A 52,051-nucleotide genomic window follows, 5' to 3' on the forward strand; every position below is an offset into this window, starting at 1 on the left:
AATGAAAAATTGCGCTTTTCTTTTAATATTTAGCATCCGACTTTACCGCCCTTGTAGATTGATTCTTTTTTAGAGTCTGGTGATTTGATTTGTAGCATGGCCTCACCAATAGCCATGATGAGCGCTACTGCACCATCTATTTTATTAATATCTTTTTGTTTTACTGGCTTAACCACATCATCATTACCTTGGTAATGCTTACCTATAACATTTGATATATGCCAAGTTAGAATTGGGTTGCCGTCATGGTGAAAACGACCTGAGTTAATCGCCGCTTCCAATTCTTTCATTGGGTCTGAAAGGTTTGTGAAATTCTGCATGATAGTCACAACTTCTAAACCTTCATCTGCAAGATGGTGGCTTAAGTTAGTTGCACCATGCGGATCAAGTGGTACTGATATACACGGGGTTTCTAAATGACTTGCAATCACATCATCTTTAATTTGCCGATAATCTATTTCGGCGCCATCTGTTACGCTTAAGTAACCTTGATTTAGAAAGCGCTGGAACAATTCTTCGAGTTGTTTATTTTCGTTGTTAAACACCTGCTCATATGGCACCCAAAATTGCGGGGCAATACAATACCAATGAGTTTTACCGTTAATTTCTTTCCAAAATAGACGAACCTTCGAGTTCATATCTATTTTGCGAGCCAAGTCGAGCGCTTGAACACAATCAACCCCACGGAAAAAATCAATACTAAGGTCTTTGTCTTCGCACTCCTTCCACCTTTCCATGTTGAAATAGGCCGATTTAGCACTGGCCCACATGTTTAAATGCTTCGTTTTAAAGGTGTTAGTAAAGTTAGGACTGTTTATTGCTTTTTGTTGCTGGGCCAATAAGAAATCGGCCTTAACGCTAATGCCGTAATTAGGGTTAGCTTTTTTTAAAATTGCTGGATCAGTCCAATCATCGCCCTCGTCGATTCCATACAGCAAACCAAACAAGTGATCGTCTTGCGTACCGTTTAGCATTGCTTTAACTCGCAACTCTAAATCGAAACACGGACTCATTAAATTAGTACCGGCTGTGGTGATAACCAATGTCATTGGCTGTTCACGCGAACCCATACCAGTATCGAATGTATCGTACTGCTCGCTTGTGTTGTGTTCGTGGTATTCATCCACGATTGCAATGTGCGGTGAACTACCATCGCCAGGTTGACCGATCACAGGCTCGAATACTGAACCATCACTGCGGGTTAATTTCTTTGCATGAAGTTGCAAACCAAATCGCTTTCGCAGTTTCGGTAACTTTATGGCCATTAGCCTTGCTGGCTTAAAAACCTCCCAAGCTTGCTTTTCATTTGTAGCACCGCAATAAACTTCACTGCCGTATTCTTCATCGGCACAAATACCATATATACCGACACCTGCGGCAATAATCGACTTGCCATTTTTACGAGGTACCTTAAGCATCACCTCGCGAAAACGGCGCTTACCCGTTTTCTTTACCACCCAACCAAATGACACAGCAAAGAAAAACAACTGCCATGGCTCAAGTGATATTTTTAGTTTTTTTCTCGCCCATTCACCTTTAGTGTGAGGCATTTTCTGAATGAATGAGCAAATGCGTTCTGCCTTTGCTTTGTCAAACCGAAATTTAAAATTAGGGTCTTTTTCTTTTGCGAGTTCGTCTAGATGACGCTGGCATGCAAGTATTACTTCACGGCAATTTGGTATTTTTCCCGCCACAACGTCACGGGCGTATTTGTTTGCCGCATTAACGTTAGGGAAAGTGGCCATATTTTAATACTCTTTGAAATCATCCTCGTCATCTTCTTCGCCTTTGTCTTTGCCACCGCTCAGCATTCGGGCGCGGGCCATTGGTGTTAATCCCAATTGGCTGGCCAATTTTAAAGATTGGTTAGTGAAAATATTATGCGCTGTTACGTAAGGATGAAGTTTTAAGCTTCCCGCACTCGTCACATCAGTTAAGTTCTTTAAGTCTGCGAACTGTGCTTCCAGCTTAATAATTTTACTGATCGCATTGCAGTAATTTATTAGATGCGGGATATCCTCTGAAGCAAATGATTTTCTTTCAAACATAATCCCGAGGTTTGAATGCCAGGCGTCAATCGCATGATTATCTAAAAGCAGTTCTTTAGGGCAGTTGGGTTTTCGGGTAATCGAAGTGTCACCAACAGACAAACCGCCTTTAATATTTCCACCGCCTGGCGCTCTACTTCCTGCCATTTTTCACCTGCAACAAAAGTAAATTAAATGATCGAGATATGATCACAGGTTGATCAAATTCCAATTCTTATTATTTGCGTATAAAAATTTGACTGGATGGCGGTACTTAGAATAGGGGGTTTGCTGAACAATTTTGACCCCCCTACCCATCTAAGAATTCAGATTTATTGCGGTATGCCCGTATTTTTCGAGTATCGCTTTAACTGTTTTGTTCTTTTCCCATCCAGTTTTGAAATTTGCACACGATTCACAGAACCAAGAAAGGTTTGATAGCTCTTCGGTACCACCTTTTGCAACCGGTACAATGTGCTCACAGACAGAACCAGATTTAACAATTGGTTTTGGCTGAGTAAGACAGTTCATGCACAAACATCTAGCTTTTGTTTTAACTATCTCGCGTGTGTGCTTGTATTCCTTTGTTTGATATACACGCTTGCCTTGGCGCTGCTGCTGCTTCTGATACTTACCCCAGCTTGCTAGGTGTGCATGTTCCTCACAGTAACCGTGGCGCTGTGTTGTTTTGTTACCGCAACCTTGTTCGCGACAACGCTTTGGTATAGCTGCTGGCATCTTAACCACCTTAAATATTTGATGAATACTTTTTAAATACTCATTAAGTATTTAATTGGTCACTCCCTTGGTACTTTGTTAGTCAGTGGCTTTAAAGCCTATCGCTCGCACGACGGCGGGCAGTAAGTTACTAAGTTGGTTCACCAAGGGAGTGTTAATTACTTCTTGTCTTGCTCTAATGCACTAAGTCGCTGCTTGATTAATGCTAAGTCAGTTTCCATACGAGATTGCCAAATAGTAGAGTCATTAAACTTCTTCTGTAGGTCTTCAAGTATTACTGACTGATTAGCTAAACGTTCCTCAATGCGGGCGTACTGCAGTTGGTTTTGGTTCACTGTCAAAGCAACCCAACAAAGAACACTAACAATCACAGAACCAAGCACAAAGAGCGCAATCTTTTCAAAGTTAGAGTCATTATTATTGTTTGCTGTGCTCATGCTTGGCTCGCCATTGTCTTAGTGCAGCTTTGTCTAGGTTACAAAGCACGTTGGTGTTGTGGGCTTTAACTGCGAAAGTTAGCAGTTCGCGGTTGGTATTAACTGGTGATTGACTTGCAGTGCAGTCATTAAGGAGGTGCAACGGTGGCAGCACCGGCACTTGTTTCGTTATCGTGATCACCTGTGGTTCGGGTGGCGTCATCGAACACGCGCTTAATGTTAAGAGGTAACTTAGTGTTACCCCAATCTTGATTAGCTGGCTCATTAATAAAGACCTCTTTTAGCTTAGTTTGCACAACGGTTTGTTGTTCTTTCACATCACTAAAATCAGCAAGATAATCATTAAACATTTGCTCTTGCTGCTTAAGATCAGAGCGCAAGGCACGTTTATCTTGCTCGCTTTGATACAACTCAGCTTCGTAAACACTTACTTGTTTTTGCAAGCGTTCGTTGGCGCCTGTTAGATTTTCGATTGTATCAACTGCAGTGTCGTACTTATTGACCAGAACAACTGCGCCAGCTGTTGCGGCCAGCGCTACTGCAATCATGAGTGATGATTTATTTAGAAACATGCGAACCTCGCTTTTATTTGTAACTGGTACCGTCTTATGTGCTGCACGTACTCAATCGTTTCGCGCGAGTGATGGCCAGTGACTTGTGGTAAATACTGAATGATGTGAGGGTAAAGAGTTTCACCACCACTAAGCTTTTGCGCCTTTAAACAGTTACCTGCGCCAGCGTTATAATTACAAAGCGCTAGGTTTTCTCTGTCATATTCTGGCCTTGGGGATGACCAGAAAGAATACTGTTGCTGCATATAACGTGCTGCAACTAATATCGACAACTCAGCATTAAACGGCGAACCGGCTATTCCTAATTTAGCGGTTTGCTCTTGCCAAGTAGCGGGCATAAATTGGGCCACTCCCTGTGCGCCCACGGGGCTTACTGCATCTACACGGAAACGAGACTCTTGCCACAACTGGGCTTTTAAAAGGTCAGGATCACGACCAGGGCTAAAACGTTTAACAGCGCTTTCTATCTCTTTATCAAATCGACAATCAAGAGATAACTGAGCCGAATAAGAGTGCAGCGGCAATAGCGTACATACCAAACAGCACAGATAAAGCCATATAGTTTTTATCATTGCGGCAATCCTGAATTAACTTATCAAGCGTGTAACCGTTGCGGTTATTGATAAACCTAACTGCAACATGGAATAAAACAAAAGCAATTAAAGCTAATAAAAGGTTGTAACCTGCGCCGCTTATAAACGTTGTTGCAAAACTCATTAGTATTCACCTGTTAAAATTTGTTTAGCTAATTCTTCTGCTCTAAATTCAGGTTTGAATGTCAGAACAATTGACGCTGCTGCTTCAAAATTGTTTTGTTTGAACGCGGTAATTAAGTTTTCTTCACGACAAAAGCGCGGGAACGTAAGCCAATAAGCAATGCTTAAAATTGTTTGCTGGCGCACATAATTAAATTGATTGAGGTCTAAACACTGATATACCAGATCGCGTAAATTCATTAAGTCTGATGCAAGCAGCTGTTCGGCTTCATCTTCGGTGATTGGGTTATTGTCAAAATCGCGGTGCAAATAGTCAGGTAATGGCTCTGCATTTAAGTCGTGGCCGTAACCAATCAAACACTTTGAGTTTGAATGCCACACGCACTCATAAAAACCCGCGTGGCGTTTTAATTGTTCAATTAAATTCATCATGGCGGGCCTACGTTCAGGCACAAAAAAAGCCCAACCGGTTAGGGTTGGGCTTAGCAAGTAACGTGCATAAGTATCGGGTATCTTTCAGTTATTATCTAGGAGGCTTTGTATACAGCTTTACCACCTTGGCAAGAACAATACATTTTTATGCCAAAGCTGTAAACCACATTTTGTGAATTTTTATCATAAAACCACACTTTTGCGTTATCACTGACAAGCCAAATGGCTTTTATCTTACGCTTAACACAACTCCATTTAACCGCATTAACCAATAGCATTAAATTAGTTGATAGTCTTTCCTATCAGTCATCGGTTTAATATCCTCACGGAATATTCGCCCTCATTAGAGGTCATACCTACGATGGTATCTTTGGCGCACCCAACCCGAAACGCTCGCCTTAAGCCAACTATAAAAACTAGCTTACAGCGAATTTTTCTCTGCGAATTTAACTAAGTGCTGCTCTTTAACGTCTCGCACTAAAATACCTAGATCTATACCTAAGTCAACTAAATGTGCGGCGCGATTGTAACCTATCCTTAAGCTACGCTGCACCCGTGAAATACCAAACAACCCAGTAAGCCCTGCGCTGCCTTTAAGGCCCTTTAATGCTTCTAAGTCTTGCTCTTTATATTGGTTAAGTGTTCTACCAGCCATATCTATAACACCTATAAGTTAGTGGATAATTCAACACCTGCAGAAAAGCCAATCCACAATGTATTTATGGTTTCGTCAGCATAGCCCTCTTTAATATCAAATAGAGCTATCCTAGATTTGATACCCTCACCAAATTGGCAAATAAGCCATTGTTCGAAAAGGTCTTTATTTTCCATTAATTTGTATTCCAATACCCTGTTACGTGTTCAAAACAACGCGATGCATTGCTTTACCTGTATCATTAGTGCAATCTTCATCATTGACTACAGTAACGCTATTTACATTTTCTGAATCGCCAGTATCGTAGTCATGCAAAGCGAAGCCAACTTGTGCGCTCTGAGGCATCTTCTTTAACTCTTTAATCAGATCTTTTACTGTCAGTGACATAATTTGTATTTACCCCTTATCTAGAATTTCAGTTTTATGCTTAGTCATTTCCGACTCGTATATGGCTACTAGGTCGTAATAGTCACCAACACTTATCGGTGGTTGCGCAATCAAGGCATCTAGTGTCTGGTTGTAGAGTTCATTCCTTCCGACTATTGACAAACGTTCCTTTTGGATGTGGATAACATCAATCATTGTTGTAGTCGCATCTAAACTTCTAAACCCAATTATTGCTGCACTAATAGATGCAGCCAACACCCCAATAATAAGCACATCTTTCAGTTTCATGCCCGAATTCCAATTAACCATACTGTTCCTCGGCCCATATTTTCCAATCAAAACCACACTCACAGTTGCCATTTTCGTCTTGCAGTTCCGCGTCAGTCTCGCATGTAGGGCAAAGAGGGGTTTCAATTTTTATCTTTGTACCTACAGGCCAACGAGAAGAACAAATGTGTACTTCTTTTTCAGCCGTTGATTCCATATCACCTTGACAGCTCATTTCTATAAACTTCTCGTGCTGATCGTCAGCGTAGATGTCAGCTTTAACTTCACCCCAAGCTGTTACGTCATAATTAATATTAGCCATAGCATTTATTCCCAATAATTAATTTGCTTCACGTTGCAACTTATCAATTTCAGCGGCAATTAAAGCGCCAGCTTTTGTTAGCTCTCTGATGCGAGAACTGTGATCATCATCACTGCCCAACTTTAAATAAGACATTTCCCAAGGCCAGTGTCTCAATGGTTTATTTACTTCTACGCAAGTTCTAAACTGATTTCTTAAAAAAGGTGAACTTGTTGCTGCAGTTGCATAAGTAATTGCAGCCATTACTAAGGTACCTTTTTTGTAATTATCATCATGTTCCGATGTATAACCTTCAACTTCCAATTGGCGGGTACGTTCGTCAAAAATTAATTGCGCGCCTGATTTAGCCGCTATCAATTTGGTTTGGATTGGTACAGCAAAAAGCGCAATTGGCCCATCGTCAGTATCATGGATTGATAGCAAGAAAGAATCTGGTGCGTCACATGACGGTAGCCAATCAGAACAATCACAAATCCCCCCGTCAAACCATTTGTCGTTTAGTTCATCTGAAGCACTGTGTTCAAAACTATCAATGAAATGCGTAATACCGTTTGATTTAAACCATGCGGCAATCTCTGCCTCGGCAACACCTTCCCCCCACTCGGGCAAGTCAGGGTGAACCCACCAACCATTTTCATCGCGATTAACTTCTGTAGCTTTAATAGCCATAACATACCCCTTCAATTTAATTTAGTGTGACCTGTCACAGTCTCAGCGGATTACCTAGTATTGATACTGCGCAATCTGGCGAACCTTTATAAACACCACCGCATGATTGCGTGAGTGGTAAATTACATTTACTGCAAGGGCGCTTTAACTGCTCGGTTAAGCGCTCGTTATCTCGACGTATTAATGTCGAAATGTATTCATCGCGCGTGTAAGGATCATTACCTTTACCCGCACGTACCTGGCAAAGGTTGTCGAGTACTTCACGCTCCGATTCAGATAGCTTTACCGAAACCTCTTTAACCCCTAAGTTCTGAGCCTTAGCGCGTTGCTTGCGTTTTCTATCTCGCGCTGCTGCTCGCTTGGCTTCTGGTGAACTGTTCATGACCGCTCAAGCTCTAGTAAATCAATAAGCCAACTAAGGCCGTAGGCAGAACCAACCACAACAAGGGCGCATAAAACCAACACACCTAGACCTAATGCAATATCAGTCGGCTTTAAAATAGTGTCGTCGTTATTCATGGCCAGCACCCGCACGCGGTTTACCCGTTGGCCCTTGGTCTGGGCCAAGCTCCGAAAATAGCGCTACATTCAACAACTGCTTAACATGCACATCGTGGAACAAATCGATTATTTCTTTATTGTTCTTGCTCGCTATCATGACTTGCGGGCGTTTATCGGCTTGAATTCTCATATCTTTTTCAACCATTTCACTGGCCAACTGCAGTGCAATGTCTTCTAACTTCCACCCGTTCGGATTAGTCGCACTCATTAAAATTGGTGTATTACGCGGCTGGGCTTGGGTTTCTAGCTGTTCAATAAGCTTAAGCGCATTACCCCACAGTTCAGCAAGGCCAGTTGAACCACACCTTTGCATTCTGTCTTGCTCTACGGTGATGTGTTTTTTTAGTAATTTAATTTCATCTGTGTTCATAGAAACCTCGTTAGTTTTATTCATTGCAAACCAGTTATGTTTACGGCGTTTTGGGGAACTGCTCATTACTCACCCCAAGGGTCGCGTAATTCTTTTCTTAACCTCTGAGCATCTAACTTGAGTTCAAGTTCTTCTCTGAGTGTTAAACCTCTTTGTATGTTTTTGGCCGTGGCCACCACTTCTTTTTGAGGCTTTGGTAACTTTTCTGGCTTCTCTTTTGGTTTTATAGATAGCGGTTTCCGCACCTGCTTTTTGGCGTACTTGCCGCTCGGTACATACGCTTTACGATCACAGCCACAGCCTTTTACATTGCCTAAGTTGCACTTGCGAACTAATCGCTTGGTACCGCAAACACACTCGCAATAAAATTGCTGACCGCCTTGTTTATCTTTTTCGCCCTGTTTAACCACAGTCCAGTTATTGAACTTATCGCCAGGTGATACTAATCCTGTTGCCATGTTATACCTCTGCTCTCTTAAACTTTTCTTGGTGGGGCCATCATTGGCGGCGGGGTTGTTGCTCTTGGCTGATAACCAACAAACTGTAAGTTTGGCTGTATAACGCGGCGCTTAACTTCAAGGTCAATATTTACTGAGTCACGGCCAAGTGAGAACGCGATCACAACTGCTGCAAGGCAAATAAGCGCTAAAACAGAAATAGCGGCCATTAGCTCTATTGGGGTAAATGAGATCATGATGCGTTTCTCCGTTTTTTAATTTCACCCTCTAAAACTGAGTAATCAAGAGAAGTGGGTAACTGAGTCTCAGCTGAAATAAGCTCCATTAATCCGTTCGCAATTTCAAAAAGTTTAAGCGAGGCCAAAAGCTCATCTTTTTGTCCAAGCGGGTGGTTCAAAATAATTGCCGCTGAAAGGAACTTTTCCATGCTCATTACATAAAAAGGAGGAGTGCGTTTTATTAAATTTGATTTTTTTAATTTGGTGTACTTGATTAATGATATTGAACTGACTAAATCAAGTTCTGCTCTAATAATTTTATATCCATCATAAAGATTTACATGCTTAGCTAAATCGGCATTATTGGCTTTTGATGCCGTCAAAAAGTTAAAAGCTCTTTTAAATAAATTAATCATGCGCTGCATTCTCCCAACCACTTAAGCGGTACCCCAAACGACATAAAGGTGATCATTCGACGCCTTTCCTCTAAATCGGCTAAGGTGTGTGCTGTTCTACCAAACTTCCTAGCCGACTTAACGACCTGCATTTCAAAGTCCAATTGTTGATGAAAATAAATAGACTTTTCTTCCTCAAACAAAGGTCGTTTAAGCACCTGTTTAATGGCTACCGTTAGCTTGCTTAATTTCATATAACGTCTTCCTTCCTGTAAATTGCCCCAAATGCGCCCTAACCCACACCACACAACGGATTAATTAAGCGCGTTAAAATCGTATGATCTTGTCTCTGTCTTGGTTTCACATTCCGTTTTCACTGCATGTAAATGGTCAGCCCAGCGCGCCAAAGCTTCTCTTTTTATAGGTGTTGGATCTTCTTGCAAGTACGTTTGCTGCAGGTCTGTTAATTTGTGATTTAATAGCAGTTCAGCCACCACTGAATCGATACCAATAATCAACCAGCGACCACGGCAAAACTTTCTCAAATCGTGGGCGCTCCACTTCTTATTGCTCACTTGGTTTACTAGCTTGCTTGCATCACTTTCAGAGATTGGCCCGCGCTTTTTGGCTGGAAAAATGTATTTACTACGGTTGGTTTTTAGGCTTCTCTTATGCCAATCGATTAACGTTTTAAGCGCGTGATCAGTGAGTGGTATGACATGCTCAGTCGTTTTGGTTATTTCTTCTGGTAAAGTGATCAAGTTATGGGTCGTATCTATGAACTCCCACTTTAACTGGCGGGTTTCACCTATGCGGGTACCATGCAACAACATAAACCAGCACATCATTTCGGCCATGGTATTAGGCTTTAATAATGACAACGCAAGTTCTGGCTCGTTACCAATCGACAAGCGGGCTTTTTTTGGCTTGATTGCTGTTTGAATGAATGATTTAAACGTTGTGTCTTTTAATGGGTTGCGCTCTATTAACTCGGTTTTTTCTGCTTGATCAAAGGCGCGTTTTAGTAGTTGAAAATGATGGCGAATAGAGCTCAATGCATAATCATCATTTTGCATTGGCCAAATCAAGTGGTTTTCACATTCAACATTAGAGAACGTGGCTAATTCGCACTGACCTAACTTTGGTATTAAGTGGGTTTCTATCGTCGACTTTATATTAATACGGCGTTTTTCAGATATTGTTTTATCTGCTTCTTGACGACTCGAAAACCATGCTAATAATTCGCTAACTGTTTCAAATTGATTGGTAATAACGGGTAAATCTAATTGATGCTTCGTCATTAAATCTGGCACTAGCTCAAGCATTTTTTTACAGTTGAATAAAGGCCATACTCCAACTTTATGCCAATTGCCTGATTTAAAGTCGACTAAAAACCATGAGCCTGTTTTACGTGATGCATGCATTCTTAGCACAAGCGGATAGCGCGGATCACGAAACCGATTAAACCCAGCGCTAACTTGCTGTTTTATTAGGTTGTCTGTGAGGTTAGCGCGGTAATGGCTCATTATTTAATCACACCTTATTAAGAAAATTTGTGGATAACTAAAACGTGTATTGCTGTTCGATTTCTTTTAAAGCTTTCATATCTTCATGAACGCGGCGGCGGCGAACCTTCGCAGGATCAGCTTTTGTTAGGATTTGTCGCGAAGGGCGTTTCCAACCTGAATACGGTGTATAGTTTTTGTGTAAAGGCTCTAAAAATTGTTCTTTCATTTCATATCTCCACTGGCAATTAAACACCCCGTTAACCACTCACGGGCCTCAGCTAAGCGTCGGTTATAAGTTCTTAAACTCATACCAAGCCTTAGCGCTCTATCAACTCGTTTCGCATCTACTGGTAAGTTCTTTATGAGCAATGCGCCGTATTCATAGCGACACACAAGCACAGCGTTCTTGTTTTTTTCTTTTAACCGCGAAAGCGCTGACTCAATTGTTAGCTCAACGCAGTCGGTCACTAATGCCCTGCTGCCTGAACAGCCACGGGCAAAACTGCCCTGCTCCATAATAATTTGCATAATTGATGTGCTACGACGAACGGCGCCCGAATGCACCCAACGGGCCCACAACTCTAAATAAGCATCAAGCTCTCGTTCTTGTGTCTTACTGCGCACCGAACCAACCATAATCACTTACTCTTTTTCGCACTTACGCGATTATTTCGGTGCTTTATTCGGCACTCGCTAAGTAATTCATCAGGCGTTAGAACGTGGCCAGGTAAACACTTATTAACGACCTTATCTGTAAAATAAAAATCCCCCCGGGCACAGCTAACATCGTTATAAATTGGGCGCGATAAATTGCTCCCATACTGATGGCAAATAATCGCTTTACGTGCTCTAAGCAGCTTTAATTCTTCTGCATTTTGTGGGTTGAAAACGAGCGTTACGCGGTGTTCGGTAAACATGCAGCCTGTATTAGCCGCATGATTAAGGCGTACTTTTTCGCTATCAGTCGTGCCCAAATTCACATAATCAAGCAGCCCTTTGTGCTGAGCACTTACGTGCCCGTACACAGCTCTTAGCGCTTCTGGAGTACCTGCAAACAAAACAATAATCATGAGCTCACCTTTTTGTTTTTCTTATTCGAAAACGCTTGTTGCCACTTTTCCAAATCAATCTTGTTTTCACTCTTTAACAAGATAATTTGGCACTGTGTTGGGCGTGGGAATCGCTCAAGGGCGTAATAGCTATAAACGGTTCGGTGCAGCAAACCTAAATGTGCAGCCGCATCCTTTGATGAACCGCCAAACTTTGTATTTACCCACTCTGCAAATGTCATAAAAACACCTTATGTGATTTTTATTAGACAATAACACGTATCGTGGTATTTAAAAATACTTATAGCATGCTTTTTGTGGGTTTGCAGCTAGCAATTAACACATTTTGTGTTACCATCTTAAAAATACACGGTTAACATGAGCAGCCTATGAAGACTCTTACAGTGAATGAACAAGGCCCAGCAACAATTACTGAGCGACTTAAAGAGCTAAGAACCAGTAAAAAACTGTTACAGCGCGAAGCTGCAAAGAAAGTTGGGTTAAGCCCGACTGCTTGGTCTAATTATGAAACGGGACTACGTACGCCCAGTGGCGAGCTACTAAAAGAAATTGCCAGAGCGTTTGATGTATCACTTGAATACGTGCTTGGCCTGAACGCAAACATCGATGGCAGTTCGCCTCACTATGCAGTGAACGATACAAGTGAAGTGGCAATTAATCGTAAAACGTTAAAGTCTCTTAATATTTCAGAACATAATTTGCGTGAAGTAACAGTGACAGATGACGCCATGACAGATGCCTTTAACAAAGGCGAAACCGTGTTCATTGATACAGGTGTTACGCGTGTATCAAAACAACCTGGCATCTATGCGATTCAAGATGATTCAGGGGTTGTATTGCGAGGTATTCGCGGCGAGATAGGCGGCGGTTTCACCCTATTTACTCACAACAAAAAAGATTACAGCGACCAACCAATGACAGAAAGCCAATTACAAAACCTCGACATTATCGGGAAGTACATTGGTCACTGGCAATGGGCTGATAAAAAGCTGTAATGGCTTTTTTTCGCCAACAAAAACCACAAAACGTGATCAAACCGAAAATATACACACAACGAAGGACTACCAAATGACTACACTCGCGCAAGCACAAAGAAACACTTTAAAGTCACTGAATCGCGAAGGTGGGCGCCTTCTTTCAATGAAGAACAACGCAGAGGCGATCATTCGCTTAAGTGAAGGGAGTGTTACACCCGAAATCGTTGAGCAAATTATTATGCATGCACTTGCTATACAGCACGATGCAGAAGATACACAGCTTGCGTTACAAAACACCGCCATTGCGATTGGTGATTTAAACGTAGTAGCAATAACACAACAAGGATAGCCGCCATGTTAAACGAGCATGAAAAAACGATATTAAACCAACTGGCCGAGGGCAAAACCAATTATGAAATTGGTAGTTCCCTTGGTTATAACCAAACCGAGTTAGGTGTGCAGCTGCGGTTCATGCAAGCAAAGGTTGGGGCTAAAACCCTTGCTCATTTAATGCACCGTGCTTGGCAGTTAGGGTTATTGGGCACTCGCACATTATGCCTTTGCTTGGCTGTGTTAGGAGCAAGCCACATTAGCGACACAAAAGCCATGCGCCCCGTTCGTTTAGTTCGTACTCATGTTCGTGTAGCTCGACGCGTAGAGGTAGCATAATGGCGTCAATCAACAACCATGCTAGCAAAAGCACCAAACGGCATCGCGATACAACCCGCACACCTTTGTGGCTCTTTGCTGCATTTAACAGCCAATACAACTATGTACTTGATGCTGCAGCAACAAAGCAATCGGCTTTATGTGATCACTTTTACACAAAGCAGCGCAATGCATTAAAGATAGATTGGTCTGCAGACATTATCCCATTTGAAGAAACGCCCGCTGTTTGGATAAACCCACCCTATAGCAACATTCTGCCATGGGTAGACAAAAGCGTAGAGCAGCAAAATAAAGGTGTATTAAGCACCTTACTCGTGCCGCGCGACAATCGTACCGAATGGTGGCCGCACGACAGAGCTAGCAAAATTATAGACATTGTTGGCTACTACGAAGAACAGGGCGTGTATAAAAGCGGGCCTAATAAAGGCAAGCCAAAATTAAAATGGCGCAGTGGTGGTATTCGCTTTATCAATTCACGAACTGGTAAAGAAGAACCGGCAGAACTCAACAAACCAATGTGCCTCATTGAGTTTAACCCACACCTAATTGGTCAGCCTTGCCAATTTGGCACAATTCAAAAAAACGTACTTATGGCCATGGGCCACAACGCATTAAACGAGAAATAACATGACAAACGAGCAACCAAGTCACGACCAGATCACAGACATACTAACTCAAGTGCATTCATCTGATTTATTAACTGCATTTATCCATGCTTACAACCAAGAGCAAGCAGAAAGTGAAGAACAACAAACAATCCATGAGCTTTATAAACAAAACACAGCTGATGAAATCCAGATACTAAAATCTCAACTTGAAGCAGAAAAGCGACTTGTTGCCTCTCAGCAAGAAAGCCTAGCGCAGCAAACAGAAGATTTAAAAAAAGCTGCTAAAGCGATTGAAGATGCACAAACACTCGCAAAGGCGACAACAGCGCAACTTAATCAAATAACAACGCTAAAGCAGCAATTAGAAGCTACTCAGCAAGCCGTTCGTGAACTAAAGCAACTCAACCCAGAAAAGCTAAAAGAACAAATAAAGCGCACTAAAGAGGCTAACGTAAAAGCCCAATCGCGTAATAAAAAATTAATGCTTGAAGCTAAAGAATACCGCAAAACGATTGCCCACCATGAGCAGCGTTATAACGAATGCATTAACAAAATACGCCAGCAAAAAGCAGAGCTAGAACATAACACAGGCGCGGGCCTATACCACAAAGGCAAAGATCACTTAATAATTTGGCCGCAAAAAACAAAAATGGAACGACCAGACGGCAGCATATTTGAAAGCAGATCATTGTTATACCTACACCAAAGTGGGCGTGGTGGCTTAGTTACATTTGACCCAGAAACAGGCGCACAACTTTGCGCAGCCCCCAAAGGCGGGTTAAGAATGGCCGATGAAACCATAGAATATGCAAAAGATTGGTTATTTACCGTTAACGAACTGCAAGATGGGGTGGTACACGATAAAGACATGATCCCCGTTAATCACAACCTTTAAGTTAAAAGATGGGTATCGTTATGGGACAAAAAACAAAACATGGTGATTACATATCGCTGTACTGGGAAGATAAAACCCATGAGTACTTACGTGGGCACGTAACCACCGAAGAAGCGCAAAAAGTGCTCGATTTTGAATGTGGTGATATTAAAATCACCGGCATTCGGCATACTTATGCTTTTTGGGGGGTTGGAATTGATGAAGTTGGCGAACCTTGTTCTTTGTTCTACCCAAGAGAAACACCTGGTAGAGGCCGTTTTAAAGTAACAGAAATATCATTCGAGAAGACCACTGATGAAAGTTAGCGTTGACGGCATGCGCCGAAATATGACCGATGATTTAACTAGATTGCGTGAAGCAATTTTGTCGATCACTGACAATCTTTACCAAGATGATAAACAAGAAATAATCGATAGCTTTGACCAAGTCGCGTGTAATCAAAACAGTTTTAACTGTATGTACGACGATGAAAACCCATCATTTAATGACTTGCGTGATTCATGTGAAGTAGAGCTAATTGGTGATTATGATTAACCCCTCACTATACTAGCCCGCCATGCGGGCCCCCCTCCCACTTTGCCAATTAACTAATAATAACCATATACCTCTACCTACCAAAACCACACAAAAAAGTATTTAATAAATATTTATTGAGTATTTATTAAATACTACTTGCATATTTAAAAAGTATGTTTTACTTTAATTAGGCCAACAAGAGGAAACGAGCATGATTATAGTACTAGCACACCAAAAAGGCGGGGTTGGCAAAACCACCACTGCTTTAAATTTAGTCGAAATAATGAAACCGGACATCATAATTGACCAAGATGCACACGATGGTATTTCGTTCTTAAATGAATATAGAGAGCCAGGTAATAAACTAAATGTTATTCACGGCCTTGATAAAGCACGCATGATCAAGACACTAAGGCAAAGCGAACAAGGTAAAATGATTGTAGTTGACTGCGGCGGCTTCGATTCAGATGTAAACCGTGTAGCCATCGCCTTGGCCGATGTTGTTTTGGTACCAAGCAACGACGACATAAAAGAGGTTAAAGGGTTAAATCGCTTTAACGATATGCTCGTAGAAATAAGTAATGATTTAGGCGAACAACAAGTTGGCCATGTGTTCTTAACGCGAACGCACCCTAGCCGTAAACACTTTGAAGACTTCGAAGGCTTTGTGAATGAAATGTCTCATTTAAAAATGCTTTCTACGCGCATACCAACAAGCAAATTTCATAACATCGCCCATTTTGAAGGTGTGGGCGTAACCGCGCACCGAAAAACCAAATACAGCGATGCTGCAAGAGATATCAAAGCATTAGCAAAAGAAGTAACGCTTTTATTAGAGAGTAAGAAAAATGAGCAATAAATTTAGTAGAGTCACTGAATCAAACGTTGGTAAAGGTGCAGCGCTGAGTGAGAACAAACAGCCTAGTGAAAAAACCACCAAATCAAAAGTATTGAACAAATTACCAGTAAGCTTAGAAGAACGCTTTAATAAGCTAAAAGACGCTGGCAAATATCACGGTAACTTTAGCGCTTTTATTTATGACTCGATAGCTGAAAAGTTAGAGAAAGAAGAGTAAAGGCAAGATAAAGCCGGTGAACTTCGACCCCCACCGGCTTAACACGCAACACCCAAAGAGGAACTTTAAATGTCACATGAAACACAATATACAGCAATTGAAAAAATGCGTCTAATTGATTTACATACACTGTCACCAGATTTACTGGCTAATTGGCTTGCAACTAAGCCGCTTTGGTTTCGAGAATCGATTGGCCGTTATTTAATTGAGTAACGCTGTCACCTAGCAATATGGCGATCCGCTGTGCTACACAAAGCAAATGCGGATCGTCCTCTGTTGCTCTAGCCAGAACCACCGCCAATGAGTGCGCTTCATTTATATTTTCGATTGTTTTTGCGCTTGAATTGTCCATAACTTATCCCTGAATAACGACTTAATCACCGCTGAAAAAGTACCATAAATTTCAGCGAATGCAATAAAAACTTACAAAATGTAAGTTTTGTGATTTTAAGGGAATGAAATTACAAAAAAAGTCGGTTACTATATCGGCAATAATAACAAGGTACCCGCATGTTTAAAAAGCAAGATAAACAACTAACTGCACAACAACAGCACGTTAAAGACGTGTTTCGCCGTGTTTGTTTAGCTTACCAATTAAATAACAATGCTGAATTAGAAAGGCACTTAGGTTTGAGTACTTCTTTTTGCACAGCAAGAATAAATCGGGCGTCGTTACCTTATGAAGTTATTGACCAAACATGCCGTGAAACAGGCATAAGCTTTGATCAACTTTTATATGGTACCCCAGTGAAGCAAATAGACGGAAACGATCTGCTCGTAATTAAAAACGGCCTAATTAAAAGCTTACTTGAATTGAAAGGTGGCGGTTTTATTAATAAGGCCGACACACCTGATGACATAGAGAACCTAGCAAAGATTCAAGCGGCCAGCATAGAACATGAATTAAATTTACACTGGACTAAAAACAAAAAAGACAGCGCTTAGCTGTCTTTTTTGTCTTGGTTAAACTTAGCGTAAATAACGCGGCTACCATTCTTTTCTTCAATTTGCCGCATTAGCTCACCTAAGCTCAATTCAGGTTCAGGCTCTTTTGAGCTTAAATCTATATCAGCTAACTCAAAATCATAACGACGCATCGTTGTTGTTTTGCCAATCATTAATTCAAGATCAGTTTTAATTTTTTCAGCTTTGGCATGTAACTCAAAAGCGCGGGTTGGGTTAGTTTCATTTTTGAAATCAATAGACAAACGAGCATACTGCTCAGATAAGTTACGTACTTGCTTATCAAAGTAACGGTTTTTCATTGTAAAAACCGTGCTAAGAATAAGCAGGAACGCTGCAGCTGCAATAGCAATGATAAAAATTGTTGTCATTCTCGCCCCCTTGGCAAACTCAAGCCAATTATACACCCGAATCGTGTACGAAGAACATTAGGAAAAAGCATGGCTATTGCCAACAATGAACTTGCGCATAACACAATGAAACTATAGATATAATGCAAAAATATATATGTTTCTTGCACATCAAGTACAACCACCTTAAACCACAGTAAAAAATGCGCGGTGGCCACCAATCCCGTTAATTTGATGACAGCAAAAAACAACGGGCCAAACTTAAAACTTAACTGTTTATGCAACCAGTAAACGACATACATGCTGAGTATATTAACGGCAAATAATGCAAGGTAAACATTTTGCGCCGAATGCCAATTACCTGTCTCGGCAATATACACTAATACACGTTCCATCAATAACGATGTAAGCAAGTACTTTACACACACTACCGCTATCGATAGAAAGTCGGTAAATAACTCTCTATTGAAGTGGGCTCTATATATAGAGAACACTAGCGCAATAAAGTACGCCAGAGCGATCAAGCTTTGCCAAGAAAACACTTCATGTGTAGACCTAACAACAAGAAATTCATTATATAATTCAGCGAGGTAATCAAACATGCTCACTCCTTTGATAGAGTGGCTAGAATATCTCTTTGGGCACAAAAAAACCAGCTATAAAGCTGGCTTTCACTGACGAATCAATTTTAGTTTTCTTTTTTCTTTGGGGGCATGATCACAATGCCGCCAGAACCTTGTAAGGTTTCTTTTTTAGGTGGCATAATCACGATACCGCCAGAACCTTGAAGTTTGCGCGTATCAATATTTGCCACTGGTAATGCGCCAGTTGAAAGAGTGCTTAGTAAAAGTGCTGATAATGTCATGTATATATTTCCTTAATAGTAGTTAACCCCCTTCTTTAGCAATTTACTTGCCATCTTTAATTTGACACTGAATACACTTTAGGGTTTACCCTAGAGTTTATTAAATTCGCTTTGATATCAGCCCACTATGTAAACTCTAGCGATACTAAAACAACCCTAAAGTTGAAAGGCACGGATTGGCAAAGAATTACGCATACATACGCATTAGCGATGGCCATAAACAGGACTCGAAAGGCCAGCGCGATAAAATCACCCGTTACGCTGAGCAACACGGGCTATTTATATACAAATGGTATGAATACACACTGAGCGGTTCACAAACCGACAAAGCCCAGCGCGGCCTTGTTGATTTAATCGAGCGTCTTGCGCCAGGTGATCGCGTATTAGTTAATGACATTGAACGACTAGGCCGAGATTCAATCAGCGATATAATGGAAGTGACCACCCGGATTATAAATGCCGGGGCAGAGCTGCATTTTTGCTTAACTGGTGACACCCTCACACCCAGCCATAAAAACGACATTGGCCAATTCTTTATACAAATAGGGCAAGCTTTTGCCGCTCAAGACTTCAGCAAACAACGCAGCCGAAAAGCAAAAGCAGCAGCTAAGCGCCGCCAAGAACAGGGCTTACCTGCAGGACGGGCTAAAGGCGCGATTATTAAAAGCAAACTTGATACAAACGAAAACCAAATACTTTTTTGGTTAAGCCAAGATGTATTTAAAAGTGAAATTGCGAGGCGCTTAGGTGTAAGCAGCACCGCATTAATAAAATGGCTCGATCGCCGTGATGAACTAATATGCCAAGCCCGCGAACGGGGATTGTACGAAAACGGATTAAGTATTAGTGAAATAAAAGAGAGATTAAAAGCCAAATATAGTGACTAGCTTTTAATCTCAGATAAATCTAAATATGGCATAAGCTTTAAATCAGCAAGTTGCTTAGCTTCACCATGTTTAATTTTCTTACAGCAAGTCCATATATATACATTATCTTTTTTAAGCCTTTTACCATATGCCGTAACAACCAGTTTGGCCCCTCTGGTTAATCGTGGGGTGCGAGCTGCTACAGCGAGCAGGATCGATTCATCACTCGTATCAGACGGCAATTTACATAGGTACCGCTCATGCCATTCATGGTCTGGATATTCACCAATGACTACTACACCAAATTGCACGCCGCGCCTAATGTTTGATGCATCTACTAATGGCCCTTCTGTACTCATAATATATTCAAGACCATTTCAAGCAGCTGCTTTTGTTTGCTGTCTTTTGTATGTTGGATGGCATGAAACTATTGAATAAATATATTCAGCTGTTGCACTTACCGTTTTAGAATTTTTAACTAATTTACCATCAAAAACACAAACGCCTTGCCAACAATCCGCCGCACGGGAATAGTCCAGTTTTTGATTGAATACTTTAAAAATTGAATCGAAACTCACATTGTCGGATTTAATTTTCTTTAATGATTGGGCATAGCCAGCTATAAACACAGCATGAGGCGCAATTGTTTGCTCTCTTAAATTTTGCGCGGTTTTAATATAAAAATCCTGCCATACACTAAGGCTTGTAAACACTTTCCACATTTCATCAAGATTTGAAATATCATCTTCACTAATATCATCATCGATTTTGCAATTAAGCATATCAAGTGATGCATCTACTAAATGTTTATATGCAAAACGTTTTGGGTTTTTGCCAGAACAACTCGACTTATCAAACTCTAAATCACTTAATTTAAAATACCTCCTAATGGTTGAATTGATAACAGCGCCGGTTCTTTCTTTCTTTCTATATAGTGAATTCAAATTTGCATTAGGCTTAACCATATTGCTATTGATTATACTGAACTGGTGCTGCCTATCTTCCAAGCCGCTATCAAGGCGAACCATAATAGCTACAGTGTCATATTGAAACATATCATCAATAACCATCCCCATGGCACCAAGAGCACTTTTTAGCCCTTGTATTCCTGTTGCACGGTGCTGGCCATCTATAAACCACCACCGCGATGTTTCAGGAACAGACAGAAAAACAGCATCACCGAAACTGTTTTCTAAATCCTCATTCTTTATGTGGCTAGTAGTGAAATCTGCATCGTCATAGATCACCGAACCAACAATATCTTTGCTTGGGGTGAAGTCCTCAATAGTTGCAGTCAAAGAGGGGATCACATAATTAGTGCTGTTGTTTAAAATATAACTTGTAACCCCTTTTGCTCTTTTTCCGTTAACAGGTCGCTGGCTTCGAGTAAATGCAGAGCCAATATCAGCTTCAAACAGTTCAGCCAAAACAGCAAGAGGCATCATGATTGTATAAACACTGTGCTTGCCTTGCTTTCCATGGACTGCAGCAAACGCCCTCTTTTTAGGAAGCTCTAAGCTAAACTTGGCAATTTCATTTACTCGTTCTTGATATGAATTTTTACTCATTTTAACACCCGCTATTCTTCATCTATAAAACTGTTTGTTTTTTGAGTTACTACTAATTTAATTTGCGTGTTAGTGCCATTTAAATTTAAAGTGCCTAACCACGCTTGGTTTGTCGGATACTCTGGATCGGTATCATTAACCAAGCCTTTTAATATTTCTGAAAATAACGGCGATTCATTAGCAATCATTTGCATAACTTGATCACCATCATATTCAGGATTGTCAAAACGATTCATATAAACTCCAAAGGTCTTATTGGCACAGCTCCACGCTGTGCCCTTTTATTAAGCTGCGTTAATCTCTAGGTAATAAAGATAGTCATCCCACACTTCATAAAAACAGTCTTCAACATAACCATATAAATCACCTAGTTCACTTCTACATTGCTTAGGTGCATCCTTACCAAGCTCACCATTAATAAGCATTAGCTCTATTTTTTTATGAACCTTTGCTTGTTTACTTACTAAAGAGTCATGCTTTTTCTGCAAGGTTTTGGTTGGCTTTTCTAAAGCTTCAGCTGTTTCAATTTTTTTATACGCATCATTAATCTGATCACAGATATCACGTTCAGCAGCCCAAAGTTTTGCGAATTTGATTTTTGTAGAAGTTTTCATGTTAATCCTTGTTGTTTAATCATCTTTGACTTAAGACAACTACAGTTTAATCATTTTTGATTTAATGTAAAGCTATTTTTAATCTTTTTTGATTAAAAATTATTTCCATATATAATGGCTAAAAACTTATGATGCAGAAAATGGCGATGCCTAAGAAAATAGAAAACGACAGAACCTATATTGAAGCGGGGTTAAATGCGCTTATTAGAATGAAACAGCCGGGCGAAAGCCACAGAGATGTTTTTACAAAAGTGATGGGCCGAGAACCTGAATCACAAAGTGAACTCAACACGTTTTCGAACAGGCTTAAAATTTATAGGGGAAACCCTGGGTTAGATTTTATTGGCAAGTTTGCTAGCGCCTACCCAGAATTGAGAAATATGACGGTTGGGCAGCTTTTAGGTATTGATGAATAAATTTAAGAGCCCTTATCAAGTTCTCTCATTTGAACATCAAATCTGGTTACGCCATGCTTATTTAACAGCGCGGCAAGCTGATCAAGTCGCCAAGTGCGCAGTTCGTCAACACGGCCATGACGAACTGTAAACGCTGTTTGCGTATCAGCAATGATGGCGATAACATGAAACTTATTGCGTTGGCCGCTTTGATTGGCAATCACTTTATTGATTGCTCGCGTTTTCAGTAAGCGTAAAAACTCACCTTCTTTTACTCTGTTAAATTCAACTGCCATTATATTTTGTCATTTTGTAGTGTTTATTTTGTCATTTTGTTGGTAAACGCCGAGTAAATCAAATATAAGATACTCATTAGGTGGATCGTGGCGGCCAATCACATGCCACTGCCCTTCTTTATATATTTGATACGTTGTGTCGAACTCGCCGCGATGTATCGATGGTAAAGCAAAAACACGGTACCGCTCTCTTACGCATGCCAGGTATTCTAAAAAGTCACCGCTATTGGTTAACACGGTCATGCTACTTCGCTATTAATATATACAGACTCTTGGTTAGCCCTTATAAGCGCCTCGGCCATTAATGGGCTTACTGCATTACCAACCCGTTTAACCTGCTCAGATTTACTAATAGGTTTACCATTTTCATCGTGTGATATTTTATAATCCTCGTTAAAGCCCATTGCTAAGAAAAGCTCTTTAGGCGTAAAAACCCGCAACTTGATATCAAAAATTTTATAAAGCTGCCTGTGTACTGTCACTAATGCATAGCGGTCTTTTGTTGTAAATGTACCAACGGGTTCGGTTACTGGCCGTGCGGTGGCTGTCCCAAAGTATTTAACCAAGAACGCATTAACCACATAAAAATGATTACCACCACTTGTTATTGTGTGCATTGGCTCATTCATCGTATGGCCAACGCAGCCATTCCTTAATTTAAGAACAAATGATGCTGCTAATTTACTATGATCAGCTTTTGTAAATGGAATTGGAGCAATAAAGGGGTCGGGATGATTAAACACAAATTTATCTAAACCTATCTCTATTCGCTTTAGTGTTTTTTGGGCCAATGGGCGCTTGCGAGTGAATATACTTTCTCCCTCTAAACTCCAATCAATACATTCAGATATCGGCCTCTGGTTTTCAATTGGCAGCTCTTTTGGAAAGCGAACCGGCTTACCATCTAACCGACCAAACATAAAAAACCGTGGGCGAGTGGTAGCAGCACCGACACTTGATGCCGTTATTTCTTTTTGTTTTAAGTCATAGCCAAGCCCTTTAAATAGCTTTAGCTTTAAAGCGATATTGTATTGTATGTCGGCGTATTGAACGGCCTCTTTCCATGCTGGGTGATTAGGCTTTAAGCCTGTAGTAAGCGCAGCAATAAAACCATTGAACGTTTCGCCTTTTCTTTCTGGATCAGGGTATGAGTTACCATGTTCGTCTGTAATTAACGGGCCCCATGTTTTAAATTCTTTGACGTTTTCAAAGCCAAACGAACGTACCTGTACGAGCAAAGCACATTTAACAACAACCCATGCCAAAGCCCTTATATTTTTTTCAACCGGCTTGCCACCTGACGCAATAGTAAAATGCGTGCAATCAGGGCTAAACCAAGCAAAGCCAATCTTTTTACCTGCGCACATGGCTACAGGATCGACATTCCAAACAGATTCGCGCGTATGCTTTGTATATGGGTGATTCATTTTATGCATAGCAATGGCTGCAGGATCATGATTTATTGCATAGTCAATATGTTTACCCGTGGCCCATTCGTAGCCCAAACTAGCGCCACCGCCACCACAAAAAAAATCAACAGAAATTTCATCATCCAAAATCACAACCCACACCCCGAAGTAAAATACAAAAATAACACAAAACGTGTTGCCATGATTGTATTTATAGCATGCTCTTTATGACTTTGCAGCAATAAATTTAAGTGAGTGGAAGGTTTGTTTTTTTCGTTAAAAATATTTAATGAATATCTATTGAATATTTAATAAGTATCTTATGAATACTTTATGTTTATTTAGATGATGCATACGCGATGCTGATTGGCTACCATCAAAGATTAGCCACAACTTAAGGATAGGATCACATGGCAGAAAAAAAGCGCACTTCACTTTTTACATATTTAGTTTTAGCAGGTGTTATTGGGGCTGTTTACTTAAGTACGCAACAACCACAAGAACCGGTGCAACTTGCACCGGTTAAAGCGAGTCAATTTCAGACTATTATGCAACAGCTAAGTATGACGTTTGATCAAAGCACGTTAGATAACGGCCAACTGCAAGTACAATTCACACTAAACAATAACAGCGCAAACACTATCGCCAACATCGAATTTAGATGCACTGAATTTGACAGCAGCAATAAATGGCTTACCCGCTATGTGCAAATAGAGCCTAGCGCGTTACTACCAAACAGCACTGGTGAATACACTCACATTATGGGCCTGTCTCACCCAAGCGCACATGCAACTCAATGTGTAGTTATGGACTTTAAATATAATTAAACAGGGGATAAATAGGATTATTAAACGGGGTAATTTGGAAGCGAGCGGCCTCGGTGACTCCACCGAAGCACAAACGCCGACTGAGTTAGCTCAATCCATTTAAGATGATTATCTTTACGTAGTCTTTAGCAGTCAACTATACAGTGTATATTAAGCCATAAAAATACTTTATAAATATATTTGAAGTATTCACCAAATATTTTAAAACTCGCTCACTACCCCAGCGCGGCACAATAAGCCGCGCCAGGCGCTATAACTTATTTTTCGATGCTCTGGTTTATCGGTTGCGGTTTCCCACTTGCGAACAACAGTAGAACCTTTGTGGTTCCATGATACACCGACTATTTTTGCAACGTCTGTTTGTGACCAACCCATTATAGAGCGCAAAGCGCGTATATCGGCAGGGGTAGGCTGTTCAAACTCGCCCGATTCCATCGAGTTAGCAAAAGTTCGGTTTTTAAAACCCTCAAGTGTAGTGGGCGCTGAACTAACGTTATACGGTTTATGTAATTCACTCATATTGTAGTCGGGGCCACTTGGCCCCGCTCCTTTTGTTAAATTAAACCACGCTGTGCAAAGCTGGTGTGACCTTCGGTACCTACCACAATGTGGTCAAGTACTTTTACATCAATTAAGCGAAGTGCAGCGCTTAACTTTGTTGTAATGTGTTTGTCAGCTTCGCTTGGCTCAGCAATACCGCTTGGGTGGTTGTGTGTAAAGATAACTGCAGCGGCATTGTGTGCTAAAACCAGCTTGATCACTTCACGCGGGTAAACGCTTGCAGCATTGATTGTGCCTGAAAACAACTCAACAAATTCAATTAAACGGTTTTGCGAATCAAGTAATGCAACTGCAAACACTTCGTGTGCGTATGTCACTAACTTAGTTTCACATAGCTTAGCTGCAGTGAAAGGGTCAGTTAAAGCTGCAGTTGTTTTTGCTTTTGCTTCAATGATTGCTGCAGCTTCAAAAATAACTGCTTGCTGTTCTTTATTGAAAAGTTGGTAAAACATGGATTATCTCCTGATTATGGTCATGGACTCATTCCCGACCTTCGAGATAATAATACCGCCCCTTTGGGGTGGTGTAAAGTGTTATTTTAAGTATTTTATAAATATTTATTAAATATCTACAAAGTATTTATTTGGGGCAATTCGGTGGGTTGTCTAAATAAGCGAATAGAGCTTGTTACTACTCCCTCTACACAGTATTGATCATGCTCAGTTAATTTAATTGGTGGGTTATCTGGATTTGCTGAGCAAAGCTGATTGTTGATCATGTCTGCAATTTTACATACAAACAGGCCATTGTATGTGGCCACAATAACATCGTTATGTTTCACTGTTGCTTTGCGGTCAATCAGTAATAAATCGCCGTCAAATATGCCAACCCCTTCCATGCTTCTACCAGAAGCACGCCCCATAAAACTAGAAACAGGATCGAGTAGTAAATCATTTAGTGTTTTATTTAACTGTTTTACAGCTGGCCCAACCGCTGCATTGCTATCTGTCATAATGTTATGCCCATTATTCACAAGGTATTTTTAAACCTTTTTACTATTTTTAGTATTTTTAAACCTTTTTAGCATGGCTGCAAGCTGTATAAATAAAGGCTTTAAAACTAGTTACTATGGGAATCACCTTAAGTCATTATGGAAAACAGCCTAAGTAAGTATGGGAATCACCTTAAGTCATTATGGAAAATAGCTTAAGTTACTATGGGAATCACCTTAAGTTAAATTGCTTTATTAACAGGGTTGTTATGCTACTATGGGGAAAAAATAAAACACCCATACAACACAATGCAAGCGCTAACAAAAACAAAAAAGCAAAACCTGATAACACAATCAAATGAAATTTCAGAAGCGGCTTATTATTTATCGCTAAAGGCTAAGCGCGTGCTGTGGATGTGCTTTAGCCAGTTGAAAAACAATGAAGATGTGATCGAGTCTCGATTTACAGATGGTCAGTTTAATGTTTACGTGAATGATTACCAAACACTCTTTAACGTGAGCACGCCAACGGCCAGCGCTGATGTTAAGGCGGGTTTAAGTGAGATAAGCACAAGTAGTGTTAAGTTTTATCCAAAGGATGGGGAATACGAAGAACACGAATACCCGTGGCTAATCGAAAAAGCGGCCCGCCGTGGTCGAGGTTCTTACCGCGTTGACTTCAACCCGCGCTTGGTACCTTACATCATCGGTTTGACGCAGCAATTCACAAAGTTTTATCTGCATGAGTGCGGTACCATCAAAAACAGTCGCACAATTCGCTTATACGAAAACCTTTGCCAGTTTAGAAGCAGCGGCGTGTGGATTAGTAGCCCGCAATGGATAGCTGATCGTTACCAGCTGCCCGAATCACAGCGCGATAACTTTGCAGAAATGAAACGCAGCTTTATAGAACCCTCGTTAAAACGCATAAATAAAGAAACCCCATTAAACGTGGCATACACAACAAAATTAAAGGGCGGTAAAGTTGACCAGATCATGTTTACCATTGTTGATGGCGCCCAAACTTAAGCTAATTCCCACAACACGACCAAATCACCTATTTAAAGTTAAGCTAATTCCCATAATTGGCGCCTTATTATGCCAGGTACTTACTAGCCGCAAGGTTAACTTAAGCTAATTTCCACAATCAGTGCTGCCACTGGCGCTTAATTTGCAGCGTTAAACCAATAGTTAAGCCAATTCCCACAACACGACCAAATCACTATTTAAAGTTAAGCTAATTCCCATAATTACTGTGACTTGTCACGCTTTAATAATATCGGACTTACATACACAACAGCGGCTCATTTAGCACAGCAGCAATAAGCGAGCACTCAATGCGCTTGCGCATGATAAGCCCAAACCATCTAAACCTGTTTAAAAATGCAAATGGGCGCACTGTGCGAAGCTAGGCACAGATTTTGATGCCCCCTTTGATAGACCAATAATTGTTTGAGCTTAACGCCCCTCAGTGCTTATTTAAGCGCTAATCTGTCAGATGGGGGCTTGGGAGCCCCCGCAGCTTTGCTGCGAAGTGGGGCAACCTCATTAAACTATACCGCCATGGGCGATAGCCCATCGAAGCGGATTTCCTTATACACAGCTTGCTGTGCGTATAAGTTATATAGCTGTTTATTAGTTAGAAGATAATTTTGCACTTTAAACCACGCTGATAGCACTTTAGACCAATTCAGCCTTGCACTTTAAATGTATAAGTAAAGAAATAGGTCTAAAAGTAGAGTGAAAACAGGTAGCGAATAAGAAAAGGGTGGGAGCTAAAAGGTTGGGGTAGGGCGATCATGGCCAAGATCGGCGCTGTAATGCCCTATAAAGCACGACAAAAGCCACGCTTATGCGTGGTGGTTAATTAACTGGCGATGGTGTCAGGGGGTGAATAGCCCGCTTGGCTGCGCATTTTTGCAACCTCTTGGTTTACTAGCGCTTTAAATACTTCGATTGGGGTATGGTTAAGGTCTTGGCCTAAACGCTTAATAACGACTTGCTGCGCTATGTCGCGTTGCTGTTGTGGGGTTTTAGTTAAGGTTCTGCGCTTAGCCTTGCTGATTTCTCGTTTATCTTTTAGACGTTCAAAGGCTCGGCGGTAATGTGACAAGCGACACCATGTTTTTATCTCGCTTAACGACATATTGCCCAGCTGCGACACTGTTAAACCTAGCAAGCCGCCTTTCTTCTTATGGTAAGCCAAGCGATTCTGGCGGTTCTTTTCGACACGTTCGGGCGTTATACCTAGCGCTTTAAAAAACAGCTCAGTTACTTCGTAATATTTATCTAGCCATTGGCCCTGATCTTTGTCCCATACTTGCCAATCTTTACGGGCCACAATCCAACCAAGATCGATCATATCTTTAAACGCACGGCTTGCGCGGCTAATGCTCGGTTTTGGGTTGTATGTGGGGTCGGCTTTAGCTTTTTCTTGCTCAGCTTGGCTAATCGTACTTAAGCCACACTGATTTGCAGCATTTGTTAAGCTAATTTGTACTTGGTGGGTAACTAGGTTTACATGCTCGCAAAATGCTTTTGCTAATGCTCGCATGGCTTTTTCGCGGTCAGGGTAGAATATTTTGTTACGTGAAAGGGCTGGACGCATGTAAACGGCTTCATCGCTTTTAACGATGTTCACTTGGTCGCACTTAACAACCAGATCACGAATAAACGCTAACCGTGTGGTGTGCGTTTTTGGTACCTCGTAATTTGGATTCGGATTTTGTACGCGATTACAGTACAAAAGCCCGTTGTTTTTATTGTTTTGCGACATCTATATGCTCGTTTACTTGCTATATTTTGGCGGGCTACATACAATAAACACTTGTTTGCGTTCATGCTCGTACGTAAGCAACAAACCTGCGGGCGGCTACTCGCAGGTTTAACCTCTCCAATTCACACTCACCTTGTGAGATGTGATCAATATAACACATAACGTGTATTGCGCAATGTAAAGATCGCAACAAAGGATCAAACGCTTATTTTTTAGGCGGGTTTAAGGGCGCTTAATTACTGACTTTTCCCACCGCCATGCACGCTCACAGTGATCGGCCCCATCAAACGGCTTTGCTAACAAATCAATAAAAAGCATTTGGTATAAATAGCGCTTATCGTTTCGTAGCCTATAACTGCGGGCCGAAATAGACTCAAGGTGCGTACCGTGGCAAATGCTGCAAATAAGCACATCTAAGCTATACAAGCTGTTAAAGGCCCATTTACTGCCAAGTAATGCCAATAAGGCAAGCAGAGTAAAAGGCAAAATAAATAATAAACCACTCAACAAGTAGCAAACCAAGGTTCTTAGCGTTTTAAGCATGGTAAACATGGGTTTCTCCAATAAAAAAGGGGCTATAAGCCCCTTGTTAGTCAACCTCAAGCATGGGCACCGTTTTACCCGCCAATGCATGAGTGCAGTCGTTTAAAAATTGCCAGTGACCACTACGAATAAAGCTATGGCACACAAAATCTTGCCCTTTGTAGTGGCCTTGAACCAGTAACGATGGGCTGAAAGTAGGGCTTTTAACATCGTTGTTAAAAGCCCACTTTGGCTGGTTTGGGTCGGGGCAATCTTGAGTGTAAATTGCATGCAACATTTCACAGCCCGGGCATTGCATTAAAAACACGCCAGGCTGATTGGCCACAGGGTTAATCAGTGCCACTGTCTATCCCCCACGTTGTAGCAAAGTGGTCGGTTGCAAGGCTGTGCGCCTCAACAATTTCGGCCTTTGTGCACTCAACCATTACACCCGTGGCCACATCAGCTGTTGACCAAGGGATAGTATCGTCTTCGTTAAGCTGCCAGTGCTTAATAAGGGCGTTGGCCATGCGTGTAATGCTTTTCTCGTCGGCATCAAACGTTTTTCCGGTTGAAATTTGAACCACGGCATTGTCAATCTGGCTTTGGCGCTGCAGTTTAAAAATGGTGACTTTGTACGGTTCGAGTACTTCATCTGAGGTTTTTACTGCAGGGCGCAATGGCTCTGTTGGTAGCGCTTTGGGTTCAACTTCTATCAATGCGCCGTCTTCGGTTGGAATAGGGTCAGGCAAGTTTGCGTTGTACTGGTCGACTTCGTTTAGTTCAACTAGATAGTCGTAATAACGTTCAGCCCAATCCCATTGCTCACCCAAGCTTACCAACTCAGCAAAGAGCGTTGTGATTTCTAAGTTAGCGCCCGTTGCAATTAAATGCTCAAGCTCGCTGATAAACTTAGTGTCGGGTCTTGGTTTTAGCTCTGGCAAACCGTTATTTAATAACGGCTCGGTGCCGTCTTCATTTAGAACAACAAAATCAATTAGTTTACTTATCATTTTTCATCCACCCTAATGCCTCTGAAGTATTATGTGTTCCGAACGGCAAGCTATTACCGTCGAAGTCTGTTCGTGTTGACTCGCTATCGGCAATACCAATCAGCCCGTTATCATTCCAGCTACCATTTGAGTACTTAAGTGCTGCATAGGCATATTCGATATAACCTTGTGAAGACACTTCTACTGGGTAACCTAAAGCTTTCACACCTGTAGAATCATTTGTTGGGGCTGGCTGGTTTATTACTTCATGCTGTGGTGGTTTGCTGGCATAAATTCGGCCATTGTTATTGTTCACGGTTACATGACGGGTAAGTGGGATAGTTGCGCCCCTTGCGTCTTCGAGTGTTGAACGACCAATCAACCCCGTTAATGAAAACTGTAAATCGCTACCAAACAGGTCATCGTAAGTTGAAGATACAAACACACCAAAACTATTCGCTAAATCTATAGGTGCATTCCTTAAAGATGCTACAGTTAAGCGGCTCTTTGTTTGATACTCTGCAATGTGAACTGTTCCTGCCGTTGGGGTGAAATAACGGCCGCTATTTACACCGTCTTTGCCTGATAAGTCAGCGTATGAGGTTTCAGACCACGTAACACCTAAATCAGCACTGTGACGCCAAGATTTAAAGTATTTGTCTAACCCGTTAACTGGGTGGGTGAATTTAAACAATTTCACCGTTCCATCTGGTATTTGTTCACACCAACCACCTTGCCAACCATTAACTAAATCTGTGCACTGAAGGATATCAGCAGGATCAGCAAATACATCGTTACATAAAAAGTAACCACCAACACGCGTTAATGATTTTGTGGTGTGAACAACAAGCCCGTTAGGTTTACAACCATTGTTTGTTGTAGTTTGGACAAACTTTTCACCTATACGTGTAACAATGGCTTTTTTATATGTTCCTGTCGCAGTCTCACAATAAACAACATCACCAACTTTAAAGTTTGTAGCTTCATCATTCAGGAAATCAATGTAGGTGTTGTTATCGGCGCTGGTAGCTGATTGATATACTTTGGTGAACGGTACGTAACCTAACCCGCGCTCTGAACCTGCTTTGTATCGCAAATCTGCTTCGCAAAAGTCCTTTTTAGTTAAGCCCCAAGCAGAATAGCGCATATCCCTTGCTACACCACCTTGGCCTTCAGCATAAATAGCATCGAAATAACGACCATCTTTTCGACCACTCAAGCCTGAGATAATTTTACCTGAGCCAGTTGCTACGGCTGCGCCCGATGTTAAAGTTCCAATATCAAAACAATCTGCAGTTGTTAGCGGTTTTTTATAAAGAGGCCTGTCCCAGTGCACCCCTGCATTTTGGGATGACGATATAAACATCCTGGTACCCATAGGGTTAAGGCTAGGGTGATGACCACCTGCGTTTAATCGACGAACAGTGCCACATACTAATAAATAACAATGGCCGTTGTGGCCACCTGCAGAAAATGGTGATGTGCCGTTACCAATATTCGCTTCGAAAATACCTTGTTCATTTTCAATATGAATTACACCGTTACCGTATCGATTGCTGATATAAAATCCTGAGTTAGCATCTGGTGAGTTCCAAGCCGCTAAGTGGTCTGGTATGTCGTCTTGTTTACCGCGTGGTTTTACTCTAACCATATCAGCAAAGGCTAAATCTTGACGGGTGCCCTTGTTAGTATCGAGTTGCAGCCAACTACCATTACCCGCGCCCGCGTATGATACACCGCGAAGCGTCCACTGATAAAACTTACCTGTTTGGTCATCAAAGAAAATTAAATTGTCAAAATCTGAGGCAATCTTTTTACGTTCGCTCTCTGTAGCCTGTTGCCAATTTACGCCAACACCACGGCTTTCAGTATCGCCCTTATACCATGCAAAGTACTCGGCAGGTCTAACAGTGTCGTACTCTGTTGGTACGCCGTTAATATTACCCGAACGGTTTTGGCAGTTACCCCAACGATATACAAAAGGGTCTTGGTCATTTATTTCACGAAGAAATAACTCAAACCCCCACATATCTTCACGGTCAATAACAACCTTGTTGGTTTCTGTTTCACTAGCAAATGCAATTGCAGGGGTTGCATGCAAGGTACTTAAGCCGGTGGCCGAGTCATACGTTCTTAAGCCTTCTTCTGCAGGTGGTAACTTTGCAGCGGCATAGTGATAATCAAAACTTTGTTGTAAGCCTAATTTAATCGCTACACCCGCCATATTTAATACAGGGTAATCTGTTTTTGAAATGGCGTCAGAGCTTGCCTCTTTCTTATTTCGACCTAGTAGCAACAGATTTGCTTGGCTTTCAACAGTGAAGCTACCAAACGCTTGAAGACCTTGATTTACATTATTGCTATTGGTGCCGTTATGTTTGCCTTTGTGGATGAAACCCGAAGCAGCAAATCGTTCTTTAGCTGATTTTATGTATGCATCCATTGCAGCCTTTCTAAAAGCCCAAGCGTAAGGGTGCGTTGCATCCATTTGTGCTTGGGCTTCATTTTCAATCTGCTTGAGGGTTTTAACGGTTGTGGTTGTACCGTCTTGGCTGGTAAACGTGACGGTACCCGTTTTAGTCTGCCAATCTTGCATGGCTTTAAAATTATCGTTCACTAACACATTAGCGCTTGTGAGCGCATCAACAGCTTTTTTGAACTCGCCGGTTGTGGGTATAACGATGCACTCTTGGTTGGTTTGGTTGCTGTTTGGCCAGTTTTTAACTAGCTCAAAATAGCCTTTGCCATCGCCGCCTACATACGCGCGGTTAATTTCAATAATAAAACCTGCAAGGACTAAAAAGTCACCGCTGTTTACATTGGCGATACTCTCGCCACTATTGATTTGCACAACTTTTGAGTTGTTTGTAACACTGGCTTGTGAAGCCGTAAATGCTGGCATGATTTAGCCCTCTTGAGATACTAAAGTTAATTTTTGGGTTGCAGAATAACTACCCGTTGTCGCTAGATTGCTTCGACTAGTTATTGCAAGTTTGTAAGTTCTATTTGTGGTGTTTTGCTTGTTGTCGGTGTAAGTGAATGATCCTGAGCAGCTTTGAGTGCCAACCCAATGATACTTACCATCTTCTGCCTCATAGGTGTTTCGCATGCTCGACTCGCCCGTAAAGTGCTGCGTTTTGCGAGTAACCCACCCACCTGACACATACTCATAAAGCACGATTGTATAAGTGGGTTCTGATGGTGTCGGGGCCGCTGTATCACTACGACCTGCCCCTCTGGATGACGCCATTAACGAACAGACAATATCAATCACGCCACCATTAGAGCCAAACGGGCCTATTGTGACGTTTGCAGAAGATGATAAATCAGACGTTGTTAGGGCAGTGCTGAGTACACCTGATGTGATCGCACCACCAAAATACGCGTTACCGGCTGTGTCTTTCCATTCGATACCGTTCGCTTTTGTTAGCGCGTCAAGGTTTGGTAAACCGCCGCTCATGATCTTAGGCCCATACCAGTACCACAGATTGTCTGGGCCAAAGCCGCTGGCAAGTTCAATTTTCATGAACGCACCACCAATTAAATCAATACGGGGTGATTCAATGCGGGTACCCGCTCGGAAAATATCTCCATCAGCCGTGCCCTTTATGAAAGCATCACCATGCACATATAGGGTATAGCTTACCCACGAACTACCGTTATATCTCTTTGTGGTTTGAACTTCTGGGTTTGAGGATTTATAAATCGTTACAATGTCATTTAATACGGGACCACCACTTGGAACTGCATACCATGCCGTGCTGTCGTACCAAACGCCGTTAGAGTTGGCAACGGTATAACGGCCCGCTCCCCTTGCGCCAGCATCACCTTTTACGCTGTCACCTTTATCGCCTTTCTCACCACGAATGATGTACTCAACAGGTGAAGACCATCCCGTTTTGGTCCACGTATTGTTTACGATGCGATACCGCGTTTTAGATACCCATGTGATCTGGCCGTTTACATAGACAGGGGTGTCATTCCAGCCGCTTGGGAAGGTTTCGGTTGTTCCATTAAATGAACCGCCTGATGGTGTTGATGGCTTAGATGTAGCCGCTTTAAATACGTAACTAACAAAGCTGCCATCATTACCGTCAAAGTAATCAGTGCCCTTTACGGGGGTGTAACCGTCTTCGCCATCACTAACAACAACGCTGTTACCATTACCATCTGTTACCGTGTAGGTACCATTACCATTATTCGTTACGGTTGGGATTGGGGCATTTTCACCATCGCGAATAGTAACGCTGTCTGTGCCATTGCTAATGGTGTAAGACCCATCAGGGTTTTGGGTAACTGTTGGGGTTTTTCCGTCTTGGCCAACTGCGCCTTTTGGGGCAAAGCTAAAGTTGTCGATATACCCATTTTGTTGATAAATGGCAACATCGCCACGCAATGCTAAGTTGGTGGTATTTGTAGCGGTGAAAAGTGTTTGGCCATTCTTTAAAAATGACACCACACCATTCGATAACTCTACTGATAACACGGCACCGCCATCATGCGAACCAATGGCGTTAGCCACTTTCGTGCCGCCTACATAAGCATGTAACGTACCGTTCGATGCATATAACGCGTAGTCCATTTTGGTGTAATCGCCCGCGCTGGCGTTAGCACTTAAACCAAGCATGATAACTTGGTTTGAGGCTACTTTTGCAGACATTACAACGTTAGTGTATTGCTCAACAGTGCTAAAGCCACTATCCCAAGCTGTACCCGCATTTGTTCTGGTGATGCGCCCGTTTTCTAGCGTCCATTCTCCCGAATCATACGTTAAGTTAAAGGCACCTAAGCCATCTTGTGCCTTGATATCTTCTAAGCTGTTTACCGTGTGGCCATCACCAAGCACTAAGCGACCACGGATAACTTGAACAGGGTTCGCAGGATCGGCATTATCAATGTATGACGTTGGCACGAACGTACCATCTACCACAACACCAAAGCGAAGTAGATCAGCACCAATATCGATATGGCCAGTTTCACCATCGTTATAACCGGCGATGGAAACAATGCGCCCGTTGTTGTCGAGTGTCCAACCACCACGCGCTACCAATTGGCCATTTTCCTTGGTAAAAACTTGGCGTATTTGCTTAATGCTTGCTGTGCTTTCACCATCACTAATTTGTAAGTTTTCGATGTACTCAGCAAGTGGGCCAGCAAGCCATGTTCCACCATCAGTTACGCATTGCACCGCATCGCTTTCACTTGTGATTTGCCCCTGGGCATTTACGCAGTAACCAACCGCTGTACGTGTGTATTGTTGGGCGGTTGATACGGCTTCGTTTTTGGCGGCTTCGGTGTCTTCATTTATTTTTGCTGTCAGCGTTTGCTGCAGGGTGCTAAAGGCCTGATCTTGACTTGCAAAGGTTTCGGCCACTTCATCAAACTGAGCAATAGTGTCAGCAACAAACGATTCGAACTCTTGATCGCGAAGTGTGTTCGCTTCGTCAATTGTTGCAATGGCCGTTGTTACATCACTAAAGCGTGCACTCACATTTTCAAACGTTGCTTGATAGCGCTGATCACGTATTACGCTCGATTGGTATTGACTCGATACAGCTTGGTTTAAGCTCGTAATAATTGCTTTGCTGTCGTTAAATAGCGTGGCAAGTTCAATCTGCTGCTGCGCCAGGCTTTCAACTTCGTTTGTTTGAGCTTGCAGCTTTTCGTTTGCAAGCGCTGCTTTAACATCAAGTTCAGCTAATTCATTTTCGCTAATAAGTGCATTGTATGCTGCAATCACAGCGTTTAAATCGCTTGCTTGCTGCGCTTGGCTTAACCCTTGAATTTGCACAATGCTGGTTGATAAAGACCCTTCGGCGGCATCAAGTCGCTGTTGCACATCACTAAACTTGGCGTTTACGCTCCCTTCTTGGGCATTGTATGCAGTGATCCGCTGGGCAATATATTCTTCGGCGCCATCGATGAACAACTGCGCATTATTAGCTTTTTGTAGTGTGTTATTTCCTGCAAATTGCTCAAGCGTTGCGCTTACTTGATACGTTGAATTGAATGTATCAAGCTGCTGTTGCACATTGCTTTGCGTTTGAAACCCTTGCAGCGTGACCCATGCTGCACTGATTTCAACAGCGCGTTGCACGGCTGGGCCATCAATCCACTCATGGCCCGCTGCTTCACATGCAATGGCATCGTCTTCATCAACACGATTGCCCTCAGCATCGATGCAATACCCTGTTACTGCCCGGGTAAACTCGTTAGCCGTGGCGAGCATTGCCAAATCTTGCGATTGAAACTCTACACGCAGCTGCGAACCCATGGTTGCACGGGCTTGTTGCTCTGTCGTTAGTGCTTCGTTCGTGGTGATTATGTCGGCTTCGGCACCCTCTAATCGCGTACTTAACTGTTGGCGTGCTGTCGCTGCAGCACTTAGTTCGTCAGCATTGGCTTGGATAAGATCATAAGCAAAGCTTAAGCTCGTATTAATGCCATCGGGCTTATTAACGTACTGCGTGATCACATCTTCAATTGTGCCCTCTGCAGCATTGATCCACGAACGTGCTTCTTTGGCTGCAGTGATAACATCGTCATCGTTTATTTGCTGAATGGTCGCTGTTACGCCATACGATGCATCCCACGAATTAATGCTTTGTTGTACGTTGCTTTGCGTTTGGTACCCTTGCAGCGTGACCCATGCAGCACTGATTTCAACAGCGCGTTGCACGGCTGGGCCGTCAACCCATGTATGGCCCGCTGCTTCACATGCAATGGCATCGTCTTCATCAACACGATTGCCCTCAGCATCGATGCAGTACCCTGTTACTGCACGGGTAAACTCGTTAGCCGTGGCAAGCATTGCCAAATCTTGCGATTGAAACTCTACACGTAACTGCGAACCCATGGTTGCACGGGCTTGCTGCTCATTGGTTAGCGCTTCGTTAAATGTGTTGATATCTGATTCAGCTTGGTTAAAGCGGGCGCTTAACTGTTGCTGTGCATTCGCTGTTGCGCTGATTTCATCAGCATTGGCTTGGATAAGATCATAGGCAAAACTAATGCTGGTATTAATGCCATCGGGTTTATTGACGTACTGCGTGATCAGATCGGTGATAGTGCCGTCTGCGGCGTTAATCCATTGCTGCGCTTCTTTGGCTGCAGTGATCACACCTTCATCGTTAATTTGCTGAATAGTCGCTGTTACGCCGAACTCAGCATTTAACGTGTTGATATACTGCTCTACATTCGAGGCAGTTTGAAAACCCTGCTTATTTACATACGTTGCGGTATATTCATTGATAAGCTCAACCAATGGGCCATCAATCCACTCATGGCCCGCAGCAATACACGCCATTGCATCGGCTTCATCAACCAGATTGCCGTCGGCATCAATACAATAACCAACTGTCGCGGCTAGTCGCTCGTTAGCTTGAGCAACAGAACGTTGACCTTCACGGGTGATTTCGGCGCGCAATTCACGCTCTGAGCTACTACGGGCTGTACGCTCATTTGCAAACGCTTGGTTTAGACTTGTTAAATACGCTTGGTTTTGAGCAAAGGCACCGGCTAACTCTAATTGTTGAGTCGCTAGCGACTCAACATCATTGGTCACAGCGGTTAACTTTTCTGTGGCCACTGACAAGCTATAACCTTGCTCTGCTAAGTCGTTATCTTGCTGCAGCTGATTATAGGCGTGGATAATATCAGCTAAGCCTTGCTCTTTTACATTGAGCTCAAGGCCGCTTATTTGGCTAACGCTTTGGCTGATTTCACCTTTAATTGCGTCTAAGCTTCGCTCTGCAGTGGCAATGCGATCATTGACGCCATTTTCAGTGTTTAAAATACTGTTTACTTGCTCGCGTATGGTCGCGTTAGCGCCGTCGATCCACGTTTGCGCAGCATTGGCTTTTAAGATGGTGTTGTTATCTGCAAACTCTTGCAGTACCGCACTAATGCTGTATTGGGTATTAAACGAGTCAATTAACGCTTGCACGTTGCTTTGCGTTTGAAAACCAAGCGCATTAACCCATGCCGTTGTTGCGTACTGCGCCATGATCCCAGTACGCGCATTGATATCATTTTCAAGGGTTGTTGTACGTGCTGTGATATCAGCTAAGGCTAAATCATTGGCGCCACGTTTGCCCACCTCGATAAAATCAATGTCACATGAGCCTAAATCAAACTCAAGGCTTGTGATTGTACCTGCGTAACCCGCTGTGCCAGTTGCATCTATGTTTAACGTTTCCCACTCGTCGCTTGCGGGCTCTGGTAAGTGTAAAGCAGTGGTACCACCATTGAATTTAATATCACCGCGCCAGGTTGCACCCACATGTTTACGCACACGAATACGAAACATTGGATTTTCTGTTGCGTCATAGCTGATCGCAGGTGTGGCCACTTGGCTTGATGCGACAATATAACCTTGTGCATTGTGGCTATCTACACCCGTAAAGCCCTCTGCATTTGTGTTAAATTGCCAGCTATACGCAGGTTGTAATGCTGCGAGTGACCCTGCAATTTGTGATTCTACTTCTGCATATGTTGCGCGCTGAGTGATTTGCCCTGCTTGCAGTTTTAACGTTGCTTCTGCTTGCGTTATACGATTTTGCGATTGAGCAATTTGCTTAGCGTTTAATGTGATTTTGCTTTCTGCGCCCTCGATTAGCAGCTGAGCACTATTAAAGCTTTCGTCTGTGTATGCATAGGCACGGTTTACAATTGTGCCCGTGTCAGGATCAACATACGCGGCGGCATCAATTAAACGCTCATTATCTAACGTTCTGCGCTCGTATTCGTTACGCCAGTTTGTATAAGACGATGTTACATTTAATACACTTAAACCTAAGTTTTGCTGCTCTAATCGCTGTTTTTCGATAGCAATTTGATTGATTTTAATAAGCGCGGGCAAGCTTGCCGAACTGCTGGCATCGAGTACTTGAGTAATGCGCTCTAAATCATTAATTTTGCTTGTTGATTGCGCTAGTTGGCTTTGTAAGTTATTTGGGTTTTCTGCATTAATTACATCAACAATATCGACTAGCTGATCAATCTTAAACGGTATGCTATTTGGGTTTTCTGCGTCGAGTACTTCGACTTTTTCTGTTAAGCCGGTGATCGCATCAATGTTCTTTGCAATCAATGACGGTAAGTTGTTTTCGGTTTCTGGGCGTAAACGGTCAACCTGCTGATTAATATCGCTGATCAGGTTTTGCGCTTCTTGGCTTAGCTGGCTAATTTCTAGATCTGCAATGTACTCAGCAAAGTCAGCCACAGTGGTAGATGCAGACACAGCAACCCAAGGGCTCACACCTGCCACGTTTTTTGTACGTACTTTAAAGTTATATTCGGTATCAGGCTGCAGCCCTGTAAACGTATAGTTATAACCCGAATGGGTGTTAACCTCGGTTCGTGGGTTGTCGTTGGTACCTAAAAATTGCCACTCGAACGTTGTGCCTAACCCCGCACCCAGCACACGCGCACTTAGCACCAATGTGTTATAGGTTGCAGAGTCAATGCTTACAATAGGTTCGCCAGGTGTAAGCACATCAAACGACAATGTGACAAATTCGCTGTGGTACCCCATATTCGAGCGAGCACGAATATCAATTTCAAAACTGCCCGCGTCTAAGTCGGTAATGATATACTCTGGCTGTGGCGTAACGGTGCGCTTAATAAGCGTATTGTTACGGTAAATTTGCACATCAAAGTACGTATAAGCAGACACCCAACTAATTTTCACATGGCCATCATCAAGGGCCGTGGCTGTTAACTCTGTTGGCGCTGCGACTTGGCGCGGGTTTGGTAGGTTTGAATCGGGGATTGGTGGGCGAACAACGCCACTTAACCAATTGTAAATGTACGGCTGGTGCTCTTTAAATGTGAGCTTATAATCGCCGTTATCTTGCAAGTTACTTTTGATTAATCGAAATGGCTTTTCATCCCACCCCAACTTTTTAACGGTGATCGGTACGATATCACCCACGGTGTACTGCAATGCAATAGGGCTTGCGGTTACAGTAAAGTTTAGTGATTCGCGACTAAGCATCGCAATCACACGGGCCATTTGGCGGGCTTCGTAGTAATTAGTACAGGCCGATACTTTAAAACGGTGTTCTAGCAATACGCCGTTATCTGCAGCAAGCCATTGCTGCTCTAGTTCGCTACCTTTTTCTGGGTAGATAGCATCTTGTTCAGAGTAAAGCGCTTCTTTATCGATGTATTCAACAATAACGCGGTTATAACGTTTGTTTTTGCCACCGCTGCTGTACTGGATCTTTGATTTAAAATCGCGTTCGCTCAGCCCTTCTGGTGTAACTGGCTCATCTTGCTCAATGATTAAGTGCAGTTGGCCATTGATGATAGGAATAATGCCACGCATGCTTTTACCAAGCAGCTCGACGTTATCGAGAATACTTTGCGCGGTGTCTATCACCTGGTTACAAGTAAACAGCTTTTGTGTTTCGCTAGCACCTTGATATTGAGGCACTAAAGTGTCGCACACTGTCGCAGCATCTTTAAACGACTGCAGGTAAATTTCACTGGCTGCTAATTCTTTACCGTAAATTTTGGCGGTTAAGTAATCATGCAAAATATACGCTGGGTTTTCGCTGTATTCGACAGCCCCTGTGTGTAGGTTTTTTACTTTTTTACCACGAATAATGGCCGTAAGATCAGGCACGCCAGTAAACGGCGCGTCGTCTGCAATGCTCCATTCAAGACGAATATACGAACAGGCTAAACCTTGCAGCTTATGATTTTTACTTGCAGCATCCCAACCGGCTTCTTTTAAATATGAGTATGTATAGTTACCCATGCCATTAGGGAAATGCACGGCATGAGCCCAGCGACCACCGTCTTTTGCGTCAAATTTGCTGTCGTTAATAGAGATTTTATTAAGCCAAAGATCTTCGACGCCATCGATGCCACCCTCACACCAGACAACGATAAGATGTAACAAGTCGTTTTTTACATCATCGCCATCGTCTGGGTTCGTTGTGTTCATAAACACAATTGTGCCGCCAACTTCACGCGTGCCATATACAACAGGTATATGATTTTCTGAGCTGGCCTTGGTTACGTTTGTGCCTTGGCCGCTGCGATCTGGCTCTGGGTTTAACCAGTTTAAAATTAATTTAGTTGTGAAGTGTCTTAACTTTGAGAATAAGCTCATTTTTGTTCCTGCTGCTCAGTCGCACCACGATTACCGCGCCCCGCCGAAGAAATGGCAGGGCTTTTACCTTCGCGACCCCAAGGAATATCGCTAATAACGCTGCCCGAAAACTCCATACCCATGTCGTTTGGGTAAAAAAGCTGTTGGGATTTATGAGTGGCTTTGCGGCCTCTAGCCGCTTCGAAGTCAGCCCAGATAGAGGCTGATTTTAGGGTGATATTGGCTGTTTTTTCTGATTCTTCGCCGCCCTTTTCAGCAATAAGCCCTTTGTAAATAACTTGCGTAAAGGCAATTTTTCCATCGCTGTTTAGCCATGCTTTTTCAACTGTAACGGGGGTGTTTAGCCAATTTTCAGAAAAAAAAAGCGCCGAAATGGCGCTATCAATTGCTTTTAAGGTGATGGGTACCTCACCCACCTTGGGGCTCCCCTGCTGCTCGGTTCGTATGCCCTCATCAGACCAATAGCCCTTTACGAATGTGGCACCGTTGTGCTTTAAGCTGGCACCGCTGTTTGTTGCTCTAAACGGGGTGGAAAAATGCACCGTAAGTAACAAAGCAGTGGTGTGTGGGCCTTTTAATAATTGTTTAAGTTCGGGATTTAAACTAATCATTAATGTATTCCTCAAACTCTACTTTAATTGCCACCTCGCGATCGGTGTCTGCACGGTGCTGTATGTCTTGATCATCGCTTTTAAGTTCAAGACTAAAATGCACATTGCTGCCCGATTTCATGGGTGTACCCGCTGGCACAGCAACACGTAAATTAGGCGTAAAACTTACCGTACCTTGCCCTACACCATTGGTGTTAAGCACTGCTGTTACCATGTAAGCTTTGGTGTGATTATCAAACTGAATGTAATCACCCGCTTTCAATGCACCAAGCACGTTGTTATTCATGGCATATAGCGCGGTGGTTGTATCGCCTTGTTCAGCACTGGTACGAACGAGCGCATTATCAGCACCGGCCCCCAACTGAGGGAGCGGGTTTTTCATTGTGCACACACCAAAGCGACCACCCATCGAGCAAATAAATGCATAAAGCGCCATGGCTCTTTCGTAATTAAGTTTTGGGGTGGTCATATCAAAGCCCCATCGATGACGATAAGCAATACGGTTTTTATTGCTAATACCGCCCAGTGTTGGGTCTGTTTGAGTGCTGTCTAAGCTGCGAATACGCAATTTTTGCGGCAATATAAATTGCTCTGGGAACGTTGCCATTGAACAGCCTTATTTTTATTAATGTGGAATATCGATAACGTCTTGCAGCTTTTGAGCGATGCGGTTTATGTTGTTGTCAAACCACTCTGTCATTGCGTCATTGGTGTTGTTTTCAATGTAAAATTTAGGGGAAATATGCACCTCGCGGGCACCAACGCCCTGATCATCATCGCCACTTCGGTTTGCAATGATCTCGTACATTCTGTCGAGTTTATCAACGCTTTCGTTTGTATAGACACGTTCGCCCTTGTCGAGTAACCACGTACCCTCGGTTGGTACCGCATCAATACCGCTGTGCGCCATACCAACCATGCCCGCAGAGATACCACCCACTGCCATGGCCATTGGTTGCGATACAGCAAGCGCAGCGGCCATTGCGCCAGGTGCTAAAATTGGGCCCACAATTGGAATAGCTGCAGTTGATGCAAAGGCATTTAGACCTGCCGTTAATGCCATTGCTTGTGCGCTGGTTGTCATTGTGGTGGCAGCACTGGTCGCAGTCGCTTTATTTAATAGCTTTTCTGTGGCCCATAGCGCTAAACGCTTTGCACCCATTTCAGCTAATGCGGCGATAGTAGAGCGCAGCACGCCGCGCATTACATCGCGCATTGAGTCAGCAAAGCTTTGCTGTGTCATAACAGCATTGGCAACTGACTCACCGACACCTTGTGTGAAGCGATCAAACGTATTGCCCCACATCGTATCGAAGTTTTCAGTTGTCAACTGCACTTGTTCTTGCAGCTGTGCTAAAAACCCTTGGTGTTGTTCTAGCTGCTCAGCCTGATAAAGCTCTGTTGCTTGCTTTGATAGCAAACGGTATTCATCATCTGTTAGTTTGCGGGCTGCATTGGCTTCTGCGTATTCATTTAATTGCACCTGCAGTTGGGCTTTTTCTTCTGTCCAATCGTTTTCGCGCATTAACTGACGAACAGCGTAATATTCTTGTGCTTGAGCAATTTGTGCTGCGTATGGGTTCGTTTGCTCTTTAGTTGGGGTATCATCCCCACCGCCTGTATTGCCACTGTTATAATTAAGACCACCTACATAGGTTTGAGCCAGTGAATCAAAGCGGGCTTTAACTTCTGCATACCATGCATCGATATTTTGCGCGGGGATAGGCTCTAGCATTAGCTCATGCAGTTTGGCCGTTGCTTCGCGGGCTTCAATATACGCTTGATTTGTTTGCGCTTCATCAAACAGCGTAATAGGTTCAAATGTGGTTAGCTCTCGCAGATCAGCCGCAAGTGTTGCCGCATCATCATTTAAGTAACCGGCTAAATCGAGGGCTTTTTGTAGCGGTAGAATAACTGTTTTTACCACCCCTTCGGCAAACGCCGTGTAAGCTTTACTCATGAGGTTTAACCCCTCAATAGTAAGTAGCTTTAAGCCCTGAAAACTGACTTTTAAACCTTGCCAAATAACTTGTATGCCACGCCAGGCATTACCAACGAACCCAGCACCTTTTACCAACACACCCACGGTGTCAGCTGCGTAACTCCCCATGCCGCCAACTTGCTTGGCGTTTTCTAGGAATAATTCAGCTAGTGAGCCTATAACGGGCGCGGCTTCTGTTGCCAAGTGCTGGCTAAAGCTGCCCCAGACAGACTCAGCGCGGGCAATATTATCATTGGCCATTTCGATTTTATTGGCATCAATACGGTTTAGGCTTAAGCCAAGTTGTTGCGCCTCATTGCGCATGGCATTTAACCCTGCGCTGCCACCTTCAAGCAGCTTAAGCATGCCAATGCCTGAACGCCCAAATAACTCGTAAGCGATACGTGTTCGCTCTGATTGGCTTGATACCTCTGATAATGCATCGGCTAAAATACCTAGTTGCTGATCAGGTTTGAGTTTATTTAGCTCATTTACATCTATTTTTAGCGCGTCGAGGGTATCTTTTAATGGGCCTGTACCTTTAAAAGCGGCGTCTGCTACTCGCCGTGTAAGGTTTTCTACACTTTTATCGAGGTCTTTAACGCTTAACCCAGACAAACCAGCTGCATGCCTTAATTCAGTCAAGGCGCTAGTTTGAATGCCGATACTGTCAGCATATTTTGCTGTTTGGTCGATCACAGTTGCTTGCTGTTTGTAGATAGCAAGCAAAGAGCCCACAACTAAACCCCCGGCAACAACGCCCGCTTTACCATATTTATTAATATTTTTGCGGGCGTTTTTTGAAAACTCTTGAAGACGTTTACTAGTGCGGGTTAGCTCTTTTCGTAGGGCAACACTGTTGCCGCCGATCATGACGTTTAAACTGGCGAGTGTACTCATTGACTTTGCGGCCCCATGAAATTAGCTAAGTAGGCGAGGGTTTCATCTTCTGATAGTTGTTTGCGTTTTGGTTTTTCTTTGTTTCTCAACAATTCAAAGGCATACAATTCAGCAAGTTGCTTGTGGGTTATTTGGCGTTCAAGTTCAAACGGGGTGCGACTTATTTTTTCAGCGTAAGCAAATAAGAAGCACCGCCACCCGTCAGACTCTAGTTTTTTTTCAGTTCTTCAATATCATTTTCGGTGATACTGTTTAGCTTCATTGCGGCGGAAAACAGCTTGTTGATTGGCGCCGCTGGCATGCTTGTCAGTTGTTCCAGATCATCTAAATTGAATAACTTGTTACCCTCTTCATCTTCAACAGTCATGATGACCATTAATGATTTCGCTGATGTGTCATCTTTAAACTGGCCATTAGGGTCGTATGCTAAGCGCTCAAATTCTTCACCTTCTTTCACTGTTAACGCTTTTACATACACATCACCAAGACCAGCAAGTGTCACTTTTTCACGGTGAAGAATGCCTAATTTTGCAAAGAAGTTTTTTTTATTAAGCTGCGTCATTTGTTATTTTCCCCCAAAAGTTAACGCCAATTTTACCTATCATGCGTAGGCTCTTTTCTTCGTCGATCTCACCAACGCCCCAGTCAGCAAACACTGCTTTAAAAGGAATGTGTTTGCCTGATTTGCCTATTTTCACTTGTAGCTCGCGCTCTTGATTATCATCAGCCGCTTTCGCACATTCGGCGTGACCAGGATCAGTGCCAGTATCATCTAGACGACATACAATTGAGCGTTCGCCACCATCTTTTTTACTGCTTGCGCCATATACCTGACCTTCGTCTGATAAAGTGGTGTCATTTTTTAACGTGCCATCAGCACTTAGCTTGCCGCCTAAACCGTCGAAGCCGATAACTTCAACAAAGTCAGTGCCGCCGAGTGGCTTGATCATTAATTTTGAGCCGTCAGGAAAAATCGGGTTCATGGTTGTTCTCCGTAGTGAAAATTAAAATCGATTATCTTGCGGTGAACATCAGGATCGCCACTGTAATCGGGTATGGTTTCTTTTTCTGATATTGAATTAATCGTTACGCCATCAAATGAACCTTGAATATTTCGTAAAAAATAGCGAAGTTCTTTGCTGAGTGAACTTACTTGCAATGGGTCACTTGATACTGAGCTAATTTGAACGCGAGCAACGCGCTGGCCATAGTCGCTTAATACGTCGTTTCGCCTATCGGTTACAATTTTCCAGCATAAGGCTGCATCTTTGTTCATTTCAGATATTTTGATGTGATAAACATTATCTAAAACAAGGCTTAAAATGCTGGGTATGGCCAGTTCTATCATGTCGATTGCCTTTTTAATGCTCGCTCAATGCCTTTTGCTAGCTCTACTTTCACTATGCTAACAACGCGAAATTCATTATTAATTAGGGCGGGGCGCACAAATGGCACGCCGACAATGCCCGGGTGCATCAAGTTATTTAATCCGTCTGGGTTTAAAATGTGCGGTTGCACACCAGTTTCTAACCAATAGGCGATAATAGGCGAAGGAATTAACGAACCAGCCGCAGCTTGAGCTTTTTTGTTGTGGTAAATCCCGACATAAGCAGCTGCGTCGAATATGCTGTGATCACCCTTTTTATTGATGGCTGTTTTAATTTTTGTTGACTCAGCCATTTGGCCTGTTTCTTTGCCAAACTTAGTGTTGGCATCACGGGTCATATCTTCATGAACAGGCTTAGCGGCTTTTCTTAATGCAGAGCGAAGTACTTTACCTTTTGTTTGGCCCTCTACTTTCTTAAGTGCTTTTTCAAGCTCTTTTAAACCGAGTACATCGCTTGTTATTTTCATGATTGAGCCAACTCTAAATCAAAAATAATGGTGTGATTTTCAAAGCCCACGTTAGTCGTGTCTTTCACTTCGTATTGTTGGCCGTTTAGCTCGACAACGTTAACGTTCATGAATGCTGCGCGATAATCGATAGCAAAACTGACTTGCGCCGTGCTTACTTCTTGCGTTTGGTGGTTAACAATACCGCCGCGCTGCTTTCTGTAACTGCCTTTTACACGACCAACTTTTGTTTTTTGTTCTTGTTTTCCAAGTGGGCCTTTAACTAATTGAGTAGAAAACAGAATTGCCCACGTACGTTTTTCGCTGGCAGTGAGTCGTTTTTTCATGGCTAACCTATCAATACACGTTTAAATTGCTTAATTGCCGTGGTGTAAGCGGGGTTTTTTGCCATGCTAGTGACAATTTCAACCTCGCGATTGCTGTCTAAGCTGCTGATTTGCAGTAAGCATGCTGTTTCTAGGTTAGCAAGCTGATAGATTTCTAATTCATCAAGGATGATTGGCGCCTCTGTACCTTCGGGAACATCAGCTGCAGTTTGATAAATTAATCGACCAATATCGCTACACACTAAACCAATTGCTTGGTTGATAAGGCGGGTTATGCGGGCATCTTCAAAATCATCAACTTGATCGATACCTAGTTGGTCTTTAGCGCGGGCAAGGTCAATTAACATAGGATTCTCATATAAAAAAGCCGACTAGAAGATCAGGGCTAGTCGGCTTTGACTCTCACGGTTTTGGATTTATTCGCTTACCAATTTAATTGGCGGGTTTTTAGTTTCAAGTAAGCGAGAAACTTCTTTCGGTAGCAACCCTACTACTTCACCTTTACGGTAGCCGTTGTGCGAATACAAAAACTCAACAGCCACGGTGCCGTTTTTGTTAGTTTTTAATTCGACTTTCGGCTGGTCACTATCTTTAGGGGCTTTTTTTGCCTGTTGATAGTATTCCCATGCAGCATCACGCTGCGCTGATGATGGTTTAGCTTTTTTTGACTTACCATTTTCATCTAGCATTTCTAGCTCTAAAGCATCACAGTTTGGTTTCTCTCCAAAATTGCCGTGATCGATAGCGATAACAAAAGGTAAAATTTCTTCGTCAGCGTTCGACAAATCAACAGTAGGTGTAAAACTTGCCAGAGCACTAGGAAGTACTGCGGCAAGCGTCGACATAATTTTTGCGTTAGACATACTTTTCTCCTAAGCCCAACTAAATATCAGCTGGGCTTATATAAAATTTATGGGGATAGTGTTTGTTTAGAAAGGAACGTTAGAACCCATCGCGATACCTTCAGGGTGACGACAGATAATGTCACTTGCGCCAACCAACTTAATAACAATTTCATTATTTGCATAGGCGCTTTGTAGATTGCCATCAGCGTCGTAATAACTAGCATCTTCACTGGTGCTAATTTCAAACGCTGGATCGTAACCAATAACCACATCATCAAAGGCTGTGAAGTATATTTCAGAGAAATCACCACCTACACCAAGGTTTGAAGGAACGTTTGTCGTATCTGCAACTGGATAGCGTTTCAACTGGCCTTTTTCCATTTCTGGATAGACTTTGTTGCCGTTTGCATCACGTAAACCATATAGCTTCATCCAAGTACGTGGTGACAAGATCCAGCCACATTTACGCATTTTAGAGTTGCTGTTTTTATGAGCTAAGATTAGCCCATCTAAGAACGCATCGATTACAGCTAGCTCAATATTCCCAGTGAAAGGGGTAACACGGCCCGACTCAGTTGCTAAGGTTAAAAGGCCTTTTGGCATATCATCAGTACCGTCACCACGCAAGAACGCTTTATCTTGACACTCAGCGTGTGCTGCTAACATATCGTCAAGTACAAATTGCTCTGCATCAATACCTGCACGACCTTTGAACTCTTTAGTAATTGGAACGATAGTCATTTGAGACTTAGCGTTCATTTTCACTGGGTCAGATTTAGGCTTGCTTGCATTAACTGGCTGACCTTCGCCACGGAACTTAGACGTTGCACCACCCGACTGTTTTGAGAAGGTAAGTTTACCGCGTGGTAAACTCGTTACACGCGCACCCATTTTTGCTACAACTAACTCAGGGCGTAATAACTCAATAAAGTCACGTGAGTATGCTTCTGGTACTAATGAACCGCCCGATTCAGCTGCAGTATTTAGAGCCATCGATACGTCTTTATCGCGAATTTCTGTATTAGCAAACTTAATAGCTTCGTCTAATTTATTGTTCGTTGCCATTAGAGCCAAAGCGATACGAGCAACTTTCGCGCCTTTATAATCTTCTGGTGCCGATTTAACGCTAATTGATGGTGCGTTGGCAGAGATACCATCACCACCTACAGCAGTTGATTGCTGAACAGCCAAGTTTTGAGCAGTTTCAGCACGGTTTAACTTTTCAGCTAAATTGGCATGATCTGCCTGCAGTTGTTTAAACTGCTCGATGTCTTCAGCGCAAAGCGAACCTTCGGTTTCTTCTTTAGCTGCTAACGCCTTAATTGCTGCGGTTTTTTCATTCATCGCAGCCTTGATTTGTACAATAGTCATAGTTTTACCTTTCTTTTTACATAAAAAAAGGCCGCAAAAGCGACCTTGGTTTGAACCCTGCCATCAAGGCAGTGCGATTAATTTATGTGGTGATAGTCCATAGCTGCAGCTTGAACACCAATTGTTTCCATCTTTTTGGGTGAGGATTGAATTAAACGCTTTGCAATTGTGTTTACTGCAGCATGAGGGTCACTTGATAATGTGTCGGCCAATTTCAAATCGATAGCCTCTTGGCCATTGAAGCAGTCGGCCTCTGTTGCTTGTACTTCATCAACAGACATATTCCGATACTTAGCAACAGCATTTATAAATTGCTGATAGGTCTTTTCAATGCCAGATTCAATGTGTTCTTTTTCTTCATCTGACATTTCAAGATCTGGATGCATAAAGACTTTCTTTGCACCGCGATAAAATGTGTGCATGATGACACCCATATCTTTGTAATAAGCCGAAATATCTAAGCGCTTTTGATATACACCAATTGAGCCTACACCGCCTGTTTCACTAATAATGATTTCGGTACAGGCTGAAGCAATCAAATAGGCAGCTGAATAAGCATTAAAATTGATAACAGCACGAATTGGCTTTTGCTTTTGCGCTTCATAAATATATGCGGCACATTCAAACGCGGCTTGCGCTGTACCCCCACCACTTTGAATATCAAGTACAATTTCTTTAATCTGGCTATCGTTCATTGCTTTTGATATTTGGTTTCGTAGTAGCTCGAAACTCATAATTTCAGAACATTCAGCTGTCATAGTTCCACGACGAGGCACCAAAATGCCATGCACAGCAATAACAGCCATTGAGCCATCTTTCTCTGGATCACCAAGCGGGATTACTCCCATTCTTTTAGCGCTTAGCTCTTGCTCTGAGTTATGTGCTGATTTCTCAGTACCAGCAATTCGAGCTGCAACGTATTGCGCAACGTTTTCGACTAGCTCCCCTTTAGCTAATAACGGGGTGTTAAATACCATTTCGGCAATATGCGGATAATTTAGTTGCGGCATAAAATACTCTCTATTTCTTGGCGTTGTTGCTCTGTTGTTTGGCTCATTCTTTCAGCGTTTGCTTTATCTTTTGCATCAAGCATGTTTAGGGGGGTTAGATATTCATCACCGCCAGGTATGGGCGGTAAATTTTCAAAACGGCGAATGTCGTTCGCTGATAAGAACCCCCATTGACGGCCAATCGCGTAAGACTCATAACGAGTTTTAAAATCACCACGCACTAACGAACTGAAATTAAACTCGATAAAATAATCTTTTCGTTCTTCAGGTAAGAGCAAGTCGCGATGCATTGCGCTTTCCCAACGCTTAAGCCATGGCATTAATGCAAAGACCAAAAAGTTTAAAGTCGTTTGCTCTACTGATTTATATGATTCACCTGCCGACTCGCCAAGCATTGATGGGGGAATGCCAAATAAACGGGCTATATCAAGCACACCCATTCTTCTGGCTTCTACCATTTGCGCATCGTTATTGGTCATTGCCATTTGTCTGTACGTCATACCTTCTTGCAGCATGGCGACTTTAAATGCCTTTCTTACACCACCTGAGTGTCGCGCAGTAAATGAATCTACAACATGATCAATGTCAGCTTGGGTGGTGAGTGATTCAGCATCTTTTGGACGCTCAATTACACCTGAAAGTGTGGTACCTTGAGAAAACACCGCGCTTGCATGTTGCTCTGTAGCAAGAGCCAAGCCTATTGCATCCGATGCAGTATGAATTGGGGAAACACCAGTAAAACCATTAAAACTAAATGCTTTTACATGGTGCATTAAGTCCATACCAACAACTTTGTTTTCGGTTAGCAGTCTGTAATACGGGAGTCCGTCACCACCTTCTAAAACTTGTACATTATCAGGGTGAACCCATATAAGCTCTGTAACTCGCATCTGCTCATCACGCTCTATTAGGGCATAATGATTACCATCTAGAGATAAAAATCCCATCCCTGACTCGAAATACTCAAATGATGTGTCTTTCTTGTTTGGTTGGTACTTTAGCACTGAAAATAAAGGATGGTCGGTTGCTTTCTTTCTGGTGCCATCTTCGTGATCTCGTTTAAACAACTCACATGGCAACTGTGCAACGCTTGTTGCAAGTAATGTTATCGCGCGATTTAGGGCGCTATTGCCCATAGCAGTTTTGCGATCAACATAAACACCACTAAAAGAAGAAGAACCGCCCCAGCCAAAACTATCGTTAAACGCCTTTTTTAAGGATGAGACACTAAACATGCCAGGTAAAAACATTACTTGTTACCTCTTTGCGCTTTAGCGCTGGCGATTGCTTTGGCAGCAAACCAACTATGAACAATAAGCAGCACTCCGCACGCAATGTATGCACCAGGAACTGATATTAACGACACACCATAAGTAATAGATGTAACACCAACCAAACCAACCAACATGCTGTATGTACTAATAAATAGTGATAATAAAAATGCGGTGATTTTTGCTATTGCAGCAATGAAAAATTGCGCTTTTCTTTTAATATTTAGCATCCGACTTTACCGCCCTTGTAGATTGATTCTTTTTTAGAGTCTGGTGATTTGA

At 42.5% G+C, this 52,051-nt stretch carries 74 protein-coding genes; 15 read left to right on the forward strand and 59 right to left on the reverse strand.

The window, feature by feature from the left end:
- Positions 1-29: 29 nt before the first annotated feature.
- The 26 genes from AUR67_RS02720 to AUR67_RS02835 form a co-directional block, all read right to left on the reverse strand.
- Positions 30-1,745 carry a terminase large subunit gene (locus tag AUR67_RS02720; protein WP_058584016.1) on the reverse strand — a complete coding sequence of 572 codons (1,716 nt, stop codon included), beginning with the start codon at positions 1,743-1,745 and terminating at the stop codon, positions 30-32.
- Positions 1,746-1,748: 3 nt separating this feature from the next.
- Positions 1,749-2,195: a P27 family phage terminase small subunit gene (locus AUR67_RS02725; protein WP_058584017.1), complete on the reverse strand. Its 447-nt coding sequence runs from the start codon at positions 2,193-2,195 to the stop codon at positions 1,749-1,751.
- A 150-nt stretch (positions 2,196-2,345) separates the two neighbouring features.
- On the reverse strand, positions 2,346-2,765 hold the full coding sequence (locus tag AUR67_RS02730) for an HNH endonuclease (RefSeq protein ID WP_058584018.1): 420 nt from the start codon (positions 2,763-2,765) through the stop codon (positions 2,346-2,348).
- Between the two features lie 158 nt (positions 2,766-2,923).
- Complete coding sequence (locus AUR67_RS02735; protein ID WP_058584019.1) at positions 2,924-3,202, reverse strand: hypothetical protein; 279 nt, start codon at positions 3,200-3,202, stop codon at positions 2,924-2,926.
- A gap of 128 nt (positions 3,203-3,330) precedes the next feature.
- Positions 3,331-3,774, reverse strand: coding sequence for a hypothetical protein (locus AUR67_RS02740; RefSeq protein WP_058584020.1), 444 nt, complete (start codon positions 3,772-3,774; stop codon positions 3,331-3,333).
- Entirely contained in the window at positions 3,765-4,298 is a 534-nt protein-coding gene (locus AUR67_RS20860; protein WP_201024568.1) for a transglycosylase SLT domain-containing protein, read from the reverse strand. The genes AUR67_RS02740 and AUR67_RS20860 overlap by 10 nt, the downstream gene beginning before the upstream one ends.
- Complete coding sequence (locus AUR67_RS21110) at positions 4,261-4,491, reverse strand: hypothetical protein (protein ID WP_058584021.1); 231 nt, start codon at positions 4,489-4,491, stop codon at positions 4,261-4,263. Before AUR67_RS21110 ends, AUR67_RS20860 begins: the two co-directional genes overlap by 38 nt.
- Entirely contained in the window at positions 4,491-4,922 is a 432-nt protein-coding gene (locus tag AUR67_RS02755) for a glycoside hydrolase family protein (protein ID WP_152996465.1), read from the reverse strand. The genes AUR67_RS21110 and AUR67_RS02755 overlap by 1 nt, the downstream gene beginning before the upstream one ends.
- Positions 4,923-5,343: 421 nt before the next feature.
- Positions 5,344-5,577, reverse strand: coding sequence for a DNA translocase FtsK (locus AUR67_RS02765; protein ID WP_058584024.1), 234 nt, complete (start codon positions 5,575-5,577; stop codon positions 5,344-5,346).
- Between the two features lie 11 nt (positions 5,578-5,588).
- Positions 5,589-5,753: a hypothetical protein gene (locus AUR67_RS21115; RefSeq protein ID WP_161936922.1), complete on the reverse strand. Its 165-nt coding sequence runs from the start codon at positions 5,751-5,753 to the stop codon at positions 5,589-5,591.
- A 22-nt stretch (positions 5,754-5,775) separates the two neighbouring features.
- Positions 5,776-5,964 (reverse strand): hypothetical protein, encoded by a 189-nt coding sequence (locus tag AUR67_RS02770; protein WP_058584025.1) that lies wholly within the window; start codon positions 5,962-5,964, stop codon positions 5,776-5,778.
- 9 nt (positions 5,965-5,973) lie between these two features.
- Complete coding sequence (locus AUR67_RS02775; protein ID WP_152996466.1) at positions 5,974-6,252, reverse strand: hypothetical protein; 279 nt, start codon at positions 6,250-6,252, stop codon at positions 5,974-5,976.
- 13 nt (positions 6,253-6,265) lie between these two features.
- Positions 6,266-6,553 (reverse strand): hypothetical protein, encoded by a 288-nt coding sequence (locus AUR67_RS02780; RefSeq protein WP_058584027.1) that lies wholly within the window; start codon positions 6,551-6,553, stop codon positions 6,266-6,268.
- An 18-nt stretch (positions 6,554-6,571) separates the two neighbouring features.
- Positions 6,572-7,222: a hypothetical protein gene (locus AUR67_RS21325; protein WP_235591777.1), complete on the reverse strand. Its 651-nt coding sequence runs from the start codon at positions 7,220-7,222 to the stop codon at positions 6,572-6,574.
- Between the two features lie 34 nt (positions 7,223-7,256).
- A complete protein-coding gene (locus AUR67_RS02790) occupies positions 7,257-7,604 on the reverse strand; it encodes a hypothetical protein (RefSeq protein ID WP_058584028.1) in 348 nt (115 codons plus the stop codon).
- Entirely contained in the window at positions 7,601-7,741 is a 141-nt protein-coding gene (locus AUR67_RS21120) for a hypothetical protein (protein ID WP_161936923.1), read from the reverse strand. Before AUR67_RS21120 ends, AUR67_RS02790 begins: the two co-directional genes overlap by 4 nt.
- A complete protein-coding gene (locus tag AUR67_RS02795; protein WP_058584029.1) occupies positions 7,734-8,219 on the reverse strand; it encodes a hypothetical protein in 486 nt (161 codons plus the stop codon). Before AUR67_RS02795 ends, AUR67_RS21120 begins: the two co-directional genes overlap by 8 nt.
- Positions 8,219-8,611, reverse strand: a complete 393-nt coding sequence (locus tag AUR67_RS02800; RefSeq protein ID WP_058584030.1) for a hypothetical protein — start codon at positions 8,609-8,611, stop codon at positions 8,219-8,221. The genes AUR67_RS02795 and AUR67_RS02800 overlap by 1 nt, the downstream gene beginning before the upstream one ends.
- Before the next feature lie 17 nt (positions 8,612-8,628).
- The gene (locus AUR67_RS02805) at positions 8,629-8,847 is read right to left on the reverse strand and encodes a hypothetical protein (protein ID WP_058584031.1); all 219 of its coding nucleotides are present in this window, start codon (positions 8,845-8,847) and stop codon (positions 8,629-8,631) included.
- A complete protein-coding gene (locus AUR67_RS02810; RefSeq protein ID WP_161936924.1) occupies positions 8,844-9,245 on the reverse strand; it encodes a hypothetical protein in 402 nt (133 codons plus the stop codon). The genes AUR67_RS02805 and AUR67_RS02810 overlap by 4 nt, the downstream gene beginning before the upstream one ends.
- On the reverse strand, positions 9,242-9,478 hold the full coding sequence (locus AUR67_RS02815; protein ID WP_058584033.1) for a hypothetical protein: 237 nt from the start codon (positions 9,476-9,478) through the stop codon (positions 9,242-9,244). Before AUR67_RS02815 ends, AUR67_RS02810 begins: the two co-directional genes overlap by 4 nt.
- Before the next feature lie 60 nt (positions 9,479-9,538).
- Positions 9,539-10,750 (reverse strand): tyrosine-type recombinase/integrase, encoded by a 1,212-nt coding sequence (locus AUR67_RS02820; RefSeq protein ID WP_058584034.1) that lies wholly within the window; start codon positions 10,748-10,750, stop codon positions 9,539-9,541.
- 37 nt (positions 10,751-10,787) lie between these two features.
- On the reverse strand, positions 10,788-10,958 hold the full coding sequence (locus AUR67_RS21125) for a hypothetical protein (RefSeq protein WP_161936925.1): 171 nt from the start codon (positions 10,956-10,958) through the stop codon (positions 10,788-10,790).
- A complete protein-coding gene (locus tag AUR67_RS02825; RefSeq protein WP_058584035.1) occupies positions 10,955-11,368 on the reverse strand; it encodes a hypothetical protein in 414 nt (137 codons plus the stop codon). Before AUR67_RS02825 ends, AUR67_RS21125 begins: the two co-directional genes overlap by 4 nt.
- Positions 11,369-11,370: 2 nt before the next feature.
- Entirely contained in the window at positions 11,371-11,802 is a 432-nt protein-coding gene (locus tag AUR67_RS02830; protein ID WP_058584036.1) for a hypothetical protein, read from the reverse strand.
- A complete protein-coding gene (locus AUR67_RS02835; RefSeq protein ID WP_058584037.1) occupies positions 11,799-12,023 on the reverse strand; it encodes a hypothetical protein in 225 nt (74 codons plus the stop codon). The genes AUR67_RS02830 and AUR67_RS02835 overlap by 4 nt, the downstream gene beginning before the upstream one ends.
- Positions 12,024-12,170: 147 nt before the next feature.
- Here AUR67_RS02835 and AUR67_RS02840 point away from each other — a divergent pair, with 147 nt between their 5' ends.
- The 11 genes from AUR67_RS02840 to AUR67_RS02885 all read left to right on the forward strand — a co-directional run bounded on the left by AUR67_RS02840 (position 12,171) and on the right by AUR67_RS02885 (position 17,488).
- Positions 12,171-12,797 (forward strand): XRE family transcriptional regulator, encoded by a 627-nt coding sequence (locus tag AUR67_RS02840; RefSeq protein WP_058584038.1) that lies wholly within the window; start codon positions 12,171-12,173, stop codon positions 12,795-12,797.
- A 73-nt stretch (positions 12,798-12,870) separates the two neighbouring features.
- Positions 12,871-13,128: a hypothetical protein gene (locus tag AUR67_RS02845; protein ID WP_058584039.1), complete on the forward strand. Its 258-nt coding sequence runs from the start codon at positions 12,871-12,873 to the stop codon at positions 13,126-13,128.
- A gap of 5 nt (positions 13,129-13,133) precedes the next feature.
- Complete coding sequence (locus AUR67_RS02850; RefSeq protein WP_058584040.1) at positions 13,134-13,448, forward strand: LuxR C-terminal-related transcriptional regulator; 315 nt, start codon at positions 13,134-13,136, stop codon at positions 13,446-13,448.
- On the forward strand, positions 13,448-14,074 hold the full coding sequence (locus AUR67_RS02855; RefSeq protein ID WP_058584041.1) for a DNA N-6-adenine-methyltransferase: 627 nt from the start codon (positions 13,448-13,450) through the stop codon (positions 14,072-14,074). Before AUR67_RS02850 ends, AUR67_RS02855 begins: the two co-directional genes overlap by 1 nt.
- 1 nt (position 14,075) lies before the next feature.
- Positions 14,076-14,951 (forward strand): hypothetical protein, encoded by an 876-nt coding sequence (locus AUR67_RS02860; protein ID WP_058584042.1) that lies wholly within the window; start codon positions 14,076-14,078, stop codon positions 14,949-14,951.
- A 20-nt stretch (positions 14,952-14,971) separates the two neighbouring features.
- The gene (locus AUR67_RS02865) at positions 14,972-15,256 is read left to right on the forward strand and encodes a hypothetical protein (RefSeq protein WP_152996467.1); all 285 of its coding nucleotides are present in this window, start codon (positions 14,972-14,974) and stop codon (positions 15,254-15,256) included.
- A complete protein-coding gene (locus AUR67_RS02870; RefSeq protein WP_058584044.1) occupies positions 15,246-15,485 on the forward strand; it encodes a hypothetical protein in 240 nt (79 codons plus the stop codon). Before AUR67_RS02865 ends, AUR67_RS02870 begins: the two co-directional genes overlap by 11 nt.
- A 193-nt stretch (positions 15,486-15,678) precedes the next feature.
- Complete coding sequence (locus AUR67_RS02875; protein WP_058584045.1) at positions 15,679-16,326, forward strand: ParA family protein; 648 nt, start codon at positions 15,679-15,681, stop codon at positions 16,324-16,326.
- A complete protein-coding gene (locus tag AUR67_RS02880; protein ID WP_058584046.1) occupies positions 16,316-16,543 on the forward strand; it encodes a hypothetical protein in 228 nt (75 codons plus the stop codon). Before AUR67_RS02875 ends, AUR67_RS02880 begins: the two co-directional genes overlap by 11 nt.
- Before the next feature lie 69 nt (positions 16,544-16,612).
- Positions 16,613-16,756, forward strand: coding sequence for a hypothetical protein (locus tag AUR67_RS21230; RefSeq protein ID WP_201024569.1), 144 nt, complete (start codon positions 16,613-16,615; stop codon positions 16,754-16,756).
- 297 nt (positions 16,757-17,053) lie between these two features.
- Complete coding sequence (locus AUR67_RS02885; RefSeq protein WP_058584047.1) at positions 17,054-17,488, forward strand: helix-turn-helix domain-containing protein; 435 nt, start codon at positions 17,054-17,056, stop codon at positions 17,486-17,488.
- Here the strand turns inward: AUR67_RS02885 and AUR67_RS02890 are convergent.
- The 3 genes from AUR67_RS02890 to AUR67_RS21130 form a co-directional block, all read right to left on the reverse strand.
- Complete coding sequence (locus tag AUR67_RS02890; protein ID WP_058584048.1) at positions 17,485-17,877, reverse strand: hypothetical protein; 393 nt, start codon at positions 17,875-17,877, stop codon at positions 17,485-17,487. The genes AUR67_RS02885 and AUR67_RS02890 overlap by 4 nt on opposite strands.
- Positions 17,874-18,458, reverse strand: a complete 585-nt coding sequence (locus AUR67_RS02895; protein WP_058584049.1) for a hypothetical protein — start codon at positions 18,456-18,458, stop codon at positions 17,874-17,876. The genes AUR67_RS02890 and AUR67_RS02895 overlap by 4 nt, the downstream gene beginning before the upstream one ends.
- Before the next feature lie 86 nt (positions 18,459-18,544).
- On the reverse strand, positions 18,545-18,721 hold the full coding sequence (locus AUR67_RS21130; RefSeq protein WP_156426451.1) for a hypothetical protein: 177 nt from the start codon (positions 18,719-18,721) through the stop codon (positions 18,545-18,547).
- Positions 18,722-18,897: 176 nt separating this feature from the next.
- Between AUR67_RS21130 and AUR67_RS02900 the strand changes: the two genes are divergently transcribed.
- Positions 18,898-19,608: a recombinase family protein gene (locus tag AUR67_RS02900; RefSeq protein ID WP_058584050.1), complete on the forward strand. Its 711-nt coding sequence runs from the start codon at positions 18,898-18,900 to the stop codon at positions 19,606-19,608.
- Here AUR67_RS02900 and AUR67_RS02905 read toward each other — a convergent pair.
- From AUR67_RS02905 to AUR67_RS02920, 4 genes are read right to left on the reverse strand one after another with little or no spacing between them, the layout of a single operon-like run.
- Positions 19,605-19,946, reverse strand: coding sequence for a hypothetical protein (locus AUR67_RS02905; protein ID WP_058584051.1), 342 nt, complete (start codon positions 19,944-19,946; stop codon positions 19,605-19,607). The two genes, AUR67_RS02900 and AUR67_RS02905, sit on opposite strands and share 4 nt — an antisense overlap.
- Positions 19,947-19,964: 18 nt before the next feature.
- A complete protein-coding gene (locus tag AUR67_RS02910) occupies positions 19,965-21,155 on the reverse strand; it encodes a DNA sulfur modification protein DndB (protein WP_058584052.1) in 1,191 nt (396 codons plus the stop codon).
- A gap of 11 nt (positions 21,156-21,166) precedes the next feature.
- On the reverse strand, positions 21,167-21,391 hold the full coding sequence (locus tag AUR67_RS02915; protein ID WP_058584053.1) for a hypothetical protein: 225 nt from the start codon (positions 21,389-21,391) through the stop codon (positions 21,167-21,169).
- 48 nt (positions 21,392-21,439) lie between these two features.
- Positions 21,440-21,769 carry a hypothetical protein gene (locus AUR67_RS02920; RefSeq protein WP_058584054.1) on the reverse strand — a complete coding sequence of 110 codons (330 nt, stop codon included), beginning with the start codon at positions 21,767-21,769 and terminating at the stop codon, positions 21,440-21,442.
- A gap of 128 nt (positions 21,770-21,897) precedes the next feature.
- Here AUR67_RS02920 and AUR67_RS02925 point away from each other — a divergent pair, with 128 nt between their 5' ends.
- Entirely contained in the window at positions 21,898-22,185 is a 288-nt protein-coding gene (locus AUR67_RS02925) for a hypothetical protein (protein WP_058584055.1), read from the forward strand.
- Between the two features lie 2 nt (positions 22,186-22,187).
- Here the strand turns inward: AUR67_RS02925 and AUR67_RS02930 are convergent, their stop codons facing one another.
- The 3 genes from AUR67_RS02930 to AUR67_RS02940 are packed head-to-tail and all read right to left on the reverse strand — an operon-like array spanning position 22,188 to position 24,022.
- Positions 22,188-22,460: a hypothetical protein gene (locus AUR67_RS02930; protein ID WP_058584056.1), complete on the reverse strand. Its 273-nt coding sequence runs from the start codon at positions 22,458-22,460 to the stop codon at positions 22,188-22,190.
- A 9-nt stretch (positions 22,461-22,469) separates the two neighbouring features.
- Positions 22,470-22,703 (reverse strand): hypothetical protein, encoded by a 234-nt coding sequence (locus AUR67_RS02935; protein WP_058584057.1) that lies wholly within the window; start codon positions 22,701-22,703, stop codon positions 22,470-22,472.
- Entirely contained in the window at positions 22,700-24,022 is a 1,323-nt protein-coding gene (locus AUR67_RS02940; protein ID WP_058584058.1) for a DNA cytosine methyltransferase, read from the reverse strand. The genes AUR67_RS02935 and AUR67_RS02940 overlap by 4 nt, the downstream gene beginning before the upstream one ends.
- Before the next feature lie 257 nt (positions 24,023-24,279).
- Between AUR67_RS02940 and AUR67_RS02945 the strand changes: the two genes are divergently transcribed.
- Positions 24,280-24,696 (forward strand): hypothetical protein, encoded by a 417-nt coding sequence (locus AUR67_RS02945; protein ID WP_058584059.1) that lies wholly within the window; start codon positions 24,280-24,282, stop codon positions 24,694-24,696.
- 201 nt (positions 24,697-24,897) lie between these two features.
- Here the strand turns inward: AUR67_RS02945 and AUR67_RS02950 are convergent, their stop codons facing one another.
- The 3 genes from AUR67_RS02950 to AUR67_RS02960 form a co-directional block, all read right to left on the reverse strand.
- Positions 24,898-25,215, reverse strand: coding sequence for a helix-turn-helix domain-containing protein (locus AUR67_RS02950; protein WP_058584060.1), 318 nt, complete (start codon positions 25,213-25,215; stop codon positions 24,898-24,900).
- 35 nt (positions 25,216-25,250) lie between these two features.
- Entirely contained in the window at positions 25,251-25,709 is a 459-nt protein-coding gene (gene radC / locus AUR67_RS02955; protein ID WP_058584061.1) for a RadC family protein, read from the reverse strand.
- Between the two features lie 116 nt (positions 25,710-25,825).
- Positions 25,826-26,209, reverse strand: coding sequence for a LexA family protein (locus AUR67_RS02960; RefSeq protein ID WP_058584062.1), 384 nt, complete (start codon positions 26,207-26,209; stop codon positions 25,826-25,828).
- Between the two features lie 288 nt (positions 26,210-26,497).
- On the opposite strand from AUR67_RS02960, the gene AUR67_RS02965 reads away from it, so the two are divergent.
- Complete coding sequence (locus AUR67_RS02965) at positions 26,498-27,217, forward strand: RepB family plasmid replication initiator protein (RefSeq protein ID WP_058584063.1); 720 nt, start codon at positions 26,498-26,500, stop codon at positions 27,215-27,217.
- 838 nt (positions 27,218-28,055) lie between these two features.
- Here AUR67_RS02965 and repA read toward each other — a convergent pair.
- From repA to AUR67_RS03065, 20 genes are all read right to left on the reverse strand, one after another.
- Positions 28,056-28,964, reverse strand: a complete 909-nt coding sequence (repA, locus tag AUR67_RS02970; RefSeq protein ID WP_058584064.1) for a plasmid replication initiator RepA — start codon at positions 28,962-28,964, stop codon at positions 28,056-28,058.
- Between the two features lie 222 nt (positions 28,965-29,186).
- Positions 29,187-29,516 (reverse strand): hypothetical protein, encoded by a 330-nt coding sequence (locus AUR67_RS02975; RefSeq protein ID WP_058584065.1) that lies wholly within the window; start codon positions 29,514-29,516, stop codon positions 29,187-29,189.
- Between the two features lie 37 nt (positions 29,517-29,553).
- Positions 29,554-29,850 (reverse strand): DUF6527 family protein, encoded by a 297-nt coding sequence (locus tag AUR67_RS02980; protein WP_082665552.1) that lies wholly within the window; start codon positions 29,848-29,850, stop codon positions 29,554-29,556.
- Positions 29,837-30,499: a hypothetical protein gene (locus tag AUR67_RS02985; protein ID WP_058584066.1), complete on the reverse strand. Its 663-nt coding sequence runs from the start codon at positions 30,497-30,499 to the stop codon at positions 29,837-29,839. The genes AUR67_RS02980 and AUR67_RS02985 overlap by 14 nt, the downstream gene beginning before the upstream one ends.
- The gene (locus AUR67_RS02990) at positions 30,489-33,380 is read right to left on the reverse strand and encodes a hypothetical protein (RefSeq protein ID WP_058584067.1); all 2,892 of its coding nucleotides are present in this window, start codon (positions 33,378-33,380) and stop codon (positions 30,489-30,491) included. The genes AUR67_RS02985 and AUR67_RS02990 overlap by 11 nt, the downstream gene beginning before the upstream one ends.
- Positions 33,381-33,383: 3 nt before the next feature.
- On the reverse strand, positions 33,384-41,600 hold the full coding sequence (locus tag AUR67_RS02995; protein ID WP_058584068.1) for a fibronectin type III domain-containing protein: 8,217 nt from the start codon (positions 41,598-41,600) through the stop codon (positions 33,384-33,386).
- Positions 41,597-42,211 carry a hypothetical protein gene (locus AUR67_RS03000; RefSeq protein ID WP_058584069.1) on the reverse strand — a complete coding sequence of 205 codons (615 nt, stop codon included), beginning with the start codon at positions 42,209-42,211 and terminating at the stop codon, positions 41,597-41,599. Before AUR67_RS03000 ends, AUR67_RS02995 begins: the two co-directional genes overlap by 4 nt.
- Entirely contained in the window at positions 42,204-42,818 is a 615-nt protein-coding gene (locus AUR67_RS03005) for a hypothetical protein (RefSeq protein WP_058584070.1), read from the reverse strand. The genes AUR67_RS03000 and AUR67_RS03005 overlap by 8 nt, the downstream gene beginning before the upstream one ends.
- 18 nt (positions 42,819-42,836) lie before the next feature.
- Positions 42,837-45,092, reverse strand: a complete 2,256-nt coding sequence (locus AUR67_RS03010; protein ID WP_058584071.1) for a hypothetical protein — start codon at positions 45,090-45,092, stop codon at positions 42,837-42,839.
- Between the two features lie 208 nt (positions 45,093-45,300).
- Positions 45,301-45,654 (reverse strand): hypothetical protein, encoded by a 354-nt coding sequence (locus tag AUR67_RS03015; RefSeq protein ID WP_058584072.1) that lies wholly within the window; start codon positions 45,652-45,654, stop codon positions 45,301-45,303.
- Positions 45,641-46,075, reverse strand: a complete 435-nt coding sequence (locus tag AUR67_RS03020; RefSeq protein WP_058584073.1) for a hypothetical protein — start codon at positions 46,073-46,075, stop codon at positions 45,641-45,643. Before AUR67_RS03020 ends, AUR67_RS03015 begins: the two co-directional genes overlap by 14 nt.
- Entirely contained in the window at positions 46,072-46,440 is a 369-nt protein-coding gene (locus AUR67_RS03025) for a hypothetical protein (RefSeq protein ID WP_058584074.1), read from the reverse strand. Before AUR67_RS03025 ends, AUR67_RS03020 begins: the two co-directional genes overlap by 4 nt.
- Positions 46,437-46,946, reverse strand: a complete 510-nt coding sequence (locus tag AUR67_RS03030; protein ID WP_058584075.1) for an HK97 gp10 family phage protein — start codon at positions 46,944-46,946, stop codon at positions 46,437-46,439. Before AUR67_RS03030 ends, AUR67_RS03025 begins: the two co-directional genes overlap by 4 nt.
- Positions 46,943-47,272, reverse strand: coding sequence for a hypothetical protein (locus AUR67_RS03035; RefSeq protein ID WP_058584076.1), 330 nt, complete (start codon positions 47,270-47,272; stop codon positions 46,943-46,945). Before AUR67_RS03035 ends, AUR67_RS03030 begins: the two co-directional genes overlap by 4 nt.
- A 2-nt stretch (positions 47,273-47,274) precedes the next feature.
- Positions 47,275-47,619, reverse strand: coding sequence for a head-tail connector protein (locus tag AUR67_RS03040; RefSeq protein ID WP_058584077.1), 345 nt, complete (start codon positions 47,617-47,619; stop codon positions 47,275-47,277).
- 69 nt (positions 47,620-47,688) lie between these two features.
- Positions 47,689-48,135, reverse strand: coding sequence for a hypothetical protein (locus AUR67_RS03045; protein ID WP_058584078.1), 447 nt, complete (start codon positions 48,133-48,135; stop codon positions 47,689-47,691).
- Positions 48,136-48,201: 66 nt separating this feature from the next.
- A complete protein-coding gene (locus AUR67_RS03050; RefSeq protein ID WP_058584079.1) occupies positions 48,202-49,488 on the reverse strand; it encodes a phage major capsid protein in 1,287 nt (428 codons plus the stop codon).
- A gap of 77 nt (positions 49,489-49,565) precedes the next feature.
- A complete protein-coding gene (locus tag AUR67_RS03055; protein WP_058584080.1) occupies positions 49,566-50,498 on the reverse strand; it encodes a S49 family peptidase in 933 nt (310 codons plus the stop codon).
- Positions 50,486-51,748, reverse strand: coding sequence for a phage portal protein (locus tag AUR67_RS03060; protein ID WP_058584081.1), 1,263 nt, complete (start codon positions 51,746-51,748; stop codon positions 50,486-50,488). The genes AUR67_RS03055 and AUR67_RS03060 overlap by 13 nt, the downstream gene beginning before the upstream one ends.
- The gene (locus tag AUR67_RS03065; protein WP_058584082.1) at positions 51,748-51,999 is read right to left on the reverse strand and encodes a hypothetical protein; all 252 of its coding nucleotides are present in this window, start codon (positions 51,997-51,999) and stop codon (positions 51,748-51,750) included. Before AUR67_RS03065 ends, AUR67_RS03060 begins: the two co-directional genes overlap by 1 nt.
- Between the last annotated feature and the right edge of the window lie 52 nt (positions 52,000-52,051).

The organism is Pseudoalteromonas sp. XI10 (assembly GCF_001469895.1).
GTDB lineage: Bacteria > Pseudomonadota > Gammaproteobacteria > Enterobacterales > Alteromonadaceae > Pseudoalteromonas.

Coding starts and splice junctions, on each gene's coding strand:
- AUR67_RS21120 (WP_161936923.1), bottom strand. CDS start 7,741: ATGAATAACGACGACACTATTTTAAAGCCGACTGATATTGCATTAGGT.
- AUR67_RS02850 (WP_058584040.1), top strand. CDS start 13,134: ATGTTAAACGAGCATGAAAAAACGATATTAAACCAACTGGCCGAGGGC.
- AUR67_RS03025 (WP_058584074.1), bottom strand. CDS start 46,440: ATGATAGAACTGGCCATACCCAGCATTTTAAGCCTTGTTTTAGATAAT.
- AUR67_RS02800 (WP_058584030.1), bottom strand. CDS start 8,611: ATGGCAACAGGATTAGTATCACCTGGCGATAAGTTCAATAACTGGACT.
- AUR67_RS02720 (WP_058584016.1), bottom strand. CDS start 1,745: ATGGCCACTTTCCCTAACGTTAATGCGGCAAACAAATACGCCCGTGAC.
- AUR67_RS03005 (WP_058584070.1), bottom strand. CDS start 42,818: ATGGCAACGTTCCCAGAGCAATTTATATTGCCGCAAAAATTGCGTATT.
- AUR67_RS03045 (WP_058584078.1), bottom strand. CDS start 48,135: ATGTCTAACGCAAAAATTATGTCGACGCTTGCCGCAGTACTTCCTAGT.
- AUR67_RS02985 (WP_058584066.1), bottom strand. CDS start 30,499: ATGATAAGTAAACTAATTGATTTTGTTGTTCTAAATGAAGACGGCACC.
- AUR67_RS02995 (WP_058584068.1), bottom strand. CDS start 41,600: ATGAGCTTATTCTCAAAGTTAAGACACTTCACAACTAAATTAATTTTA.
- AUR67_RS02895 (WP_058584049.1), bottom strand. CDS start 18,458: ATGTTTGATTACCTCGCTGAATTATATAATGAATTTCTTGTTGTTAGG.
- AUR67_RS02740 (WP_058584020.1), bottom strand. CDS start 3,774: ATGTTTCTAAATAAATCATCACTCATGATTGCAGTAGCGCTGGCCGCA.
- AUR67_RS03035 (WP_058584076.1), bottom strand. CDS start 47,272: ATGAAAAAACGACTCACTGCCAGCGAAAAACGTACGTGGGCAATTCTG.
- AUR67_RS02870 (WP_058584044.1), top strand. CDS start 15,246: ATGAAAGTTAGCGTTGACGGCATGCGCCGAAATATGACCGATGATTTA.
- AUR67_RS02930 (WP_058584056.1), bottom strand. CDS start 22,460: ATGGCAGTTGAATTTAACAGAGTAAAAGAAGGTGAGTTTTTACGCTTA.
- AUR67_RS02775 (WP_152996466.1), bottom strand. CDS start 6,252: ATGAAACTGAAAGATGTGCTTATTATTGGGGTGTTGGCTGCATCTATT.
- AUR67_RS02975 (WP_058584065.1), bottom strand. CDS start 29,516: ATGTTTACCATGCTTAAAACGCTAAGAACCTTGGTTTGCTACTTGTTG.
- AUR67_RS02835 (WP_058584037.1), bottom strand. CDS start 12,023: ATGACATTTGCAGAGTGGGTAAATACAAAGTTTGGCGGTTCATCAAAG.
- AUR67_RS02755 (WP_152996465.1), bottom strand. CDS start 4,922: ATGATGAATTTAATTGAACAATTAAAACGCCACGCGGGTTTTTATGAG.
- AUR67_RS21130 (WP_156426451.1), bottom strand. CDS start 18,721: ATGACATTATCAGCACTTTTACTAAGCACTCTTTCAACTGGCGCATTA.
- AUR67_RS03055 (WP_058584080.1), bottom strand. CDS start 50,498: ATGCCGCAACTAAATTATCCGCATATTGCCGAAATGGTATTTAACACC.
- AUR67_RS03020 (WP_058584073.1), bottom strand. CDS start 46,075: ATGAACCCGATTTTTCCTGACGGCTCAAAATTAATGATCAAGCCACTC.
- AUR67_RS21125 (WP_161936925.1), bottom strand. CDS start 10,958: ATGAAAGAACAATTTTTAGAGCCTTTACACAAAAACTATACACCGTAT.
- AUR67_RS02885 (WP_058584047.1), top strand. CDS start 17,054: ATGTTTAAAAAGCAAGATAAACAACTAACTGCACAACAACAGCACGTT.
- AUR67_RS03050 (WP_058584079.1), bottom strand. CDS start 49,488: ATGACTATTGTACAAATCAAGGCTGCGATGAATGAAAAAACCGCAGCA.
- AUR67_RS03065 (WP_058584082.1), bottom strand. CDS start 51,999: ATGCTAAATATTAAAAGAAAAGCGCAATTTTTCATTGCTGCAATAGCA.
- AUR67_RS02820 (WP_058584034.1), bottom strand. CDS start 10,750: ATGAGCCATTACCGCGCTAACCTCACAGACAACCTAATAAAACAGCAA.
- AUR67_RS02935 (WP_058584057.1), bottom strand. CDS start 22,703: ATGACCGTGTTAACCAATAGCGGTGACTTTTTAGAATACCTGGCATGC.
- AUR67_RS02915 (WP_058584053.1), bottom strand. CDS start 21,391: ATGAATCGTTTTGACAATCCTGAATATGATGGTGATCAAGTTATGCAA.
- AUR67_RS02790 (WP_058584028.1), bottom strand. CDS start 7,604: ATGAACAGTTCACCAGAAGCCAAGCGAGCAGCAGCGCGAGATAGAAAA.
- AUR67_RS21110 (WP_058584021.1), bottom strand. CDS start 4,491: ATGAGTTTTGCAACAACGTTTATAAGCGGCGCAGGTTACAACCTTTTA.
- AUR67_RS02875 (WP_058584045.1), top strand. CDS start 15,679: ATGATTATAGTACTAGCACACCAAAAAGGCGGGGTTGGCAAAACCACC.
- AUR67_RS02880 (WP_058584046.1), top strand. CDS start 16,316: ATGAGCAATAAATTTAGTAGAGTCACTGAATCAAACGTTGGTAAAGGT.
- AUR67_RS02905 (WP_058584051.1), bottom strand. CDS start 19,946: ATGAGTACAGAAGGGCCATTAGTAGATGCATCAAACATTAGGCGCGGC.
- AUR67_RS02840 (WP_058584038.1), top strand. CDS start 12,171: ATGAAGACTCTTACAGTGAATGAACAAGGCCCAGCAACAATTACTGAG.
- AUR67_RS02965 (WP_058584063.1), top strand. CDS start 26,498: ATGCAAGCGCTAACAAAAACAAAAAAGCAAAACCTGATAACACAATCA.
- AUR67_RS02830 (WP_058584036.1), bottom strand. CDS start 11,802: ATGATTATTGTTTTGTTTGCAGGTACTCCAGAAGCGCTAAGAGCTGTG.
- AUR67_RS02810 (WP_161936924.1), bottom strand. CDS start 9,245: ATGATTAATTTATTTAAAAGAGCTTTTAACTTTTTGACGGCATCAAAA.
- AUR67_RS03040 (WP_058584077.1), bottom strand. CDS start 47,619: ATGTTAATTGACCTTGCCCGCGCTAAAGACCAACTAGGTATCGATCAA.
- AUR67_RS02860 (WP_058584042.1), top strand. CDS start 14,076: ATGACAAACGAGCAACCAAGTCACGACCAGATCACAGACATACTAACT.
- AUR67_RS02815 (WP_058584033.1), bottom strand. CDS start 9,478: ATGAAATTAAGCAAGCTAACGGTAGCCATTAAACAGGTGCTTAAACGA.
- AUR67_RS03030 (WP_058584075.1), bottom strand. CDS start 46,946: ATGAAAATAACAAGCGATGTACTCGGTTTAAAAGAGCTTGAAAAAGCA.
- AUR67_RS03000 (WP_058584069.1), bottom strand. CDS start 42,211: ATGATTAGTTTAAATCCCGAACTTAAACAATTATTAAAAGGCCCACAC.
- AUR67_RS02865 (WP_152996467.1), top strand. CDS start 14,972: ATGGGACAAAAAACAAAACATGGTGATTACATATCGCTGTACTGGGAA.
- AUR67_RS02765 (WP_058584024.1), bottom strand. CDS start 5,577: ATGGCTGGTAGAACACTTAACCAATATAAAGAGCAAGACTTAGAAGCA.
- AUR67_RS02805 (WP_058584031.1), bottom strand. CDS start 8,847: ATGATCTCATTTACCCCAATAGAGCTAATGGCCGCTATTTCTGTTTTA.
- AUR67_RS02730 (WP_058584018.1), bottom strand. CDS start 2,765: ATGCCAGCAGCTATACCAAAGCGTTGTCGCGAACAAGGTTGCGGTAAC.
- AUR67_RS02920 (WP_058584054.1), bottom strand. CDS start 21,769: ATGAAAACTTCTACAAAAATCAAATTCGCAAAACTTTGGGCTGCTGAA.
- AUR67_RS03010 (WP_058584071.1), bottom strand. CDS start 45,092: ATGAGTACACTCGCCAGTTTAAACGTCATGATCGGCGGCAACAGTGTT.
- AUR67_RS02925 (WP_058584055.1), top strand. CDS start 21,898: ATGATGCAGAAAATGGCGATGCCTAAGAAAATAGAAAACGACAGAACC.
- AUR67_RS21230 (WP_201024569.1), top strand. CDS start 16,613: ATGTCACATGAAACACAATATACAGCAATTGAAAAAATGCGTCTAATT.
- AUR67_RS21325 (WP_235591777.1), bottom strand. CDS start 7,222: ATGGCTATTAAAGCTACAGAAGTTAATCGCGATGAAAATGGTTGGTGG.
- repA (WP_058584064.1), bottom strand. CDS start 28,964: ATGTCGCAAAACAATAAAAACAACGGGCTTTTGTACTGTAATCGCGTA.
- AUR67_RS02825 (WP_058584035.1), bottom strand. CDS start 11,368: ATGGTTGGTTCGGTGCGCAGTAAGACACAAGAACGAGAGCTTGATGCT.
- AUR67_RS02770 (WP_058584025.1), bottom strand. CDS start 5,964: ATGTCACTGACAGTAAAAGATCTGATTAAAGAGTTAAAGAAGATGCCT.
- AUR67_RS02945 (WP_058584059.1), top strand. CDS start 24,280: ATGGCAGAAAAAAAGCGCACTTCACTTTTTACATATTTAGTTTTAGCA.
- radC (WP_058584061.1), bottom strand. CDS start 25,709: ATGTTTTACCAACTTTTCAATAAAGAACAGCAAGCAGTTATTTTTGAA.
- AUR67_RS02780 (WP_058584027.1), bottom strand. CDS start 6,553: ATGGCTAATATTAATTATGACGTAACAGCTTGGGGTGAAGTTAAAGCT.
- AUR67_RS02735 (WP_058584019.1), bottom strand. CDS start 3,202: ATGAGCACAGCAAACAATAATAATGACTCTAACTTTGAAAAGATTGCG.
- AUR67_RS02910 (WP_058584052.1), bottom strand. CDS start 21,155: ATGAGTAAAAATTCATATCAAGAACGAGTAAATGAAATTGCCAAGTTT.
- AUR67_RS21115 (WP_161936922.1), bottom strand. CDS start 5,753: ATGGAAAATAAAGACCTTTTCGAACAATGGCTTATTTGCCAATTTGGT.
- AUR67_RS02725 (WP_058584017.1), bottom strand. CDS start 2,195: ATGGCAGGAAGTAGAGCGCCAGGCGGTGGAAATATTAAAGGCGGTTTG.
- AUR67_RS02950 (WP_058584060.1), bottom strand. CDS start 25,215: ATGAGTGAATTACATAAACCGTATAACGTTAGTTCAGCGCCCACTACA.
- AUR67_RS02855 (WP_058584041.1), top strand. CDS start 13,448: ATGGCGTCAATCAACAACCATGCTAGCAAAAGCACCAAACGGCATCGC.
- AUR67_RS02845 (WP_058584039.1), top strand. CDS start 12,871: ATGACTACACTCGCGCAAGCACAAAGAAACACTTTAAAGTCACTGAAT.
- AUR67_RS03060 (WP_058584081.1), bottom strand. CDS start 51,748: ATGTTTTTACCTGGCATGTTTAGTGTCTCATCCTTAAAAAAGGCGTTT.
- AUR67_RS02960 (WP_058584062.1), bottom strand. CDS start 26,209: ATGACAGATAGCAATGCAGCGGTTGGGCCAGCTGTAAAACAGTTAAAT.
- AUR67_RS02795 (WP_058584029.1), bottom strand. CDS start 8,219: ATGAGCAGTTCCCCAAAACGCCGTAAACATAACTGGTTTGCAATGAAT.
- AUR67_RS02990 (WP_058584067.1), bottom strand. CDS start 33,380: ATGCCAGCATTTACGGCTTCACAAGCCAGTGTTACAAACAACTCAAAA.
- AUR67_RS02890 (WP_058584048.1), bottom strand. CDS start 17,877: ATGACAACAATTTTTATCATTGCTATTGCAGCTGCAGCGTTCCTGCTT.
- AUR67_RS03015 (WP_058584072.1), bottom strand. CDS start 45,654: ATGACGCAGCTTAATAAAAAAAACTTCTTTGCAAAATTAGGCATTCTT.